Origin of the sequence: Burkholderia sp. Ac-20384 (genome assembly GCF_017104605.1) — a bacterium.
GTDB classification, from domain to species: Bacteria; Pseudomonadota; Gammaproteobacteria; order Burkholderiales; family Burkholderiaceae; genus Burkholderia; species Burkholderia lata.
On sequence record NZ_JAAGPE010000027.1, the window covers coordinates 1 to 56,634 of the forward strand.

At 66.0% G+C, this 56,634-nt stretch carries 56 protein-coding genes, 1 tRNA gene and 1 pseudogene (1 of these 58 only partly in view); 37 read left to right on the forward strand and 21 right to left on the reverse strand.

Annotation, left to right across the window (positions count from 1 at the left end; translation table 11 throughout):
• From G3O00_RS07835 to mug, 5 genes and pseudogenes are all read right to left on the reverse strand, one after another.
• A pseudogene (locus G3O00_RS07835) lies at window positions 1–136 on the reverse strand (acetyl-CoA C-acetyltransferase); the annotation flags it as partial.
• Window positions 137–433: 297 nt separating this feature from the next.
• Entirely contained in the window at window positions 434–1,018 is a 585-nt protein-coding gene (phaP, locus tag G3O00_RS07840; protein WP_011353207.1) for a TIGR01841 family phasin, read from the reverse strand.
• Between the two features lie 502 nt (window positions 1,019–1,520).
• A complete protein-coding gene (locus G3O00_RS07845; RefSeq protein ID WP_011353208.1) occupies window positions 1,521–2,285 on the reverse strand; it encodes a ParA family protein in 765 nt (254 codons plus the stop codon).
• Window positions 2,286–2,388: 103 nt separating this feature from the next.
• Complete coding sequence (locus G3O00_RS07850) at window positions 2,389–3,012, reverse strand: DNA-3-methyladenine glycosylase (protein WP_206142632.1); 624 nt, start codon at window positions 3,010–3,012, stop codon at window positions 2,389–2,391.
• Window positions 2,999–3,562, reverse strand: coding sequence for a G/U mismatch-specific DNA glycosylase (gene mug / locus G3O00_RS07855; protein ID WP_206142648.1), 564 nt, complete (start codon window positions 3,560–3,562; stop codon window positions 2,999–3,001). Before mug ends, G3O00_RS07850 begins: the two co-directional genes overlap by 14 nt.
• Before the next feature lie 325 nt (window positions 3,563–3,887).
• Here mug and G3O00_RS07860 point away from each other — a divergent pair, with 325 nt between their 5' ends.
• The 9 genes from G3O00_RS07860 (at window position 3,888) to G3O00_RS07900 (ending at window position 13,964) form a co-directional block, all read left to right on the forward strand.
• Window positions 3,888–4,907, forward strand: coding sequence for an alpha/beta hydrolase (locus G3O00_RS07860; RefSeq protein ID WP_206142633.1), 1,020 nt, complete (start codon window positions 3,888–3,890; stop codon window positions 4,905–4,907).
• A 438-nt stretch (window positions 4,908–5,345) separates the two neighbouring features.
• Window positions 5,346–6,488: an outer membrane protein transport protein gene (locus G3O00_RS07865; RefSeq protein ID WP_206142634.1), complete on the forward strand. Its 1,143-nt coding sequence runs from the start codon at window positions 5,346–5,348 to the stop codon at window positions 6,486–6,488.
• A 210-nt stretch (window positions 6,489–6,698) separates the two neighbouring features.
• On the forward strand, window positions 6,699–7,415 hold the full coding sequence (locus G3O00_RS07870) for a TetR/AcrR family transcriptional regulator (RefSeq protein WP_122946285.1): 717 nt from the start codon (window positions 6,699–6,701) through the stop codon (window positions 7,413–7,415).
• 124 nt (window positions 7,416–7,539) lie between these two features.
• Entirely contained in the window at window positions 7,540–8,814 is a 1,275-nt protein-coding gene (locus tag G3O00_RS07875) for an alpha/beta hydrolase (RefSeq protein WP_206142635.1), read from the forward strand.
• A 78-nt stretch (window positions 8,815–8,892) separates the two neighbouring features.
• Complete coding sequence (locus tag G3O00_RS07880; RefSeq protein ID WP_206142636.1) at window positions 8,893–9,774, forward strand: VOC family protein; 882 nt, start codon at window positions 8,893–8,895, stop codon at window positions 9,772–9,774.
• A gap of 21 nt (window positions 9,775–9,795) precedes the next feature.
• Window positions 9,796–11,463: an AMP-binding protein gene (locus G3O00_RS07885; protein WP_206142637.1), complete on the forward strand. Its 1,668-nt coding sequence runs from the start codon at window positions 9,796–9,798 to the stop codon at window positions 11,461–11,463.
• Window positions 11,460–11,948, forward strand: coding sequence for a thioesterase family protein (locus tag G3O00_RS07890; protein ID WP_206142638.1), 489 nt, complete (start codon window positions 11,460–11,462; stop codon window positions 11,946–11,948). The genes G3O00_RS07885 and G3O00_RS07890 overlap by 4 nt, the downstream gene beginning before the upstream one ends.
• A complete protein-coding gene (locus tag G3O00_RS07895) occupies window positions 11,945–13,105 on the forward strand; it encodes an FAD-dependent monooxygenase (protein ID WP_174930744.1) in 1,161 nt (386 codons plus the stop codon). Before G3O00_RS07890 ends, G3O00_RS07895 begins: the two co-directional genes overlap by 4 nt.
• A gap of 106 nt (window positions 13,106–13,211) precedes the next feature.
• Window positions 13,212–13,964, forward strand: coding sequence for an aspartate/glutamate racemase family protein (locus G3O00_RS07900; RefSeq protein ID WP_206142639.1), 753 nt, complete (start codon window positions 13,212–13,214; stop codon window positions 13,962–13,964).
• A 252-nt stretch (window positions 13,965–14,216) separates the two neighbouring features.
• Here the strand turns inward: G3O00_RS07900 and G3O00_RS07905 are convergent, their stop codons facing one another.
• Window positions 14,217–14,771, reverse strand: coding sequence for a single-stranded DNA-binding protein (locus G3O00_RS07905; protein ID WP_011353211.1), 555 nt, complete (start codon window positions 14,769–14,771; stop codon window positions 14,217–14,219).
• Between the two features lie 101 nt (window positions 14,772–14,872).
• The gene (locus G3O00_RS07910) at window positions 14,873–16,060 is read right to left on the reverse strand and encodes an MFS transporter (RefSeq protein WP_206142640.1); all 1,188 of its coding nucleotides are present in this window, start codon (window positions 16,058–16,060) and stop codon (window positions 14,873–14,875) included.
• Window positions 16,061–16,324: 264 nt separating this feature from the next.
• Between G3O00_RS07910 and uvrA the strand changes: the two genes are divergently transcribed.
• The gene (gene uvrA, locus G3O00_RS07915) at window positions 16,325–19,210 is read left to right on the forward strand and encodes an excinuclease ABC subunit UvrA (RefSeq protein ID WP_011353213.1); all 2,886 of its coding nucleotides are present in this window, start codon (window positions 16,325–16,327) and stop codon (window positions 19,208–19,210) included.
• A gap of 252 nt (window positions 19,211–19,462) precedes the next feature.
• Entirely contained in the window at window positions 19,463–20,548 is a 1,086-nt protein-coding gene (locus G3O00_RS07920) for an AI-2E family transporter (RefSeq protein WP_011353214.1), read from the forward strand.
• Window positions 20,549–20,647: 99 nt separating this feature from the next.
• On the opposite strand, the gene purU is transcribed toward G3O00_RS07920, so the two are convergent.
• The 5 genes from purU to G3O00_RS07945 form a co-directional block, all read right to left on the reverse strand.
• On the reverse strand, window positions 20,648–21,532 hold the full coding sequence (gene purU / locus G3O00_RS07925) for a formyltetrahydrofolate deformylase (RefSeq protein ID WP_011353215.1): 885 nt from the start codon (window positions 21,530–21,532) through the stop codon (window positions 20,648–20,650).
• Between the two features lie 73 nt (window positions 21,533–21,605).
• Window positions 21,606–22,472, reverse strand: coding sequence for a DUF4743 domain-containing protein (locus tag G3O00_RS07930; RefSeq protein ID WP_206142641.1), 867 nt, complete (start codon window positions 22,470–22,472; stop codon window positions 21,606–21,608).
• A gap of 5 nt (window positions 22,473–22,477) precedes the next feature.
• Window positions 22,478–23,092 carry a LysE family translocator gene (locus tag G3O00_RS07935; protein ID WP_174930748.1) on the reverse strand — a complete coding sequence of 205 codons (615 nt, stop codon included), beginning with the start codon at window positions 23,090–23,092 and terminating at the stop codon, window positions 22,478–22,480.
• Window positions 23,093–23,142: 50 nt separating this feature from the next.
• Window positions 23,143–23,709: an adenine phosphoribosyltransferase gene (locus G3O00_RS07940; RefSeq protein ID WP_011353218.1), complete on the reverse strand. Its 567-nt coding sequence runs from the start codon at window positions 23,707–23,709 to the stop codon at window positions 23,143–23,145.
• An 82-nt stretch (window positions 23,710–23,791) separates the two neighbouring features.
• The gene (locus G3O00_RS07945; RefSeq protein WP_206142642.1) at window positions 23,792–25,798 is read right to left on the reverse strand and encodes a monovalent cation:proton antiporter family protein; all 2,007 of its coding nucleotides are present in this window, start codon (window positions 25,796–25,798) and stop codon (window positions 23,792–23,794) included.
• A 125-nt stretch (window positions 25,799–25,923) separates the two neighbouring features.
• On the opposite strand from G3O00_RS07945, the gene kdsD reads away from it, so the two are divergent.
• The 11 genes from kdsD (at window position 25,924) to G3O00_RS08000 (ending at window position 35,156) form a co-directional block, all read left to right on the forward strand.
• Window positions 25,924–26,907 (forward strand): arabinose 5-phosphate isomerase KdsD, encoded by a 984-nt coding sequence (gene kdsD / locus G3O00_RS07950; RefSeq protein ID WP_011353220.1) that lies wholly within the window; start codon window positions 25,924–25,926, stop codon window positions 26,905–26,907.
• Window positions 26,907–27,443, forward strand: a complete 537-nt coding sequence (locus G3O00_RS07955; RefSeq protein WP_174930750.1) for an HAD family hydrolase — start codon at window positions 26,907–26,909, stop codon at window positions 27,441–27,443. Before kdsD ends, G3O00_RS07955 begins: the two co-directional genes overlap by 1 nt.
• 3 nt (window positions 27,444–27,446) lie before the next feature.
• On the forward strand, window positions 27,447–28,061 hold the full coding sequence (gene lptC / locus G3O00_RS07960) for an LPS export ABC transporter periplasmic protein LptC (protein ID WP_011353222.1): 615 nt from the start codon (window positions 27,447–27,449) through the stop codon (window positions 28,059–28,061).
• A 20-nt stretch (window positions 28,062–28,081) separates the two neighbouring features.
• The gene (lptA, locus tag G3O00_RS07965; protein ID WP_011353223.1) at window positions 28,082–28,747 is read left to right on the forward strand and encodes a lipopolysaccharide transport periplasmic protein LptA; all 666 of its coding nucleotides are present in this window, start codon (window positions 28,082–28,084) and stop codon (window positions 28,745–28,747) included.
• The gene (gene lptB / locus G3O00_RS07970) at window positions 28,744–29,520 is read left to right on the forward strand and encodes an LPS export ABC transporter ATP-binding protein (protein WP_011353224.1); all 777 of its coding nucleotides are present in this window, start codon (window positions 28,744–28,746) and stop codon (window positions 29,518–29,520) included. The genes lptA and lptB overlap by 4 nt, the downstream gene beginning before the upstream one ends.
• Before the next feature lie 159 nt (window positions 29,521–29,679).
• Window positions 29,680–31,185 (forward strand): RNA polymerase factor sigma-54, encoded by a 1,506-nt coding sequence (locus G3O00_RS07975; protein ID WP_011353225.1) that lies wholly within the window; start codon window positions 29,680–29,682, stop codon window positions 31,183–31,185.
• A 158-nt stretch (window positions 31,186–31,343) separates the two neighbouring features.
• Window positions 31,344–31,703 (forward strand): ribosome-associated translation inhibitor RaiA, encoded by a 360-nt coding sequence (gene raiA / locus G3O00_RS07980; protein WP_006477786.1) that lies wholly within the window; start codon window positions 31,344–31,346, stop codon window positions 31,701–31,703.
• Between the two features lie 168 nt (window positions 31,704–31,871).
• A complete protein-coding gene (locus tag G3O00_RS07985; protein WP_011353226.1) occupies window positions 31,872–32,411 on the forward strand; it encodes a PTS sugar transporter subunit IIA in 540 nt (179 codons plus the stop codon).
• A 129-nt stretch (window positions 32,412–32,540) separates the two neighbouring features.
• Window positions 32,541–33,509, forward strand: a complete 969-nt coding sequence (gene hprK / locus G3O00_RS07990) for an HPr(Ser) kinase/phosphatase (RefSeq protein WP_011353227.1) — start codon at window positions 32,541–32,543, stop codon at window positions 33,507–33,509.
• Between the two features lie 75 nt (window positions 33,510–33,584).
• A complete protein-coding gene (rapZ, locus tag G3O00_RS07995) occupies window positions 33,585–34,493 on the forward strand; it encodes an RNase adapter RapZ (RefSeq protein WP_041492961.1) in 909 nt (302 codons plus the stop codon).
• Between the two features lie 27 nt (window positions 34,494–34,520).
• Window positions 34,521–35,156, forward strand: coding sequence for an LON peptidase substrate-binding domain-containing protein (locus G3O00_RS08000; protein ID WP_011353229.1), 636 nt, complete (start codon window positions 34,521–34,523; stop codon window positions 35,154–35,156).
• Between the two features lie 212 nt (window positions 35,157–35,368).
• Here G3O00_RS08000 and mutY read toward each other — a convergent pair whose 3' ends face one another.
• Entirely contained in the window at window positions 35,369–36,475 is a 1,107-nt protein-coding gene (gene mutY / locus G3O00_RS08005) for an A/G-specific adenine glycosylase (protein ID WP_174930752.1), read from the reverse strand.
• 24 nt (window positions 36,476–36,499) lie between these two features.
• Window positions 36,500–37,327 carry a bifunctional DNA-formamidopyrimidine glycosylase/DNA-(apurinic or apyrimidinic site) lyase gene (gene mutM / locus G3O00_RS08010; protein ID WP_011353231.1) on the reverse strand — a complete coding sequence of 276 codons (828 nt, stop codon included), beginning with the start codon at window positions 37,325–37,327 and terminating at the stop codon, window positions 36,500–36,502.
• Between the two features lie 86 nt (window positions 37,328–37,413).
• Between mutM and G3O00_RS08015 the strand changes: the two genes are divergently transcribed.
• The 8 genes from G3O00_RS08015 to hisC all read left to right on the forward strand — a co-directional run bounded on the left by G3O00_RS08015 (window position 37,414) and on the right by hisC (window position 44,575).
• Complete coding sequence (locus G3O00_RS08015) at window positions 37,414–39,237, forward strand: tetratricopeptide repeat protein (RefSeq protein WP_206142643.1); 1,824 nt, start codon at window positions 37,414–37,416, stop codon at window positions 39,235–39,237.
• On the forward strand, window positions 39,237–39,857 hold the full coding sequence (gene lolB, locus G3O00_RS08020) for a lipoprotein insertase outer membrane protein LolB (RefSeq protein WP_011353233.1): 621 nt from the start codon (window positions 39,237–39,239) through the stop codon (window positions 39,855–39,857). The genes G3O00_RS08015 and lolB overlap by 1 nt, the downstream gene beginning before the upstream one ends.
• 25 nt (window positions 39,858–39,882) lie before the next feature.
• On the forward strand, window positions 39,883–40,764 hold the full coding sequence (gene ispE, locus G3O00_RS08025) for a 4-(cytidine 5'-diphospho)-2-C-methyl-D-erythritol kinase (RefSeq protein ID WP_069248895.1): 882 nt from the start codon (window positions 39,883–39,885) through the stop codon (window positions 40,762–40,764).
• Window positions 40,765–40,819: 55 nt separating this feature from the next.
• A tRNA-Gln gene (locus G3O00_RS08030) sits at window positions 40,820–40,896 on the forward strand.
• A 45-nt stretch (window positions 40,897–40,941) separates the two neighbouring features.
• On the forward strand, window positions 40,942–41,904 hold the full coding sequence (locus tag G3O00_RS08035) for a ribose-phosphate pyrophosphokinase (RefSeq protein ID WP_011353235.1): 963 nt from the start codon (window positions 40,942–40,944) through the stop codon (window positions 41,902–41,904).
• Window positions 41,905–42,065: 161 nt separating this feature from the next.
• A complete protein-coding gene (locus tag G3O00_RS08040; RefSeq protein WP_011353236.1) occupies window positions 42,066–42,671 on the forward strand; it encodes a 50S ribosomal protein L25/general stress protein Ctc in 606 nt (201 codons plus the stop codon).
• Window positions 42,672–42,792: 121 nt separating this feature from the next.
• Window positions 42,793–43,392 (forward strand): aminoacyl-tRNA hydrolase, encoded by a 600-nt coding sequence (pth, locus tag G3O00_RS08045; RefSeq protein ID WP_006477776.1) that lies wholly within the window; start codon window positions 42,793–42,795, stop codon window positions 43,390–43,392.
• Window positions 43,393–43,507: 115 nt separating this feature from the next.
• A complete protein-coding gene (gene hisC / locus G3O00_RS08050) occupies window positions 43,508–44,575 on the forward strand; it encodes a histidinol-phosphate transaminase (RefSeq protein WP_206142644.1) in 1,068 nt (355 codons plus the stop codon).
• Window positions 44,576–44,659: 84 nt separating this feature from the next.
• On the opposite strand, the gene G3O00_RS08055 is transcribed toward hisC, so the two are convergent.
• The 3 genes from G3O00_RS08055 to rsmD all read right to left on the reverse strand — a co-directional run bounded on the left by G3O00_RS08055 (window position 44,660) and on the right by rsmD (window position 46,209).
• Entirely contained in the window at window positions 44,660–44,926 is a 267-nt protein-coding gene (locus G3O00_RS08055) for a YfhL family 4Fe-4S dicluster ferredoxin (RefSeq protein ID WP_175043325.1), read from the reverse strand.
• Window positions 44,927–44,985: 59 nt separating this feature from the next.
• Entirely contained in the window at window positions 44,986–45,483 is a 498-nt protein-coding gene (gene coaD / locus G3O00_RS08060) for a pantetheine-phosphate adenylyltransferase (RefSeq protein ID WP_031403077.1), read from the reverse strand.
• Between the two features lie 111 nt (window positions 45,484–45,594).
• Entirely contained in the window at window positions 45,595–46,209 is a 615-nt protein-coding gene (gene rsmD, locus G3O00_RS08065; RefSeq protein ID WP_206142645.1) for a 16S rRNA (guanine(966)-N(2))-methyltransferase RsmD, read from the reverse strand.
• Between the two features lie 214 nt (window positions 46,210–46,423).
• Between rsmD and ftsY the strand changes: the two genes are divergently transcribed.
• Entirely contained in the window at window positions 46,424–47,590 is a 1,167-nt protein-coding gene (ftsY, locus tag G3O00_RS08070) for a signal recognition particle-docking protein FtsY (protein ID WP_206142646.1), read from the forward strand.
• Between the two features lie 85 nt (window positions 47,591–47,675).
• Here ftsY and maiA read toward each other — a convergent pair whose 3' ends face one another.
• Entirely contained in the window at window positions 47,676–48,320 is a 645-nt protein-coding gene (gene maiA / locus G3O00_RS08075) for a maleylacetoacetate isomerase (RefSeq protein ID WP_174930758.1), read from the reverse strand.
• A 189-nt stretch (window positions 48,321–48,509) separates the two neighbouring features.
• On the opposite strand from maiA, the gene ybiB reads away from it, so the two are divergent.
• Window positions 48,510–49,484, forward strand: a complete 975-nt coding sequence (gene ybiB, locus G3O00_RS08080) for a DNA-binding protein YbiB (RefSeq protein ID WP_011353243.1) — start codon at window positions 48,510–48,512, stop codon at window positions 49,482–49,484.
• A gap of 380 nt (window positions 49,485–49,864) precedes the next feature.
• Window positions 49,865–51,511, forward strand: a complete 1,647-nt coding sequence (leuA, locus tag G3O00_RS08085; protein WP_206142649.1) for a 2-isopropylmalate synthase — start codon at window positions 49,865–49,867, stop codon at window positions 51,509–51,511.
• A 143-nt stretch (window positions 51,512–51,654) separates the two neighbouring features.
• On the opposite strand, the gene G3O00_RS08090 is transcribed toward leuA, so the two are convergent.
• Together G3O00_RS08090 and pagL are read right to left on the reverse strand one after the other, a co-directional pair.
• The gene (locus tag G3O00_RS08090) at window positions 51,655–52,038 is read right to left on the reverse strand and encodes a nuclear transport factor 2 family protein (RefSeq protein ID WP_011353245.1); all 384 of its coding nucleotides are present in this window, start codon (window positions 52,036–52,038) and stop codon (window positions 51,655–51,657) included.
• Window positions 52,039–52,083: 45 nt separating this feature from the next.
• Window positions 52,084–52,653 carry a lipid A 3-O-deacylase PagL gene (pagL, locus tag G3O00_RS08095; protein ID WP_174916245.1) on the reverse strand — a complete coding sequence of 190 codons (570 nt, stop codon included), beginning with the start codon at window positions 52,651–52,653 and terminating at the stop codon, window positions 52,084–52,086.
• Window positions 52,654–53,013: 360 nt separating this feature from the next.
• Here pagL and rpoH point away from each other — a divergent pair, with 360 nt between their 5' ends.
• Window positions 53,014–53,949, forward strand: coding sequence for an RNA polymerase sigma factor RpoH (gene rpoH, locus G3O00_RS08100; protein WP_011353247.1), 936 nt, complete (start codon window positions 53,014–53,016; stop codon window positions 53,947–53,949).
• A gap of 24 nt (window positions 53,950–53,973) precedes the next feature.
• Here the strand turns inward: rpoH and G3O00_RS08105 are convergent, their stop codons facing one another.
• Entirely contained in the window at window positions 53,974–54,144 is a 171-nt protein-coding gene (locus tag G3O00_RS08105) for a hypothetical protein (protein ID WP_206142647.1), read from the reverse strand.
• 166 nt (window positions 54,145–54,310) lie between these two features.
• Here G3O00_RS08105 and cydP point away from each other — a divergent pair, with 166 nt between their 5' ends.
• The 3 genes in view from cydP to cydB are tightly spaced (at most 31 nt apart) and all read left to right on the forward strand, a layout consistent with a single transcriptional unit that may run on beyond the window.
• Window positions 54,311–54,595, forward strand: a complete 285-nt coding sequence (cydP, locus tag G3O00_RS08110) for a cytochrome oxidase putative small subunit CydP (RefSeq protein ID WP_174930788.1) — start codon at window positions 54,311–54,313, stop codon at window positions 54,593–54,595.
• On the forward strand, window positions 54,585–56,165 hold the full coding sequence (locus tag G3O00_RS08115; RefSeq protein ID WP_011353249.1) for a cytochrome ubiquinol oxidase subunit I: 1,581 nt from the start codon (window positions 54,585–54,587) through the stop codon (window positions 56,163–56,165). The genes cydP and G3O00_RS08115 overlap by 11 nt, the downstream gene beginning before the upstream one ends.
• Before the next feature lie 31 nt (window positions 56,166–56,196).
• A protein-coding gene (gene cydB / locus G3O00_RS08120; RefSeq protein WP_174930761.1) for a cytochrome d ubiquinol oxidase subunit II crosses the window boundary here: on the forward strand, window positions 56,197–56,634 show its start. 699 nt of this gene lie beyond the right edge of the window; the window shows 438 of its 1,137 coding nt (coding positions 1–438); its start codon is at window positions 56,197–56,199; its stop codon lies beyond the right edge, outside the window.

The following is a 56,634-nucleotide window of genomic DNA, read 5'->3' on the forward strand; positions in this document are numbered from 1 at the left end:
CGGGCTTCACGCCCGCACGCTCCAGCACCGCGCGGATCACCGTCGCGCCCAGCTCGGGCGCCGCAATCTTCGCAAGCGAACCGCCGAATTTGCCGACCGCGGTCCGCGCGGCCGATACGATCACTACATCCGTCATGTCCAGTTCCTGCATCGAAATCAGTTCGTCGTTCTGACGCCGGCGCGAGCCGGCCTCGGCTGGCGATCGCGCATCTCGGGCCGTCGGGCGCGATTGCGGTCGCACGCCGCCGTACGGCGCGCGGCACCCGTTCGAACGGGTGGCACACCGGTACGGCTCGCCGGTTTACCGGCGTCTTCCGGCAAACCGGACGTTCGCCGGCCGCTACGCGGCACACGCGGCGGCCGGCGCCATCCGGCGCCGATCAATCGTGTCGCGCTCATGCGCGACACGTGCTTGCTTGGCTTGGCTACGCGATTACGCAGCCGATTCGCGTGCAGCCGCTGCGTCCTTGCGTGCGGCGGCAGCCGTTTGCTTCGCGCCGCGCGTTGCCGTTTCGCTGACCGCGTCGAAACCGCTCTGCGCGGCTTCGATCGCCTGGCCCGTCGCGGCGCGAACCGAATCGGCCGCGGCGGTCGCCGCCGACAGCGCCGAGTTCAGCGCGGCCACCACCGGCGCCGAGCCGGCCGGTGCGTGCTTCGACAGTTCGCCAAGCGCGTCCTTCAGGCGCTTGTCGTTCTGTTCGTATTGCGCTTGTGCGACCTTCGCCCATTCGGACTGCGTCGACACGGCGATGTCGAACAGATGGCGGCCGTACGACACGACCTTGCCGGCCGCTTCCTGCGGTGCGGCGACCTGCTGTGCGAAGCCCGCGGCCGGGTTGCTGCTGTTGAATGCGTTCTTCAGCTTGTCCTCGTATTCCTCGAGCGCCGTCCGGGCCGCTTGCAGGTTGAGTTCGACGACAGCCTCGAAACCTTGGATCGCCGGACGGGCGATCGCAAACCACGCGGCGATACCGGATTGATATTCGGCGTTGAGTTTTTCGGGGGCAAATACGGACATCGGGCACGCTCCTGTTAGCAATGCGAGAGACGACGTAAAGAAAATTGGAAGCCGGATCGACAGCAGACTTCCTTATTGACAACCCGTCACTTATTTGAGCACGGGAAGCTGAAGGAGCCCATTCTAGATCGATTAATTGTCAATTAAATGGCATTAATACTAGGTGTAAACCCTTATTCTAATCCGAAGTGACCGCTGGAACCCATGGTGCGCCGACATCGCAGACGAGGCCGCGTATCACTCTGTCCCGCAATGCATTTTTACCTTTTTACAGGATACCGGGTCATGACGTCGCGCAACATTTACCAATCCATTATTCCGTTTATTAGAAAACCGGAGCACATTGAAAATGGAGCGGTCACTTATGTAATCGTTTTTTCTGGATTTATTATGAAATCGTTTTCGGGATTATTAATGACGGAATCAATGATCGGATGAATTGCGGGTCGCAATAAAAAACGGCCGCATGATGCGGCCGCGGGTTTATCAGGCAGGTGCGGGATCAGCCGGCCAGTTCGCGATGCAGCGCGAGGAACTCCTGCGCGAGCTTGTGCCCGGGTTCCAGATGGATCACCGGTTTGGACTGCTGATGCGACTCGCGAATCTTCACCGATGCCGACAGCCTCGACGCGAGCACCGGCAGCCCTTCTTCGACGAGTTCGTCGACCAGGCGCTGCGGCAGGCTCGCCCGCGGCTGGAACTGGTTGATCACGATCCCTTCCACCTCGAGCGCCGCGTTGTGGTCCTGCTGGATTTCCTTCACGTTCTCGAGCAGCGTGTACAGCGCGCGGCGTGAGAAATCGTCGCAGTCGAACGGGATCAGGCAGCGCTCGACCGCGATCAGCGCCGAGCGCGTATAGAAATTCAGCGCGGGCGGCGTGTCGATGTACACGGCGTCGTAGGTGTCGAGCTCGTTCAGCGCATCGCGCAGCTTGTAGATCTTGTAGCGTGACTCGAGCTTGCCGTGCAGCGTGTCGAGCTCCGGATGCGCAGGCATCACGTCGAGCCCTTCGAACGGAGTCGGATGAATGAAAGATGCGACGTCGACCGGGCGGAAGTTGAAGGTCAGCGCGGTTTCGAAGAAATCGGCGACGCCCGGCTGCGCGTCGGGCGCGGCGTCACCGAGCAGGTAGCGCGTCGAGTTCGCCTGCGCATCGAGGTCGATGACGAGCGTGCGCAGCCCTTCGCTCGCGCTGATCGCCGCCAGGTTGCAGACGATCGTCGATTTGCCCACGCCGCCCTTCTGGTTGAATACGACCCGCCGCATTGTGTCTCCTCGATCGAACACGTCGAAAAGACAAGCTTAGCCGGTCAATTGTGGCGGCCGCGTGACGCAGGTCGAATTGTGCGCATCCTGGCACGGGGCCGTATCAGCGGCGCGTCACCGGCCCCGACACATACCGGTTGCCCGGCACGCTCCACCGCCATGGCAGATCCGTGCCGACGCGAATGCCGATGCGCGGCCCGCCCGCCAGATCGGCGGGCGGCGCGATGCCATCGTCGACGATCGCGAACCCTTCGTGCGCGCCGATCAGGTCGACCCCATCCTGCGCGCCGCCGATCCCCATCGCCTGGGTCAGCCGTGCCGGCCCCCGGCACAGGTCGCGATCGCGCGTCTGCGGCGGCCGGGCCGCACGCATCCGTTCGAGCCCTTGCAGCGGCTCGAGCGCGCGAATCAGCACACCCGTTCCCGTGCCATCCGGGCCGCACACGCAGTTGCAGCACCAGTGCATGCCATAGGTGAAATAGACGTACAGGTGCCCCGGCGGCCCGAACATCGTCGCATTGCGCGGCGTCTTGCCGCGATAGGTATGCGCGGCCGGGTCGATCGCGCCGGCATAGGCTTCCACTTCGACGATCCGCCCGGCCCGGCCGTCCGCGGCCGCGAGGATCTTGTTCAGCAGTTGCGGCGCGACGTCGGTGGCGACGCGGTCGAAGAATGCGCGCGGCAGCACGGCGCCCGGCCACCGAAGCACGGGGTCACCGCGCCGCATCCCGCCCCTCCGGTTGAAGACCGGAACCGGCCTTCGCCTTCAGACGAAGCTGACGATATGCGTCGACCAGGTCGTCGAGACTGAACGCGAGGTTTCGCCCGCTGGGATTGGGCAGCACCCAGACGCTCGATCCCTGCATCCGGGCCGGCTGCAAGCCCCACTCGATTTCCCGCTGCCCGGAAAGCGCCGAGTACGCCGCCTTGCCGAGAAAGGCGACGAAGCGCGGCCCGTAACGCGCCACCTTGTGCTCGAACTCGGCAGCCGCGGCGACGAATTCCGCGCGAGAAAGCTGATCGGCACTCGCGGTCGGCCGCTTCACCACCGCCGTCAGGCCGCAGCCATATTGAAGAATCGCGTGATCGTCCTGCGGCGAAATTTCCGCCGGCGTGAAGCCCGCGAGATGGATCACGCGCCAGAAGCGGTTGCTCCTCCCCGCGAAGTGATGGCCGGTGGCGGCCGCGGTCAGGCCGGGGTTGATCCCGCAGAAGAGCACGTCGAGATGCGGCGCGATGAGGTCCGCGAGGGTATGGCACGACGGGCCCGATGACATTCGAATGGCCGGCAAGCGCGTTCTCCACTATGGCGTCGAGGCGGACATCGATCTTCTGCGCGAGCTGCCCGGCGGTCAACCGCCGCGCGGTCGGAGATGCGAGATTTTCCGGATGCGCGCGGTCGACGATTCACTCGCCGTGTTGTTCGCGACGCCATCGCCGACAACACGACGTTCGTCAGCGGGTTAACGATCATGTCAAATACTTTGACACATACGTCGACGAATCTTAGCATTGACTTGTATCAACCGACGGGCGTCCGATTGCGCGGCGAACGGTATCCGGCATCGAGATCGCCGGCGTGACTGCCGGAAATGCCGGCCAGTGACGCTTGGCATGACCGGCAACGCGGACTGCATGACGGCGGGTCGCTTTGTCGGGTTTTTCCCCATCCTGACAACATATTTCGCATTCCTATTAATTAAAATCAACGGAGGAGGCATAGTGATCAACCTGACTGTGCGCGGCAAGGACGGAGCGGACTTCATCACCGGCAGCTTCCATGCGGCATCGGCCGATACCGCTCCCGACGACTACCCGCTCGTCGTGGCAATCCATGGCGGGACCTATACGGGAGACTATTTCCAGGTCGACGGCTATTCGCTGGCAGCACGCGCCGCCGCCCTCGGCATTCCGCTCTTCGCACTCAACCGGCCCGGCTATGCGGACAGCGTGCGCAAGGAAGGGCTGGATTGCTCGATCATGTCGAACGCCGAAATCCTCAACGACGTGCTGTCCGACCTGTGGGAAACCCGGCGCGGGAACGCACGCGGCATCTTCCTGATCGGGCATTCGATCGGCGGCGCCATCGCGATTCAGATGGCCGCACTTGGCAAGTCGTGGCCGCTGCTGGGCCTGTCGATCTCCGGGGTAGGCGTGCGCGAACCCGAGCCTGTCCTGGAACAGTGGCGATCGCTGCCGCCTGACGAATCGATCGTGATTCCCCCCGCCCCCAAGGATCAACTGATGTACGGCCCCGCGGGCACCTGGCTTCCGGACGGACAGCGCGCCGCACATCGTGCGGATCATCCGATGCCCAGGCAGGAGTTGCTCGACATCGCGTTCGAATGGCCACGCCTGCTTCGGGAGGCAGCCCCGCGCATCGACGTTCCCGTGCACTACCGACAGCCCGAATTCGACAATCTCTGGGTCGTCGACGAAGCGGAGGTGCAGGACTTTGCATCCCGCTTCGTCAATTCGCCGTGGGTCGATGCGCAGGTCTTCAAGGGCGCCGGTCATAACATCGACTTTCATCGTCTCGGTGGCGCCTTCCAGCTCCAGCAGCTCGCGTTTGCACTCGCATGCAGCGTGAGCACCGAGCGCCGGGAATGGAGCGCCCGGTAAAGCGCTAGCGCGAACGCCGCTGCAGGGAAATCACGGGCGCAACGCGTCGGCTCTCCGCTTTCCCCGGACGGCGGCTTCCGCCGCGCCGGCCGCCCTGCTTCACGGCACGCATCCACGTACGTGCCGGACGCATGCGCGGACACCAGCTCCGCATACCGGGGACGAACAGCATACCGCCGACTATCGGGGCGGTGGGCCTGCTCGCGCCATTTTTCGACACACGCGGCTTCACGACAGATGACGGAACGATACAGGCGGCGCTATCGCCAGTCCGCTTCGCGTCGCTGATTCAACTAAAAAAACCATTCGATCAAGCCGGGGAATACCGCTCGAATCTCTGGGGTCTCTCGTTCATCTCGAATCACTCATTCAGTCATACTAATCATATGGAGACGGAACATGTACGGTAGAAAGGTAAAGCGGTCGGCGATCTGTCCGATGCTGATTCTCGTCGCGGGGCTTGGGGTCGTGAAGCCCGCATGCGCGGTCAACGGCACGTTCCTGACCGGGAACGGCACGCGAGCGGACGGCATGGGTGGCGCCGCGGTCGCCTTTCCTCAGGACACGACCGCCGCGGCCGACAATCCGGCCGGCATGGCCTACGTGGGTAACCAGTTCGACGTGTACGCCGGGCTGATCGTGGCCAGCTTCAAGTCGACATTCGGCTCGCCGGACAACAAGTTCTTCAGTAGCGAAAACATCCCGATCGGTGGCGGCGGCATCAACTTCGCGCTGAGCCCCCGGTGGACATTCGGTGTTTCCGTATACGGCGTCGGGCTCGGCGACAACTATCACGCTCCCGTTGCGCCCGGGCTCGGCAACGCCGGTGCCAGCCTGGTCCAGCTCAATGCCGCCCCGACGGTGACCTACAGGATTCTGCCGAACCTGTCGGTCGGTGCGTCCTTGATACTGGGCATTCAGCAGTTCCGCGCCAACGGCCTGTTCACCGTCAGTCCCGAAGGTTCGCTGGCCGCGATGCCCAGTCACGGGACGCGGTATGCCGGCGGCATCGGCGGCGCGGTCGGCATCTTGTGGAAGCCGTCTCCGTTTTTTTCCGTCGGCGCGAGTTACTACTCCAGGATGGCCTTCGGCAAAATGCCCGGATACGAGTCCGACTTGCTGGCCGCGACCGGCAAAAGCCTCGATGGCCCGCCCAGCTATCGGGTCGGGATCGCCATTCACCCGATTGCGCCGATGACGGTGGCGGTCGACTACCTGCGTATCCAGTGGGGCAGTACGCCGCCCTTCAACGATTCGTCCACCTTCAACTGGCACAATCAGAATGTCGTTCGGGTAGGCCTCGCGTACGACGTCAACCACGCCCTCACGTTGCGGACCGGATTCAGCCTGGCGAGCTCGACGATCGATTCCGATCACACCGCTGTCAATTTCTATACGGCCGGCATCACGACCAAGGTGATGACGGCCGGATTCACCTACGCGATCGACAAGAACAACCAGGTCTCGATGTCCTACGAGCACGAGTTGCCACGCACAATCACGGGCACCGGGCCGAGCACCGGGAACAACCTGCATCTGAATTTCCAGATGGTCACGTTGGGGCTCACCCACTCGTTCTGAACGCAAGCGGTGCGCGCATCGGTCGATCATGTCGATGCGCGCGCCCGGGCATCGCACTCGGCCACACGACGTACCGGCCGTCACACGCATCAAGAAAGACCGTGCGCGCACGCAGACCGAAGGGTCGGGCGACGAGCGGGTCGTGCGCGGGAGTAAACTTGTCCACGGTGTTGCGGCGCGGAATGCCGCCAACGAAAACGGACAGATCACATGAGCGACAACACGACGGCGACCCGGGAAAAGATGACGCGCAACGCGGCACAGCAGCAGGCGATACTCGAGGAAGCCTGCCTCCTGTTCATCGAAAAGGGCTTCGGCGGAACCAACATCCAGGATATCGCCGACGCTGCCGGCCTGACGCGCACCGCGGTCTATCACTATTTCCCGAGCAAGGAAGCAATGCTGGTGGCGCTGACCGAGGACGTGACGCAGAAAGCCAGCGAACTGGCCGCGTCGGTTTCGCTGCGCGACGACGTCCCCGCCGAAGAGGCCCTCCAGCAACTCATCATTCAGCACGCGGGGCTGATCCTGTCGCAGCCGCTCCAGTTCCGCGTGGTGGAGCGCAGCGAAAGCAATCTTCCCGAAGCACACCGGGCCGCCGCGCAGGAGGCACGACGCGGTGTCCTCGATCACTTCACCCATGTGATCCAGCGCGGTATCCGCGAAGGCAGCTTCCGTCCCATCGCGGCTCATGTCGCCGCATTCTCGATCATCGGCATGTGCAACTGGTGCGCATGGTGGTTCGACGCGAGCGGCGAGGTTTCCGCGCGGGAAGTCGCCGACATGATCGCCGAACTGGGCCTGCGGGGTTTGCTGACGGCAAAGCCGTCCGGCTCCCGCCCGGTCAGCATCGGCGACACCTTGAACCAGATGCGTGACGCGATGGCGGTACTCGAACGGCAGGTCAGCCATCTTTCTTCACGCTGACGCCGCTTCATCGAGCGGTTCGCCCGAGGGTTAACGATCACGTCAAAAATTTGACGTTAGTGTCTGCGCTTCGTATGATGGCCTCAAGGTCATACGAAGGCGCCGCGTCGCGGCGAAACGACAGATGAAATCGACAACCGTCCCGAACGCCGGCGCCACGGCCGGCTTCCTCAACACCGACTGGAACCCGCGCGACGTCCCGCCCGGTACGGTCACCACCAATGTCGTGCTGCGTACCGCCGACCAGGCGGCCACCGGCGGCTCGCTGTACCGCCCGGCCACGCCCACCGACACCGTGATCTGCGTGATGCACCCGCGCGAATTCATGGCCTGTCACTACCTGATTCCGGACATCGTCGGCGCCGGCTATGCCGCCTGGTCGCAATCGCCCCGCTCGGTCGGCAATGACCTGCGCCTCGAACACGAATTCGCGCTGCATGACGTGGCCGCCGGCCTGCAATACCTGCGCGCCGCCGGCTTCAAGCGCATCGTGCTGCTCGGCAATTCCGGCGGCGCGGGGCTGTATGCGCTGTACGTGCAGCAAGCCGCGCTTCCCGGCGCGCAGCGGATCGCCCGCACGCCCGGCGGCCGCCCGACACAACTGGCCGACCTCGACATGCCGGTCGTCGACGGCTTCGTGCTGGTCGGCCCGCACCCCGGCCAGGGTGCGCTGCTGCTGAACTGCATCGACCCGAGCGTCGCGGATGAAAACGATCCGCTGTCCGTCGATCCGTCGCTCGATCCGCTGTCGCCGGCCAACGGCTACGCCGGCAAGGGCGACACGCGCTACAGCGCCGAGTTCATCGAGCGCTACCGCGCGGCGCAACGGGCGCGCGTGGCCCGCATCGACGCGCACGCGCAGGCGCTGATCGCGCGCCGGCAAGCCGCCCGCCAGCGCGTGAAGGATGCTGCCGCGAACGGCGCCAGGGCCAGCGCCGACGACCGCCGCCTTGCCGGCCACACGCCGATCTTCAACGTCTGGCGCACCGACGCCGACCTGCGCTGCTTCGACCTCACGCTCGACGCATCGGACCGCAAGTTCGGCTCGCTGTGGGGCGCCGATCCGTACGCGTCCAACTACGGCGCGGTCGGATTCGCGCGTCAATGCACGCCGGAAAGCTGGCTGTCGACGTGGTCCGCGCTGTCGTCCAACGCGTCGCTCGCGAAGACGGCCGCATCGATCACGCAGCCCGTACTCGTCATCGAGTACACCGGCGACCAGGCCTGCTTCCCGGGCGACGTGCAGCGGATCGTCGCGGCGATCGCGTCGCCGGCCAGGCAGCACCTGCGCGTGCGCGGCGACCACCACGGCCGCGCGCTCGGTGCGGACGAAGCGCCCGGACGGCTCGAGGCCGGCCGCCTGCTCGCGGACTGGCTGCGTACGCAATTTCCGCTCTGACGCGAGTCCGACCTTGTCATCGGGGAGCGCCGATGCGCTCCGCCATCGCCCTTCCGCTTACTCATGGACACACCTGCGATGCCTGCACACACCCTTCCTTCGCTGACGCTGCGCGGCGTCGACCACACCGCGCGCCCGACCTGGCGACTGCGCGAAACCGTCGAGTTCTATCGCGACAAGCTCGGCCTGCCGCTCGTACACGTGATCTCCGCGCGCGGCTGGGGCCCGTCGACGCACCCGGACTTCCTGCACTTTTTCTTTGACAGCGGCAACGGCAGCACCATTGCGTTCTTCTACTACCTCGGCAGCGACGAGCCAGCCGGCATGCAGGCGCGCGCCGCGTCCCGTCCGCTGCCTGACGATCATGTCGGCGACGCGACGCACACCGCGTGGCTCGTCGACGGCCCCGACGCGCTGCGTGCGTGGAAGCACCATCTGGAAGCGCAAGGGCTCGACGTCTCGGTCGAAACGCGGCACGAAGTCATCGAATCGGTCTATGTGCGCGACCCGAACGGCTATTTCGTCGAATTCACGCACAAGCTGCGCCCGCTGACCGCCGTCGACGCCACCGATGCATGGCTGACGCTGCAGGCCGCGATGGCCCTGGAAGACACCGCCCGTGCAGGCGGCGAGCCGCTGGATACGGTCGATGCGATCTGGAACCGGAAAGCCGCGTTGCTGGCCGAACATGGCATCACGTCCGGCGCGCCGGTGCGCATTGCCGTTCCGCGCGTCGAGGAATTTTCGCCGCTGGTGCGTGCCGCAAAGGAAAACGCCGATTGTCGTGTGTCTGAAACTAAGGAATACGATCTGATTGAATCGGATGGCCCGATCGAGTTCGCACGCAAGGCGCTCGGCTTCAAGCCGGCGCTATGGTACGGAATGCTGACCGGTGGCGTACACGGTCGCATCGAGCGCTTCGATCGAGACGTGCTGCGCATCGCGCCCGCACAAGCCTGAGTGAACAAGGAGGAGACAACGATGGAGACGCGAGTCGAACACCCGATCGCCGGTGTCGTTTACCCGAGCACGGCACGTGCCGAAGCCGCGCTGGCGAGCGGCGCGTGGATCGCCAGCACCGTCGGCGACACGCTGCGGGCCACTGCCGCGCGCCATCCGCAGCGCACGGCGTTCATCAGCAACGAGCGCGCGATCAGCTTCGCCGAGCTCGACGAATCGACCGAGCGCCTGGGCGCCGCCTTGCTGGCGCTCGGTCTCGCGCCGGGCGATCGTGCGATCTTCCAGCTCGGCACCACGATCGAAACCGCGGTGGTGCTGCTGGCCTGCTTCAAGGCCGGCATCGTGCCGGTATGCTCGCTGACGCAGCATCGGGAAGTCGAGATCGGCCAGCTCACCCGTCAATCCGGTGCACGCGGCTACTTCGTGCAGGCCGATTTCGGCTCGAGCTTCGACCTGCCGGCCTTCGCCGAATCGATGGTGGCGCGCCATCCGTCGCTCGAGCATCTGGTGATCGTGCGCGGAGAACGCGCAGGCGCGCACGGCATGCAGGCGCTGATCGACGGGATGCCGCTCGCGCAGGCAACGGAACGCCTGGCCGGCGTGTCGATCGGCCTGGCCGACGTGCTCAGCTTCCAGCTCTCCGGCGGCACGACCGGCGTGCCCAAGATCATTCCGCGCTTCCATGCCGAATACCTCGGTCACTCGGCCGGCTGGATGCGGCGCTACTGCGTCGATGCCGACAGCCGCCTGATCTGGTCGTTGCCGCTGATGCACAACGCCGGCCAGTTGTACGCACTGATTCCGGCCGTGCTGATCGGCATGCCGGTGGTACTGATGCCGAAAGTGGACATCCCGGGCATGCTCGACCTGATCGGAAGGCACCGCGTCACGCACGCGCTGTCGATCGGGCCGATCGCACCGCAACTGATGGCCTACCCGCACATCGCACAGCACGACCTTTCGTCGCTGAAGCTGTTTGCGACGATGAGCCGCGCCGACACCCTCGAAGCCCATCTGCAGGTGCCTTGCTCGAACCTGTACGGCATCACCGAAGGGCTGCTGCTCGGCTCGCCGGCCGGCGCATCGGTCGACGCACGCCACCGGACGCAAGGCTGCTCGGGCTGGACCGACGACGAGATCCGCGTGCTCGAGCCCGGAACGGAACGGGCGGTCGCCGAAGGGGCCATGGGCGAACTGTGCTTCCGCGGCCCTTCCACGCTGACCGGCTATTTCGACAACCCCGAAGCCAACGCGCAGTCGTTCACGTCCGACGGTTTCTACCGCACCGGCGACATCGTGACCGCGCACCGCATCGACGGCCGGCTGCACTACGCGTTCGAAGGACGCCTGCGCGACAACGTGAACCGCGGCGGCGAAAAGATCGGCTGCGAAGAGGTGGAAGGTTACGTCAGCCAGCATCCCGCCGTCGCCGATGCGAAGCTCGTGCCGATGCCCGATCCGTTCTACGGCGAGAAAGGCTGCATCTTCATCATTCCGCGCCCCGGCATGCCGGCGCCCGACGTGCAGGCGCTCGCGCAATTCCTCGTCGAGCGCGGGCTCGCGAAGTACAAGTGCCCGGAGCGCGTGCAGGTGGTCGACGAGTTCCCGGTCACGCGCGTAGGCAAGGTCGACAAGCCGGCGATGAAGCGGGCCATCGCCGAACTCCTCGAACTGGAGACGAAGCAATGACCGCACCGACACCCATCGAATATCTGCTCGGCGAGCGGCCGCTGACCGTACGCCGCCGCGTCAAGTGGGGCGAATGCGATCCGGCCGGCGTCGTCTATACCGCGACCTTCGCCGACTACGTGATCTCGGCCGCCGAACTCTTCTACGGAGCATTGTTCGGCACCACGTCGCAGCGCGCGAAACACGAGCTGGGATTCGGCACGCCGAGCCGCGCATTGTCGTTCGATTTCCTGAGTTCGCTGCGGCCCGACGACACGTTCGACATGACGGTGTACGTGGCCGACGTGCGCACTCGCACCTATGTGCTCGACATCGTCGCCACCACGCCGCACGGCGAACCGGTGTTCAATGCGCGCCTCACGCCCGTCTGCATCGCACGCGACGAACGCCGCTCGATCGAGGTTCCTCCGTCGTTCCGCCAGGCGCTGCTCGACTACCGGCGCGACAGCGGCGCAAGCCCCGTTACCCAGGATGCCATGCGATGAAAATCAATATCGTTGGTGCCGGCCCGGCCGGCATGTACTTCGCGTTGCTCGCGAAGAAACACTCGCCCGCTCACCAGATCAGCATCGTCGAGCAGAACCCGGAAGGCGCGACCTATGGCTGGGGCGTCGTATTCTCCGACGTCGGCCTGTCGTTCCTGAAGGATGCCGATGCCGCATTCTTCGACGAGTTCATTGCGCACCACGAGCGCTGCGACTACATGGAAATCGTCCACCGGGGCACGCATGTCCAGGTGCACGGCAACCATTTCTCTCGAACGTCGCGCATCGACATGCTGCGCGTCCTGCAACGGGCATGCGAGCGCGAAGGCATACGAATCGAGTACGGCCGGCGCATCGACGACGTGCGCGAGCTGGCATCGGACTGCGACCTGCTCATTGCCGCCGACGGCGGCAACAGCGCGGTACGCACGCAGTTCGCCGACCGCTTCGGCCCGCGCTTCGTCCGGCGCCGCAACAAGTTCGCGTGGTACGGAACGAACCAGCGCTTCCATCCGGTTTCGCTGATCTTCCGCGAGACCGAGTACGGCACGTTCATCGCGCACAGCTATCAGTACAGCCCCGACCTGTCGACCTTCCTCGTCGAAACGGACCCCGACACCTGGCAGCGCGCCGGGCTCGACCGCGCGACCGAAGACGAAAGCCGACGCTTCTGCTCCGACGTGTTCCGCCCCGAACTGGGCAGCAACGAGCTGCTGACCAATCGTTCGCTGTGGTTCGAGGCCAACATTGTCAGCAACGACCACTGGCACCACGACAACATCGTGCTGCTCGGCGACGCGCTGCGCACCGTCCACTTCTCGCTCGGCTCGGGCACGCGGATGGCCATGCAGGACGCGATCGCGCTGCACCGTGCGGTGGTCGCGCATCCGGCCGACCTCCGTGCCGCGTTCGCCGCGTTCGAGGCGGAGCGCCGCCCCGCGTCGTCGACGTTCCAGGGCGCCGCGGCGAAGAGCCTCGACTGGTACGAGAACGTCGCCGACAGGATGCATCTCGATCCGGTCAGCTTCACGTACGACTACATGCGCCGCACCGGCAAGGTCGGCCACGACGATCTCCGGCAGCGCGACCCGCACTTCATTCGCGCGTACGACGCACTGCACGCCGGCACGCCGGCTGTCGCCGGCGACGCGGCGTGACGATACGCGCCGCGGTCGGCGCCGGGCGATCACCGCGATCCACCGGCCCGGCGCGGCGCGCCCTTTCATTCCGATTCCTGTACCCATTCAAGCAGAGGGACGCACCGTGACCAGGCTTTACCGCATCGGGCAGATCGTGCCCAGCTCCAACACCACGATGGAAACCGAGATCCCCGCGATGCTGCGCGCGCGCGAGGCAATTCGCGACGACGCGCGCTTCACGTTCCATTCGAGCCGGATGCGCATGCACAAGGTGACGAAGGAAGAACTCACCGCGATGAACCAGGAAGGGCTGCGCTGCGCGGCCGAACTGGCCGACGCGCGGGTGGACGTGATGAGCACCGCGTGTCTCGTCGCCATCATGGCGATGGGCGTCGGCTATCACCGGCAAACCGAGCGCGAACTGACCGAAGTCGCGCGCGCCGCACAATGCCTCGCGCCGGTCATGACGTCGGCCGGTGCGCTGATCGACGGGCTGAAGACGCTCGGTGCGCGCCGCATTGCGCTGATGGCGCCCTACATGAAGCCGCTGACCGACCTTGTCGTGCAATACATCGAACATGAGGGAATCGAGGTCGTCGATGCGATCTGCTTCGAGATTCCGGACAATCTCGAAGTCGGGCGTCGGGACCCGCTGCAGTTGCTGGACGACGTGAAGCGGCTGAATACCCGCAACGCCGACGTGATCGTCGCGTCCGCGTGCGTGCAGATGCCGTCGTTGCCGGCGATCCAGCGGATTCAGGACGCCACCGGCATTCCGACCATCTCGACCGCCGTCTGCACGGTGCGCCGGATGCTCGAGCATCTCGATCTGCCGCCGGTCGTGCCCGGCGCCGGCGCACTGCTGCAACCCGCCTGAGCGGGCGCGAAGCGGTGCGCACGCGCCTGCGATGAATGCCGATCGGCTGCCCCCCGAATCGGGGGCAGCGAATCGAATGCACGACCCGCCCGTCGCCAATCGCCGGGCCGGTCGTCATCCGATCCGATCCACCTCCGACGTTCCGACTGCCGTTGCGGCGGCATAAAAAAACAGCCCCGGACTCCCCTTTCAAACACCTGACTTGAAAGAAGGGGCCGGGGCCTGCCTGACCGCAGACTGCGGTAGGTCGTTTTAGAACGGGATATCGTCGTCCATCTCGTCGAAGCCGCCGCCTGCCGGTGCGCTCGGACGGCTTTGCGCGCCGCCGCCTGCACCGCCACGCGCTGCACCGCCGGCACGACCACCGCCGCCACCGCCGCGCTCCATCTGCTCGCCACGGCCACCGCCGCCGCCACCACCGTAGCCGCCGCCGTAACCGCCTTCGTCACCGCCGCCACCGCCGCCGCCCGCACCGCGGCCGCCGAGCATCTGCATCTGGTCGGCGACGATTTCGGTCGAGTAACGATCCTGGCCGTCCTGGCCCTGCCACTTGCGCGTGCGGATGCGGCCTTCGATATAGACCGACGAACCCTTCTTCAGGTACTCGCTGACGATTTCCGCCAGACGACCGAAGAACGCGACGCGGTGCCACTCGGTCATTTCCTTGAAATCGCCGCTCGCCTTGTCTTTATAGCGATCGGTCGTTGCGAGACGGATGTTCGCAACCGCGTCGCCGCTCGGCAGGTAACGGACTTCAGGATCGGCGCCGAGATTGCCGACGAGGATGACCTTGTTGACGGATGCCATGTGTTTCTCCAGTAAATTCGATGCCGGGCCGCCCGCTCATGCTGTCGGTACGGCCCGCCGGGCAAGCCGGCGAACGCCGCCGGTACCTGCCCGAAATGAGTTCAGGCCTTGCGCGGCGGCGCTTTCATGCTGGCCGCGATTATAAGCCACGCGGCAACGAGCCCCGAGCACGTGTAGAACACCGTATTGGCGCCCCCGTGCTTCAGCAGCCAGCCGCCCACGATGCCGCCGAGCGCGAGCCCGATCGACTGCGTGGTGTTGTAAACACCTGTGGCCGCGCCCTTGCGCGAACCGGGCGCGAGCTTCGATACGAGCGACGGCTGCGACGCTTCCAGGATGTTGAAACCGAGGAAGTAGACGAACAGAACCGCTGCCACAATCAGGATGGTATGCGGCGCGCTGCCCAACAACAATTGGCCGATCAGGATAGCCAGGATGCCGCCGAGCAGCACCGGCTTCATCTTGCCCCGTTTTTCCGCGACGATGATCGCCGGGACCATCATCACGAACGCGAGCCCCATCACCGGCAGGTAGACCTTCCAGTGCGCGGCGACCGGCAGGCCGCCGTCGACGAGCAGGCGCGGTACGACAAGGAACAGCGCCGTCTGAGTCGCGTGCAGCACCAGCACGCCGAAGTTCAGGCGCAGCAGTTCGATGTTGTGCAGCACCTCGGCGAACGGCGCGGGCACGTGCACGGGCTTCGCCGCGTCGGGCACGATCCACAGCACGACGCCGATCGCGAGGATCGACAGCACGCCGACGATCGCGAACAGCCCGCTCATCCCGACCCAATGGAACACGATCGGCGCACCGACGATCGCGACCGCGAACGACACGCCGATCGAGCCGCCGACCATCGCCATCGCCTTCGTACGGTTCTGCTCGGAGGTCAGGTCGGCGATGAACGCGAGCACCGCGGACGACACCGCGCCCATCCCCTGGATCACGCGGCCGACGATGATCCACGTGATGTCATGCGCGGACGCGGCGACGAAGCTGCCGATCGCGAAGATCACGAGACCGGTGGCGATCACCGGCTTGCGGCCGAACTTGTCGGACGCCCAGCCGTAGAAGATATAGAACAGCGATTGCGTGACGCCGTAGGCCCCGAGCGCGATACCGACGAGCAGCACGTTGTCGCCGCCCGGGATGGTTTTCGCGTAGACCGAGAACACCGGCATGATCATGAACAGGCCGAGCATGCGCAGCGCGAAGATCGCCGCGAGCGACGTGGTCGCGCGCAATTCGGGCGCAGTCATGCGGGAAGACGTGGCAGACGGATTGGACATCGGGAATGAATTTCGAATGATCGGAATGACCGCCCGACACCGGGCGGCGGAAGATCAGGACCAGCGGCCCGGGAGGCTTGGCCGGCAACACGTCGGGGCAGGATTCAGGCAGCCCGCAGGCCGCCCGGAACCGCGCGGCGCGGCCGCTTTCCCGGCGCAGGCGCCATCTTGCTGCCACCTGCTGCTAAGGCTGGGGGCCCCAAACGACGGCCTCGAAAAGCCGTTATAGTAGCAGGTTTGGTTCCCTCCATTTTCGCCAGGTTCATGGAACAGATCCGCATCCGTGGGGCTCGTACCCACAACCTGAAAAACGTCAATCTCGACCTGCCGCGCCACAAGCTGATCGTGATTACCGGGTTGTCCGGGTCGGGCAAGTCGTCGCTCGCGTTCGATACCCTTTATGCCGAGGGCCAGCGCCGCTACGTCGAAAGCCTGTCCGCGTATGCCCGCCAGTTCCTGCAGCTGATGGAGAAACCCGACGTCGACCTGATCGAAGGCCTGTCGCCGGCGATCTCGATCGAGCAGAAGGCGACGTCCCACAACCCGCGTTCGACCGTCGGCACGGTCACGGAAATCCACGACTACCTGCGACTTTTGTTCGCACGTGTCGGGACGCCGTACTGCCCCGACCACGACATCCCGCTGGAAGCGCAGAGCGTGTCGCAGATGGTCGACGCGGCGCTCGCGCTGCCCGAGGAAACCAAGCTGATGATCCTCGCGCCCGTCGTCGCGGATCGCAAGGGCGAGCATGCCGAGCTGTTCGAGGACATGCAGGCGCAGGGTTTCGTGCGCTTTCGCGTGCGCTCGGGCGGCGGCGCCGCGAACGAAGGCGTCGCGAAGATCTACGAGGTCGAGTCGCTGCCGAAGCTGAAGAAGAACGACAAGCACACGATCGACGTCGTCGTCGACCGCCTGAAGGTGCGCCCGGACATGAAGCAGCGCCTCGCCGAATCGTTCGAGACGGCACTGCGCCTCGCCGACGGCCGCGCGATCGCGCTCGAAATGGAGTCCGACCGCGAGTACCTGTTCAGCTCGAAGTTCGCGTGCCCGATCTGCTCGTACTCGCTGCAGGAGCTCGAGCCGCGCCTGTTCTCGTTCAACAACCCGATGGGCGCGTGCCCGGAATGCGACGGCCTCGGCCAGATCACGTTCTTCGACCCGAAGCGGGTCGTCGCGCACCCGTCGCTGTCGCTCGCCGCCGGCGCCGTGAAAGGCTGGGACCGCCGCAACCAGTTCTACTTCCAGATGCTGCAGAGTCTCGCGGCGTTCTACGAATTCGACATCGACGCCGCATTCGAGGATCTGCCGGAAAAGATCCGGAAGGTGCTGCTGTTCGGCTCGGGCAAGCAGACGATCCCGTTCTCGTACATCAACGAGCGCGGCCGCACGACGATCCGCGAGCACGTGTTCGAAGGGATCATCCCGAACCTCGAGCGCCGCTACCGCGAGACCGATTCGGTCGCGGTGCGCGAAGAGCTGTCGAAGTACCAGAACAACCAGCCGTGCCCGTCCTGCGACGGCACGCGCCTGCGCCGCGAAGCGCGCCACGTGCGGATCGGCACGGGCGACTACGCGCGCGGCATCTTTGAAATCAGCGGCTGGCCGCTGCGCGACGCGCTCGGCTATTTCGACGGCCTGTCGCTCGAAGGCGCGAAGCGCGAGATCGCCGACAAGGTGATCAAGGAAATCGTCGCCCGCCTCACCTTCCTGAACAACGTCGGCCTCGACTACCTGTCGCTCGAACGCAGCGCCGAAACCCTGTCGGGCGGCGAGGCGCAGCGTATCCGGCTCGCGTCGCAGATCGGCTCGGGCCTCACGGGCGTGATGTACGTGCTCGACGAGCCGTCGATCGGCCTGCACCAGCGCGACAACGACCGCCTGATCTCGACCCTCAAGCATCTGCGCGACCTCGGCAACTCGGTGATCGTCGTCGAGCACGACGAGGACATGATCCGCACAGCCGACTACGTCGTCGACATGGGCCCGGGCGCCGGCGAGCACGGCGGCGTGATCGTGGCCGAGGGCACGCCGAAGCAGGTGCAGTCGAATCCGCAGTCGCTCACCGGCCAGTACCTGGTCGGCAAGCGCACGATCGAGTACCCGGACGAGCGGCTTGCCCCCGATCCCGAGCGGATGCTGCGCATCGTCGACGCGCACGGCAACAACTTGAAGCATGTCGACCTCGAACTGCCGGTCGGCCTGCTGACCTGCATCACCGGTGTGTCGGGCTCCGGCAAGTCGACGCTGATCAACGACACGCTGTATCACGCGGTCGCGCGCCACCTGTACGGCTCGTCGGCCGAACCGGCGCCGCACGAGGCGATCGAGGGCCTCGAGCACTTCGACAAGGTGATCAACGTCGACCAGTCGCCGATCGGCCGCACGCCGCGCTCGAACCCGGCCACCTACACCGGCCTGTTCACGCCGATCCGCGAGCTGTTCTCGGGCGTGCCGACCTCGAAGGAGCGCGGCTACGATCCGGGCCGCTTCTCGTTCAACGTGAAGGGCGGCCGCTGCGAATCGTGCCAGGGCGACGGCGTGCTGAAGGTCGAGATGCACTTCCTGCCGGACGTCTACGTGCCGTGCGACGTGTGCCACGGCAAGCGCTACAACCGCGAAACGCTCGAAGTGCAGTACAAGGGCAAGAACATCAGCGAAGTGCTCGACATGACCGTCGAGCATGCGTACGCGTTCTTCAGCGCGGTGCCGGTCATCGCGCGCAAGCTGAAGACGCTGCTCGACGTCGGCCTCGGCTACATCCGCCTCGGCCAGTCGGCCACGACGCTGTCGGGCGGCGAGGCGCAGCGCGTGAAGCTGTCGCTCGAACTCTCCAAGCGCGACACCGGCCGCACGCTGTACATCCTCGACGAGCCGACCACCGGCCTGCACTTCCACGACATCGCACTGCTGCTGGAAGTGATCCACCGGCTGCGCGACCAGGGCAACACGGTCGTGATCATCGAGCACAACCTCGACGTGATCAAGACGGCCGACTGGGTGATCGACCTCGGCCCCGAAGGCGGTGCCGGCGGCGGCCAGATCATCGCGCAGGGCACGCCCGAGCAGGTCGCGAAGACGAAGGCGAGCTTCACCGGCAAGTACCTCGCGCCGCTGCTCAAGCGCACGACCCGCAAGGTCGCGGCCGGCTGACGCGCCCCGCCTGACTCCCCTCCCGCGCGCGGCCGCCCGGCCGCGCGCGCCCTTCCGCACCGCGAATCCGGCCCCTTCTCGTTTTCCCTTCTGCGTTTACACCATGCGCCAAACGGCCCCGTTGCGGACCATAATGGCGGCTATACTTTACGGTCGTAAGGTTCGCCGTACGCACCAATCCGGTGCGGCGCCGGGCGAACACGGCTCTGCCGCGCATTCCGCGGCATGACACACGAACGACAGGAATCCACGATGGAGAAGCAACCAGACTCGTCTCGCGACGCGCAGAATCGCGAACCGCACCTGCGCAGCGTGCGGCTGACGAGCGATTTCAGCCTGCCGAAGCTGTCGGCACTGGAGATCGGCAGCTATGTGTTCGCGATCCTTGCCATGTGGCTCGTGATCGAGCTCAAGCTGCTCGGCGGGCTGCTGGCCGGCCTGCTCGTCTACCAGCTGATCCACACGATCGCCCCCGTGATCGAACGCCACACCACGAGCATGCGCGCGCGCTGGGTCGCCGTCGTGCTGCTGTCGATCGTGATCGTCGGCGCGCTGACCAGCCTGACGATCGGCATCATCGAACACTTCGAGCGCACGGTGCCGAACCTGCAAAGCCTGCTCGACCAGCTGATGCAGATCGTCGAGCAGACTCGCGCCCGTACGCCGGCCTGGATCGCGAACCTGCTGCCAGTCGACGTCGAGCAGATGAAGACGAAGGCGGCCGTGCTGATGCACTCGCACATGGACCAGCTCCAGCAAAGCGGCAAGAGCGTCGCGCGCGGCTTCGGCCACGTGCTGTTCGGGATGATCATCGGCGCGATGATCGCGATCGGCGTCGAGCACGGCAAGGTGCGCCGGCCGCTGTCCACGGCGCTCGTCACGCGCGTGTCGCGCTTCGCCGACGCATTCCGCCGGATCGTGTTCGCGCAGATCAAGATCTCGGCGATCAACGCGGTGTTCACGGGCATCTACCTGCTCGTCGCGCTGCCGATCTTCCACCAGCGGCTGCCGCTGTCGAAAACGCTCGTGCTCGTCACGTTCATCGTCGGCCTGCTGCCCGTGATCGGCAACCTGATCTCGAACACGCTGATCGTCGCCGTGTCGCTGTCGGTCAGCATGGGTACCGCGATCGCGTCGCTGGCATTCCTCGTGATCATCCACAAGCTCGAATACTTCCTGAACGCGAAGATCATCGGCGGCCAGATCGAGTCGCGCGCATGGGAGCTGCTGCTCGCGATGCTGATCATGGAAGCCGCGTTCGGGCTGCCGGGCGTGATCGCCGCGCCGATCTTCTATGCGTACCTGAAGCGCGAGCTGTACCTGCTGCGGCTGATCTGACGCAGCTCGCACAACGCAAGCGATAAAAAAACGCCGCGCCCCGTGAAGGGCGCGGCGTTTTTGTTTGTGATTGCCAGCCGACGCCCGGCAATCAGCAAATCAGCGGAACACGACCGTCTTCGTCCCGTTCAGCACGACCCGGTGCTCGACGTGCCACTTCACCGCGCGCGCAAGCGTCACGCATTCGACGTCGCGGCCGATCGCGGTCAGCTGGTCGGGCGTCATGCTGTGGTCGACGCGCTCGACTTCCTGCTCGATGATCGGGCCTTCGTCGAGATCGGTCGTCACGTAGTGCGCGGTCGCGCCGATCAGCTTCACGCCGCGATCGAACGCCTGGTAGTAAGGCTTCGCACCCTTGAAGCTCGGCAGGAACGAATGGTGGATGTTGATCGCGCGGCCGGCGAGCTGCTTGCACAGGTTCGGCGACAGGATCTGCATGTAGCGCGCGAGCACGACCAGATCGGCCTGGTGCTCGTCGATCACTTCCAGCACGCGCGCTTCCTGCGCGGCCTTCGCGGCATCGGACGAGCCGCCGATCAGCGGGAAATGATGGAACGGGATGTTGTAGCTCGCGGCGAGCTGGTAGAACTCCTTGTGGTTCGACACGATCGCCGGGATCTCGATCGGCAGCTGGCCGGTGCGATAGCGGAACAGCAGGTCGTTCAGGCAGTGGCCGATCTTCGACACCATGATCACGACGCGCGGCTTCACGGCGGCGTCGTGCATTTCCCAGCGCATCGCGAACTGCTCGGCGAGCGGCGCGAACTCCCGGCGCAACGTGTCGAGCGCCGTCGCGGCATCCGCGCCGCCGCCGTCCTGCTCGAAGTGCACGCGCATGAAGAATTCGCTGGTGCGGCTATCGCCGAACTGCGCCGAATCGAGGATGTTGTTGCTGCGCTCGAACAGGAAGCCCGAGACCGCGTGGACGATGCCGTGCCGGTCGGGGCACGACAGTTTCAAGATAAAGCTGTGATCGGTCGGCATGACCGCTACTCCCTTCGTTTCCGTATTCGTCAAATTGCCCGTTCGCGCCGCCAGGCTGCGTGCTCGGCACGCGTCACGCGGCCGGTGCGAACAGTGCGTCGATGCCTGCCGCGTCGGCCGCCGGGATCCAGCGGTGGCGCAGCAGCGTGTCGAGCGTCGCAAGGCTTGCATCCATCGTCGCGCGGCCGGCGCGCAGCCAGCCGATCACCTCGGGCACGCCGGCCAGCAGGTGCTCGGCCACTTCGCCGTCCTGGTTGCGCGGCGCGAAGTCGCGCGGCAGCGGCAGGTCGTACACGAAGATCAGTTCGGACTGCGTGCCTTCCGGCAGCGAGCACAGCACCTGCACCGCGCGGCCCGCGATCGCGCGCGCGGCCAGTTCGGCCGGAATGCCGGCTTCTTCCCAGCACTCCTTCGCGAGCGTCTCGTGAACGCCCAGGCCCCAGCCGATCCCGCCCGCGACGACGTTGTCGAGCATGCCGGGGTCGGTTGCCTTGGTCTCGCTGCGGCGGCCGAGCCACATCTGCGGGACGGCCGCGGCGGACGGCTCGCCCGGCGCAACCGCATATTCTACGATGCCGTTCAGATGCACTGCATAAGTCTGCGTACCGAAGAAGCGCGACGCGGCGCGCTCGATGTACGCGAGCGGCGGATCGTCGAAGCGGTTGCGGATCGCGTAGATCTCGTCGCGCCAGCCGGGAATCGCGCCTTCGGCCGCGAGCGCGCCGATCGCGCTCGCCAACGCCATGCTGCGTGCGTCGACCGAGTCGTAGCGCGGCGACAGCACGACGCGCGCGTCGGTCAGCTCGAACACGTCGGGCCAGCGGGCGAGCATCGCGACGTCCTCGCGGCGCACCCAGCCGACCGCCTGGCCGGCAATCTCGAAACGCAGGTGCGCGGCCGGATCGAAGCGACGCGCGGCCGCAATGCACGGAAACGTCATCGCGATCAGTCCTTCAGCGCGACGCGGATGCCGATCGCGATGAACGTCGCGCCGGCGATCCGGTCGAGCCACACGCCGGCCTTCGGGCGGCGCTTCAGCCACGCGCCGATCATGCCCGCGCCGACGCCGAACAGCGAGAAGACCACGGCCGTCTGCAGCATGAACAGCGCGCCGAGTTCGAACATCTGCAGCGTCACGCTCTGCGCGCCGTGCGGATCGACGAATTGCGGCAGGAACACGACGAAGAACAGCGTGACCTTCGGGTTCATCAGGTTGCCGATCACGCTCTGCCGGAAGATCGTGCCGAGCGGCTGCGGCGGACGCTCATGCGCATTCGCGAGGCCCTGGCTGCGCAGCGCCTTGATGCCGATCCACACGAGGTACGCGGCGCCCGCGAGCTTCAGGATCTCGAACGCGACCGGCGACGAACGCAGCACGGCCGCGACGCCGAGCGCCGCGAGCGTCGTGTGGAACAGGATCCCGGCCGTGAAGCCGAGCGCGGCGACGAAGCCGGCCGCGCGGCCCTGCGAGATGCCGCGTGCGAGCACCTGCAGGTTGTCGGGACCCGGCGCGAACGTGATCGCGATCGACGTGGCGAGAAACAGCATGAAGTTGGGCATCGTGACCTCGCTGCTAACGTGGAATCAGGTGGATTCAGGCCGGCCGGCGTTCAGTGGCCGGCGAATTCGGTGACGGTATAAACCGGCAGTCCCGCGTTGCGCAGCAGCGCCGAGCCGCCGAGATCGGGCAGGTCGATGATCGCCGCGCCTTCGACGACTTCCGCGCCGAGCCGCTGCAGCAGGTTGCGCCCCGCCATCATCGTGCCGCCGGTCGCGATCAGGTCGTCCATGATGATCACGCGGTCGCCGGGGCGGCATGCGTCTTCATGGATCTCGACCGTCGCGCTGCCGTATTCGAGGTCGTACGATTCCGAGCGCGTCTTGTACGGCAGCTTGCCGACCTTGCGGATCGGCACGAAGCCGACGCTCAGCTCGTACGCGACGATCGGCGCGATGATGAAGCCGCGCGCATCGAGGCCCGCGACATAGTCGAGCTTCGCATCGACATAGCGCTCGACGAACAGGTCGACGAGGATGCGCAGCGCCTTCGGGCTCTGCAGCAGCGTCGTGATGTCGCGGAACATCACGCCCGGCTGCGGCCAGTCGGGCACCGTGCGGATCTGGCTGTGGATGAAGGCGACCGGATCGAGCGGTGCGCCCGACGACGAATGCGGCATGAAACTCTCCGAAAAAAACGGTGCGCGAAGATCGGGCACCGTTTCGAATAAATACGGGTCAGGTTATCAAACCAAGCGCGGCTCAGGCAGCCGCGGCCGGCGGATCGCGCCGATGGCGCGACAGCCGCTCCTCCGCGAGCGCGAGCGCCTCGGGCAACCCGCGCAGCACGACGATGTCGCTCGCGCGCAGCTTGGTTTGCGGATCGGGTTCGACGCCGCGGATGCCGTGCCGGCGGATCGCCGTGACTTCGAGCCCGAGCGCATACAGCCCGAGTTCTTCCAGCGAACGCCCGACCGCGTCCGCGCGCGCATCGACCGGCACCGATTGTAGCCGCACCTGCTCGTGGTCGTCGTCGTCCGCGTCGTCGGCGCCGCGGAAATAGCCGCGCAGCAGGCTGTAGCGTTCGTCGCGCATTTCCTCGACGCGCCGCACGACCTTGCGCATCGGCACGCCGACCAGCACCAGCGTGTGCGACGCGAGCATCAGGCTGCCCTCGACGATCTCCGGAATCACTTCGGTCGCGCCGGCCGCGAGCAGCTTTTCGAGATCGGCATCGTCGACGGTGCGCACGATCGCGGGCAGCGTCGGCTCGAGTTCGTGCACGTGATGCAGCACGCGCAGCGCGGACGGCGTGTTCGCGTAGGTGATCGCCACCGCCGCCGCGCGGTGGATACCGGCCGCGAGCAGCGACTCACGGCGCGCCGCGTCACCGAACACGACCGATTCGCCGGCCGCCCCGGCCGCGCTCACGCGATCGGGGTCGAGGTCGAGCGCGACGTACGGAATGCCTTCCTGTTCGAGCATCCGCGCCAGGTTCTGCCCTGCGCGGCCGTAGCCGCAAATGATCACGTGGCCGCGCTGCTTGAGGCTTTGCGTCGCGATCCGCGTCATCTGCAGCGACTGCTGCATCCATTCGGTCGACGACAGCCGCATCACGATCCGGTCGGCGTTCTGGATCAGGAACGGCGCCGCGAGCATCGACAGCAGCATCGACGCGAGGATCGCCTGCAGCAGCGTCGAATCGACGAGATGCCGGTCGAGGATCAGGTTCAGCAGCACGAAGCCGAATTCGCCGGCCTGCGCGAGCCCGATGCCGGTACGCATCGCGACACCCGGCGTCGCGCCGAACAGCCGCGCGAGCCCGGCGATCATCGTCCCCTTGAACAGGATCTGCCCGACGAAGAAACCGAGCACGAGGAGCGGGTGCTCCCAGATCACGCGCGGATCGAGCAACATCCCGGTCGTCACGAAGAACAGGCCGAGCAGCACGTCGCGGAACGGCTTGATGTCCTCCTCCACCTGATGGCGGAACGGCGTCTCGGAGATCAGCATCCCCGCGATGAACGCGCCGAGCGCGAGCGACAGGCCGAAGCGGTCGGTGATGAACGCGGCGCCGAGCGTGACGAGCAGCAGGTTCAGCACGAACAGTTCCTGCGAGCGGCGCCGCGCGACGACGTTGAGCCAGCGCGTCATGAAGCGCTGGCCGATGACCAGCAGCAGCGTGAGCGCGATCACGATCTTGACGGCCGCGAAGCCGAGCGTGATCGCGAGGTCCTTCGACGATTCGGCGCCGAACGCGGCGATCACGATCAGCAGCGGCACCACCGCGAGATCCTGGAACAGCAGCACGCCGAAGATGTTGCGGCCGTGCTCGGTCTCGATCTCGAGCCGCTCGGCGAGCATCTTCGACACGATCGCCGTCGACGACATCGCGAGCGCGCCGCCGAGTGCAATGCTGCCCTGCCAGGTGATGTGTACCCAGTGCTCGAACAGCATGCCGAGCACGAGCGCGAGCACGAGGGTCGCGACGACCTGCAGCAGCCCGAGCCCGAACACGAGCCGCTGCATCGCCCTCAGCTTCGCCAGCGAGAACTCGAGGCCGATCGAAAACATCAGGAACACCACGCCGAATTCCGCAAGGTGCTCGGCCCGCTCCAGATCTGCCGCGATGCCGAACGCATGCGGGCCGACCAGGATGCCGACGGTCAGGTAGCCGAGCATCGGCGGCAGGTTCAACGAGCGGAATACGACGACGCCCACCACTGAGGCCAGCAGCAGCAGCAGGGTCATTTCGAGCGGGGAAATCACGGGCGAAGCGTCCTCGTTCGTCGGGGCCACGGCAATGCGGGCGCGGGTGGTGGCGGTGGTCGGGCGACCTCGGACGAGTCCGAAGGCCCGGCGCGGCGAACAAACGCCTTTGCTATACTCCGCGCATGATAGCGAAAATCAATGATGACCGGGCGCTCGCGCTCGCCCGCGACGTGCTCGACATCGAGGCGGACGCCGTGCGCGCACTGCGCGACCAGCTCGACGGCGGCTTCGTCCAGGCCGTCGCGCTGCTGCTCGGCTGTCGCGGCCGCGTGGTGGTGTCCGGCATCGGCAAATCGGGGCATATCGCCCGCAAGATCGCGGCCACGCTGGCCAGCACCGGCACGCCGGCCTTCTTCGTCCACCCTGCCGAGGCCAGCCACGGCGACCTCGGGATGGTCACCTCCGACGACGTCTTCATCGGCATCTCCTATTCCGGCGAATCCGAAGAACTCGTGGCGATCCTGCCGCTCGTGAAGCGGATCGGCGCGAAGCTGATCGCGATCACGGGCCGCGCGGAATCGAGCCTCGGCACGCTCGCCGACGTGAACCTGAACGCCGCGGTCTCGAAAGAGGCCTGCCCGATGAACCTCGCGCCCACGGCGAGCACAACCGCCGCGCTCGCGCTCGGCGACGCGCTCGCCGTGGCGGTGCTCGACGCGCGCGGCTTCGGCTCGGAAGATTTCGCGCGCTCGCACCCGGGCGGCGCACTCGGCCGGCGCCTGCTCACCTACGTGCGCGACGTGATGCGCTCGGGCGACGATGTCCCGTCCGTCGGGCTCGACGCGACGCTGTCGGACGCGCTGTTCCAGATCACCGCGAAGCGCCTCGGCATGACGGCCGTGGTCGACGCCGACGGCAAGGTCGCCGGCATCTTCACCGATGGCGACCTGCGCCGCGTGCTCGCGCGCGACGGCGACTTCCGCACGCTGCCGATCACCGACGTGATGACGCGCGGCCCGCGCACGGTTGCACCGGATCACCTGGCGGTCGAGGCCGTGGAACTGATGGAGCGCCACCGGATCAACCAGATGCTGGTGGTCGATGCCGACGGCGTGCTGATCGGCGCGCTGAACATGCACGACCTGTTTTCGAAGAAGGTGATCTGATGAGCGCAGCGCTGACTGCGGCCGAACGTGCGAGCCGCGTGAAGCTGATGATTTTCGACGTCGACGGCGTGCTGACCGACGGCGGCCTGCTGTTTACCGCGGCCGGCGACACGATGAAGTCGTTCAATTCGCTCGACGGCCATGGCGTGAAGCTGCTCGGCGAAGCCGGCATCGCGACCGCGATCATCACGGGCCGCCGCTCGGAGATCGTCGCGGCGCGTGCGAAGGAAATGAAGATCGCGCACCTGTTCCAGGGTGTCGAGAACAAGTTCACCGTGTTCACCGACCTGATCGCGTCGCTCGGCCTCACCGCCGACCAGTGCGGCTACATGGGCGACGACTGGCCCGACCTGCCCGTGATGCTGCGCTGCGGCTTCGCGACCGCCCCCGCGAACGCGCACCCCGAGGTGATCGCCCGCGCGCACTGGGTGGCCGAGGCTCGCGGCGGCCAAGGCGCCGTCCGCGAAGTCTGCGACGCGATCCTGCGTGCGCAGCGCCGCTACGACGCGCTGCTCGCGGCCGCCTGCGGAGCCTGACGGATGAACAAGCATTTCCGCTGGACCCAGCTGCTGCCGCTCGCGGCGGTCGCCGCGCTCGCAGGCATCACCTGGTGGCTGCTGCAGGCCACGCTGCCGCCGCCCGGCGAGGGCACCGTGCAGCCGAAGCGCCATACGCCCGACTATTTCGCGGACAACTTCTCGGTCACCGAGCTCGACCAGTCCGGCTCGACCCAGTACCGGCTGACGGCCGCGAATCTGATCCATTACGAAGACACCGAGGACAGCGACTTGACCGATCCGGCCATGCGCGCGTTCCAGCCCGGCAAGCCGGTCGTGACGACCACCTCGAAGCGCGGCACCGTCAACGGCGACGTGTCGATCGTCGACTTGTACGACGACGCGCGCATCCTGCGCGCAGCCGGCGGCGGCGACCCGCAGATGCAGGCCGATTCCCAGCATTTCCGGATCTTCGTCAATGACGATGTGATCCAGACCGAAAAGCCGGTTAAACTCCAACGCGGCCTGTCGCTCGTCAACGCGACCGACGGCATGAAGTACAACAACGTCACCCGGGTCATCGAGCTTTACGGCAACGTGCGCGGCACGATCGCCGCGGCGGGCACGTCCGGCGGCTCGAAAGGTCAACCCAAGTGACGCATCCCTCACGTGACTGCATGAACGAACCGTTCCCTCGACAGATTTCCGGCGGCGCTGCGCGCGCCGTCCGCGCCGCGCTTGCCGCGACGCTCGTGGCGCTCCCGCTGGTCGGGCTGGCGCCGCTCGCCCATGCCGAGAAGGCTGACCAGAGCAAGCCGATCAACGTCGAGGCCGACAACCTGACCTATGACGACCTGAAGCAGGTCACGGTCGCAACCGGCAACGTCGTGATCACGAAGGGCACGATCATCATCAAGGGCGATCGCGTCGAAGTGCGCCAGGACCCGGAAGGCTATCAGTACGCCACTTCGTTCGGCAGCGGCAAGAAGCACGCGACGTTCCGCCAGAAGCGCGAAGGCCTCGACGAGTACATCGACGGCGACGCCGAGCGCATCGACTACGACGGCAAGCAGGACCTGACCACGCTGACCACCGCCGCGACCGTGCGCCGCCTGCAGGGCACGACGACCATCGCCGATACCGTGCACGGCAGCGTGATCACGTACGACGGCCAGCGCGACTTCTACACCGCGAAGGGCGGCAAGGACGTCGCCGCGCCGGGCAACCCGAACGGTCGCGTGCGCGCGATGCTGTCGCCGAAGAACGGCGGCCCCGCGCCGCTGAACGGCGCGCCGGCAAAGCTGTCGCCGTCGACCACGATCCAGGGGGCGCCGGGCCAATGAACGCGCTACCGAACCGCCAGCCGGCCGGCACGACGAGCTCGCTCGTCGTCCGCAACCTGAAGAAGCGCTACGGCTCGCGCACGGTCGTCAAGGACGTGTCGCTCGACGTGAAGAGCGGCGAAGTCGTCGGCCTGCTCGGCCCGAACGGCGCCGGCAAGACCACGTCGTTCTACATGATCGTCGGCCTGGTGCCGCTCGACGCGGGCGAGATCTCGCTGAACGGCAGCTCGATCAGCCTGCTGCCGATCCACAAGCGCGCATCGCTCGGCCTGTCGTACCTGCCGCAGGAAGCGTCCGTGTTCCGCAAGCTGACCGTCGAGGAAAACATCCGCGCGGTGCTCGAGCTGCAGCACGGCGAAGACGGCAAGCGCCTGTCGAAGGATGCGATCTCGTCGCGCGCCGAAGCACTGCTCGACGAGCTGCAGATCGGCCACTTGCGCGAGAACCCCGCACTGTCGCTGTCGGGTGGCGAACGGCGCCGGGTCGAAATCGCGCGCGCGCTGGCAACCAATCCGAACTTCATCCTGCTCGACGAACCGTTCGCCGGCGTCGACCCGATCGCGGTGCTCGAGATCCAGAAGATCGTCAAGTTCCTGAAGCAGCGCAACATCGGCGTGCTGATTACCGATCACAACGTCCGCGAAACGCTCGGCATCTGCGACCACGCCTACATCATCAGCGACGGCTCGGTGCTTGCCGCCGGTGCGCCGAGCGAAATCATCGAAAACGAAAGCGTGCGCCGCGTATACCTCGGCGAACACTTCCGGATGTAACTCTTCCTCGTGGCTGGCTGCACCCCGCCCGGCATCGCCGCGCGGGGCCGCGCCCCGCTTCGCGGCCATGCCCGCGACCGGGCGGCGCGCCGCGCGTAATCGCGGATGGCTCAACGCGCCTGGGTCGTGGCAAACTGCCGGTATGACTCCCTCCTTGCCATGAAAGCCAGCCTTCAACTCCGCCTGTCGCAACATCTGGCGCTGACGCCCCAGCTACAGCAGTCGATCCGGCTCCTGCAGTTGTCGACGCTCGAATTGCAACAGGAAGTCGCGATGGCCGTCGCGCAGAACCCGCTGCTCGAGAACGACGACGAATGGATCGCGAGCCCGCTGCGCGTCGCAGCGGACGGATCGTTGATCGCGCAGACGCCTCCCGCGCAGAACACCGAACCCGCTGCGACAAACAGCAGCAGTTCGTCGAGCGATCGCGCCGAGCGCGACGAGCCGGCCGGCGCGGACGAATACGACGGTTACGGCTCCGGCGACGGCAACGATGGCCCGCAGTGGAACCTCGACGAATTCGGGCGCTCGAGCGGCGCATCCGACGACGACGACCTCCCGCCGCTGCAAGTGCAGGAAGCCGCGACGTCGCTGCGCGACCACCTGTCCGCGCAGTTGCGCGTCACGCAGGCGAGCCCGCGCGATCGCGCGCTCGTGATGTTCCTGATCGAATCGCTCGACGACGACGGCTACCTGACGGCCACGCTCGACGAAGTGCTCGCCGACCTGCCGCCCGAGCTGGAGATCGATTGCGACGAACTGAACGCGGCGCTCGCGCTGCTGCACAGCTTCGACCCGGCCGGGGTCGGTGCCCGCTCGGCATCCGAATGCCTGAAGCTGCAGTTGCTGCGCCTCGATCCGTCCCCGACACGCACGCTCGCGCTCGAGATCGTGTCGCAGCATCTCGAACTGCTCGCCGCCCGCGACTTCACGCGGCTGCGCAAGCACCTGAAGGCGAACGACGATGCGCTGCGCGACGCGCACACGCTGATCCGTTCGCTGGAGCCGTTCCCCGGCGCCGCATACGGCAAGGCCGAGGCCGACTACGTCGTGCCCGACATCATGGTGAAGAAGGTCGGCCAGGGATGGCTCGCGGAGCTCAATCCGGAGGTCGTGCCGCGCCTGCGGATCAACAACCTCTACGCGAACATCCTGCGCAACAGCCGCGGTGATCCGTCGGCCGGTTCGCTCAAGCAACAGCTGCAGGAAGCACGCTGGCTGATCAAGAACATCCAGCAGCGATTCGACACGATCCTGCGTGTCGCGCAGGCCATTGTCGAGCGTCAAAAGAACTTCTTTGCGCACGGTGAAATTGCCATGCGCCCCTTGGTTTTGCGGGAAATAGCTGATACGCTGGGCCTACACGAGTCGACTGTCAGCCGTGTGACAACCGGGAAGTACATGCTGACCCCGTTCGGGACGCTTGAATTTAAGTACTTCTTCGGATCTCACGTCTCGACCGACACCGGTGGCGCCGCTTCGTCGACGGCCATCCGAGCCCTCATCAAGCAACTGATAGGAGCTGAAGACCCTAAATCGCCACTTTCGGACAGCCGCATTGCCGAGCTGCTGGCAGAACAAGGATTCGTGGTCGCGCGCCGCACGGTTGCGAAGTATCGCGAAGCCCTCAAGATCCCGGCAGTGAATCTGCGCAAGTCTCTTTAAGCCTGCTGCCTGCCCGGCGGCAGGCGTGTTCCGGCCACCGCGCATACGGGGAACAGGCCGGGCGACCTGTCCGCGATACACCGCCTCGTGCGGGTCGGGCAAGTCGACCGGAGCGCCGCCTCGATGCGGCCGGGTGGTCACTCGCTTGGAGAAGCACTATGAACCTGAAGATCAGTGGACATCATCTCGAAGTCACGCCTGCAATTCGCGAATACGTGATCACCAAGCTGGACCGGGTGCTACGGCATAGCGATCAGGTGATCGATGGCACTGTGATCCTCTCGGTCGACAACCACAAGGAAAAGGACAAGCAGCAGCGCGCGGAAATCAATCTGCACCTGAAGGGCAAGGACATCTTCGTTGAAAGCGCGAACGGTAACCTGTATGCAGCGATCGACCTGCTGATCGACAAGCTGGACCGCCAGGTCGTCAAGCACATGGAGCGCCTGCAAACGCACGCGCACGACCCGATCAAGCTTCAACCGTCGATCGACCAGATCGAACTGCCGCCGCAGTAACCTTCACCGCAACACATACGTCGCCCGGTTCGCCGGGCGTTTTTTTTGCGACTCCGCGCAGTGGTGCAACCGGTCCGTCCGCGCTGCGCCACGCACGCGGCTGTGCTCTATAATGTTCCGGTTATCGCCGGGGGGCGCTGGATGCGGTAGCTGCCTTGCAGGTTGCCGATGCCGAACGCCTTGATATCGCCGAACATGGATAATCAGTCTGCCGCCGCAAGGAGACCCCAGGCCGCCCAATCGCCTGCCAACATGAATCGCCTAGCCAAAATCCTGCCCATAGAGAACGTCGTCATCGACCTCTCAGTCACCAGCAAGAAACGCGTGTTCGAACAAGCCGGGCTGATGTTCGAGAATCAGAACGGCATCGCCCGCAGCACCGTCACGGACAACCTGTTCGCGCGCGAGCGCCTCGGCTCGACCGGGCTCGGCGAAGGCGTCGCGATTCCGCACGGGCGCATCAAGGGTCTCAAGCACCCGCTCGCCGCGTTCGTCCGGCTCGCCGATGCGATCCCGTTCGAAGCCCCCGACGGCCAGCCGGTCGGCCTCCTGATCTTCCTGCTCGTGCCCGAGCAAGCCACCCAGCAGCACCTCGAGATCCTGTCGGAAATCGCGCAACTGCTGTCCGATCGCGACGCGCGCGAGCGTCTGCACAACGAAACGGATATCGCCGAGTTGCATCGCCTGCTCACTCAGTGGCAACCTTGAGTTGATCCGGGCGGATTATTTTCCCGTACGCGGCGGCACACGCCGCCGTTCAGGGCCGCCCGGCGCCGGCCCGGCATGGCGACGTCCGTCGCCGCGCGCACGCACCGGCCCATTGGAGTGACGAGAGTCATGGATACGTCCAGCATCAACGCCCAGAGCATCTTCGACGACAACGCGGCCACGCTGAAACTGAGCTGGCTGACGGGGCATGAAGGCTGGGAGCGCGGCTTTTCGGCCGACACCGTCGGCAATGCAACCTCGAGCGCCGACCTCGTCGGCCACCTGAACCTGATCCACCCGAACCGGATCCAGGTGCTCGGCGAAGCCGAAATCGACTACTACCAGCGGCAAACCGACGAAGACCGCTCGCGCCACATGGCCGAGCTGATCGCGCTCGAACCGCCGTTCCTCGTCGTCGCCGGCGGTGCCGCCGCGCCGCCCGAACTCGTGCTGCGCTGCACGCGCTCGTCCACCCCGCTGTTCACGACGCCGATGTCGGCCGCCGCGGTGATCGACAGCCTGCGGCTCTACATGTCGCGCATCCTCGCGCCGCGCGCGACGCTGCACGGCGTGTTCATCGACATCCTCGGGATGGGCGTGCTGCTGACCGGCGATTCGGGCCTCGGCAAGAGCGAGCTCGGCCTCGAGCTGATCAGCCGCGGCCACGGCCTCGTCGCCGACGACGCGGTCGACTTCGTCCGACTTGGCCCCGATTTCGTCGAAGGGCGCTGCCCGCCGCTGCTGCAGAACCTGCTCGAAGTGCGCGGCCTCGGCCTGCTCGACATCAAGACGATCTTCGGCGAAACCGCCGTGCGGCGGAAAATGAAGCTGAAGCTGATCGTCCAGCTCGTGCGGCGCCCCGACGGCGAATTCCAGCGCCTGCCGCTCGAAAGCCAGACCGTCGACGTGCTCGGCTTGCCGATCAGCAAGGTCACGATCCAGGTTGCGGCCGGCCGCAACCTCGCGGTGCTCGTCGAGGCGGCCGTCCGGAACACGATCCTGCAGTTGCGCGGAATCGACACGTTGCGCGATTTCATGGATCGGCAACGACTCGCGATGCAAGATCCCGACAGTCAGTTCCCCGGCAAACTGGTGTAACCCGCACGCGCCGGCCACGCAACGCCGACGCGTCTGGCCGGTGCTATGATGAAACGTCAGGATTCACTGCTTCCCATGCGCATCGTCCTCATCACCGGCATCTCCGGCTCAGGCAAGTCCGTCGCGTTGAACGCGCTCGAGGACGCAGGCTATTACTGTGTCGACAACCTGCCGCCGCACGTGCTCCCCGAACTCGCCCGCTACCTCGCCGGAGAGGGCCAGCACCGGCTCGCGGTCGCGATCGACGCGCGCTCGAGCGCGTCGCTCGACGAAATGCCCGGCCTGATCCGCGACCTGTCGCGCGAGCACGACGTGCGCGTGCTGTTCCTCAACGCGAGCACCCAGGCGCTGATCCAGCGCTTCTCCGAAACGCGCCGCCGCCACCCGCTGTCCGGCTCGCTGTCGCACGATGCGGACGTCGGCCTGCTGTCGTCGCTCGAGGAAGCGATCGAGCGCGAACGCCACCTCGTCGCCCCGCTCGCCGAATTCGGCCACCAGATCGACACGAGCACGCTGCGCGCGAACGCGCTGCGTACGTGGGTCAAGCGCTTCATCGAGCAGAAGAACAACGACCTGATGGTGATGTTCGAATCGTTCGGCTTCAAGCGCGGCGTGCCGCTCGACGCCGACCTGATGTTCGACGTGCGCGCGCTGCCGAATCCGTACTACGACCACGAGTTGCGCCCGCTCACCGGGCTCGACCAGCCGGTTATTGCCTTTCTCGACGCACTGCCGATCGTCCACCAGATGATCGACGACATCCATGCGTTCCTGATGAAATGGCTGCCGCACTTCCGCGATGACAACCGCAGCTACCTGACCGTCGCCATCGGCTGCACGGGCGGGCAGCATCGGTCGGTGTTCATCGCGGAAACGCTCGCCGCGCGCCTTGCGCACGAGGCGAACGTGATCGTGCGGCATCGTGATGCGCCAGTGGATGTCGACGCGTCGTCGCGGCTCGTCTCCGAGGTCGACCGACCCTAGCGACACCCGCCCCTTCATCAGCGCGCCATGTCCTCCCTATCGACCACCCTGATCGACCTGCCGCTGTTTCCGCTGCACACGGTGCTGTTTCCGGGGGGCCTGCTCCCGCTCAAGGTGTTCGAGGCGCGCTATCTCGACATGTCCCGCGCGTGCCTGCGCGACAATGCACCGTTCGGCGTATGCCTGCTGAAGAGCGGGCCGGAAGTCGCGCAGGACGGCGCGGTGTCGGTGCCCGAAACCATCGGCTGCATGGCGCGCATCACCGAATGCGATACCGGTGAATTCGGCATGCTGTACCTGCAGGCAGTCGGCACGCAGCGTTTCGAGCTGCTGTCGTATCGCGTCGAAGGCAACGGGCTGCTGGTCGGCATCGCGGAGCCGCTGCCCGACGACATCCCGCTCGAAGGCGAGCAGACGCTCGCGCAATTCGGCTCGTGCGCCGAGGTGCTCGAGCGCATCATCGCCGCGCTGAAGAAGACCGATCCAGAGAAAATGCCGTTCGGCGAACCGTTCCGCCTCGACGATCCGAGCTGGGTGTCGAACCGTCTCGCGGAACTGCTGCCGCTCGACCTGCGCGCGCGGCAGAAGCTGATGGAGTTTCCGGACGTCGGCGCGCGCATCGACGCCGTGCACCACGTGCTCGACCGGCACGGCTGGTTATAGGCGCCTCGGACCTTTCGCTTCCCGCGAGCCATCCGCAAGGGGGCGTCTCACGAGCGGCTTCCTTCCAGGCGAAAAACCCGGTCGGCGTTTTTCGGAGCGCCGCCCGGACAACCCCTTCGCGCCAGGCCCCCAAGGGCGACTTCCGTCGGCGCGAAAAACCACGGGCGTCCGACTTTTCCTTGAAAGCGCGGCATGCGCCGCGCCCCCCTTCGTTACAGCAGCGGCCCGCTCAGTGCATCGAGCAGCTTGCGCACGGGTGCCGGCACGCCATACGCGTCGAGCCGGCTCAACGGCACCCAGGCGGTGTCCGCGTCCCGCGCGCCCTCAGGCAGGCCACCGCCGTCGGCCATGTCGCTCAGCCGCGGCTCGATCTCGAGCCGGAAATGCGTGAACGTGTGCATGAGCGGCGCCAGCGGCACCGTGCCGCCACCGCCGAAGCCGCGCGCGAGTTCCGCGAGCGCGGCGTCGCCATCCGCCTGCGGCAGGCTCCACAGCCCGCCCCAGATACCGGTCGGCGGCCGCCGCTCGAGCAACACGGCGTCACCGTCGCGCAGCACGAGCATCCAGGTCTTGCGGGTCGGCACGGCCTTCTTCGGCCGCGCGGCCGGCAGTTCGCGCTGGCGGCCCGTCGATTGCGCGACGCAATCGCCCGCGAACGGGCAGCGCGCGCAATCGGGCTTGCCGCGCACGCACAGCGTCGCGCCGAGATCCATCAACCCCTGCGTATACGCGCTCACGTCGGCTGCGTTCGCGGCATCGGGCAACAACGATTCGGCGAGCGCCCACATGTCGTTCTCGACGCGCTTCTCGCCCGGAAAGCCCTCGACGCCGAACACCCGTGCAAGCACGCGCTTCACGTTGCCGTCGAGAATCGTCGCGCGCGCGCCGTACGCAAACGACGCGATTGCCGCGGCCGTCGAACGGCCGATGCCCGGCAGTTCGGCCAGCGCGTCGGGCGTCGCGGGAAACGCACCGCCGTGCTCGGCAACGACGACCTGCGCGCAACGGTGCAGGTTGCGCGCGCGCGAGTAGTAGCCGAGCCCCGCCCACAGCGCCATCACGTCGTCGGTCGGCGCGGCCGCGAGCGCGGCGACGTCGGGGTAGCGTTCGAGAAAGCGCGTGTAATACGGGATGACGGTCGATACCTGCGTCTGCTGCAGCATGATTTCCGACAGCCAGATCCGGTACGGATCACGGGTGTTCTGCCACGGCAGGTCGTGGCGGCCATGCTCGCGCTGCCACGCGACCAGGCGCGTGGCGAACGTGCGATGCAGCGGCGTAACGGGGAACGGAGCGGGGGCGATGCGGGGCGGCTTCAAGTTATCTAATCGTGGAAAAAGGTTTCAACGCTGGCAGGTCGGGCAGAAATAGGTCGACCGCTGGCCCTGTACGATCTGGCGGATCGGCGTGTTGCATACGCGGCATGGCTGGCCCGCACGGTCGTAGACGAAGCAGTCGAGCTGGAAATAGCCGCTTTCGCCGTTGCTGCCGACAAAATCGCGCAACGTGCTGCCACCGCGCTCGATCGCGTCGGCAAGCGTCGCGCGCACTGCGTCGGCCAGCCGCTCGTAGCGCGGCAGCGACACCTTGCCGGCGGCCGTCGTCGGCCGGATGCCGGCGCGAAACAGGCTCTCCGACGCATAGATGTTGCCGACGCCGACGACCATGTCGCCCGCGAGCAGCGCCTGCTTGACCGACACGGTGCGGCCGCGCGTGCGCGCGTGCAGCAGCGCGCCGGTGAACGCCGGCGAGAACGGCTCGACGCCGAGGCTCGCGAGGAGCGGATGCGCATGGACATCGCCCGCTTCCCGCGGGTGCCACAGCACCGCACCGAAGCGGCGCGGATCGCGGAACCGCAGCACGAATTCGTCGAAGATCCAGTCGATGTGGTCGTGCTTCGCGGCAACCGGCAGCCCGTCCGCGGGCAGCACGCGCAGCGTGCCCGTCATGCCGAGATGAACGATGAACCAGCCCGCGTCGACCTCGAACAGCAGGTACTTGCCGCGACGCTCGACGGCGAGCACCTCGCGCGCGCGCAACTGCTCGGCGAGCCCGGCCGGCACGGGCCAGCGCAGCATCTCGGTACGGACGTCGACACGCTCGACGCGGCGGCCCGCGACAAAGGGCTCGATGCCCCGGCGCGTGACTTCGACTTCTGGCAACTCTGGCATGTTTTGCGGGTCTGAGACTGGATTACCGATCGTGCGTGTATTGTAGCGAGCGCGTTACAATCGGTTGAAACATCGAACGGATTTCCATGACCCTGCCCTCGAAGCTGCTTCAGAAGCGCCCCGCCGCCGTGCGCGGCGCGCGCGCCTTCCCGGTCCGCCGTGCACTCGGCGCCGCGCTGTTTGCCGCCTGGACCCTCACCGCCTTCCCGGCCCACGCGCAGGATCCGGCATCGGACGACGCGGAGTCGCAGGGCGCGTTCGAGCACGTGATGCCGGACGAGAAAAAGGATCTCCCCGGCGTTCCGCTGACGAGCCAGATCGTCTATCAGGTGCTCGCCGCCGAGGTCGCGCTGCAGCGTAACCAGCCCGCGCCGGCCTACCAGACCTACCTCGCGCTCGCCCGCGACACGCGCGATCCGCGCATGGCGCAGCGTGCGACCGAGATCGCGCTCGGCGCGCAGAGCCCGGCCGACGCGTTGTCCGCCGCGAACCTGTGGCGCCAGTACGCACCGGATTCGAATCGCGCATCCCAGGTTGACGCCGCGCTGCTGGTGCTTGCCGGCAAGCCGGCCGACGCGCAGCCGATGCTCGCGCGCGAGCTGGCCCGGGCGACCGGCGAGACGCGCGGCCCGGCGATCCTCGCGCTGCAGGCGTTGCTGGTACGCGGCTCCGACCGCGTCGGCGGCCTCGCGGTGCTGAAGGACATGCTGAAGAACGACCTGAACCGGCCCGAAGCGCAGCTCGCTATCGCGCGCCAGCAGCTCGCGGTCGACGACAAGGACGGCGCCGCGCAGTCGCTGAAGCAGGCGCTGCAGATCCGCCCCGACTACCTGCCGGCGGCCCTGATGCTGTCGCAGATGGGGCCCGCGGAACGCGCGGCGGGCATCGCGTCGTTCGAGAAGTATGTTCAGCAGAATCCGAAGTCGCGCGACGCGCGGCTCGCGCTGTCGCAGCTCTATCTCGCCGACGATCGCCTCGACGACGCGCAGAAGCAGTTCGAGACGATGCGCAAGCTCGACTCGAAGGACCCGACGCCGCTGATGGCGCTCGCACTGATCAAGATCCAGCAGAAGAAGCTCGACGAAGCGACGGTCTTCCTGAAGCAGTACGTGCAGCTCGGCGACAAGCAGCCGAACCTCGACGTCGGCCAGGGCTACATCTACCTCGCGCAGATCGCGATCGACCAGAACAACGACGCGCAGGCGTCGCAGTGGCTCGACAAGGTCGACCAGACGAGCCAGCACTACCTCCCCGCGCAGATCACGCGCGCGCAACTGCTGCAGAAACAGGGCAAGACCGACGAGGCGCGCAAGGTGCTCGACGACCTGCCGATCACGGATCCGCGCGATGCGGCCGTGGTCGCACGCACCGACGCGTCGATCCTGTTCACCGCGAAGCGCTATCCGGAAGCCGAGGCACGGCTCGGGCAGGCGGTCCAGGACTTCCCCGACGATCCCGACCTGCGCTACGACTATGCGATGGCGGCCGAAAAGACCGGCCACTACACGACGATGGAAAAGCAGCTGCGCGAGCTGATCCGCACGCAGCCCGACAATCCGCAGGCGTACAACGCACTCGGCTATTCGCTCGCCGACCGCAACCAGCGGCTGCCCGAAGCCAGCAAGCTGATCGACAAGGCGATGACGCTCGCGCCGAACGACGCGTACATCATGGACAGCCTCGGCTGGGTGAAGTACCGGATGGGCGATACGGCCGGCGCGACGAAGGTGCTGCGACGCGCGTACGAACTGCAGCCGAACGCCGAAATCGGCGCGCACCTCGGCGAAGTGCTGTGGAAGAGCGGCGCGCAGGACGACGCGCGTTCCGCGTGGCGTGACGCGCAGAAGCTCGAGCCGGACAACGACACGCTCGTGCAGACGCTGAAACGCCTCCAGGTCAACGGTCTCTGATGCAGATGTTCCCGACGTTTTCCCTGTCCTTCCGCGCGCAGCGCACGCTGGCCGCAGCCGGTGCGGCGCTCGCGCTCGCGGGCTGCGCGAGCACGCCGCCGTCGGCCAGCGCGCCGACCGGCGCGGCGCTGCAGACCGCCGCAACCCACGCTTACCACGGCCGCTTCGCGGTGCAGTACGACGACCGTCTCGGCAAGCAGCAGAACGTGTACGGCAACTTCGACTGGCAGGAGCACGGCGACGACGTGTCGCTGGAGCTGCGCAGCCCACTCGGCCAGACGCTCGCGGTCGTGAAATCGACGCCGCAGGCGGCATCGCTCGAATTGCCGAACCGTCCGACGCAATATGCGCCGGACGTCGGCGACCTGATGCAGAAAACGCTCGGCTTCGAACTGCCGCTCGCGGGCCTGCGCTACTGGCTGCTGCCGACAGCCGCGCCCGCCACGCCCGCGGAGACGGTGCGCGATCCGGCCGACGGTACGCGCGTCAAGCAGATCCGCCAGGACGGCTGGACGATCGACTACCTTGCCTACGCGGATGCCCCGGCCACGGGCGTCAAACGCGTCAACCTCGTGCGTGCGACACCGCCGCTCGACATCAAGCTCGTGCTCGATCAGTGAGCACCCGCCTAGCCCAGACCTACGCATGACCGATTCGACCCGCTCGCTGCGCAACTGCCTTGCGCCCGCGAAACTCAACCTGTTCCTGCACATCACCGGCCGACGTCCGAACGGCTATCACGACCTGCAGAGCGTGTTCCAGTTGCTGAACTGGGGCGACACGCTGCACTTCACGCTGCGCGACGACGGTCGCGTCGCACGCGTCACCGACGTGCCCGGCGTGCCCGAGGAAAGCGATCTCGTCGTGCGCGCGGCCAACCTGTTGAAAGCGCATACGGGCACCGCGCACGGTGTCGACATCGAGATCGACAAGTGCCTGCCGATGGGAGCCGGCCTCGGCGGCGGCAGCTCCGACGCGGCCACGACGCTGCTCGCGCTGAACCGCCTGTGGCAACTCGACTTGCCGCGCGCCGAACTCCAGTCGCTCGCGGTAAAACTCGGCGCAGACGTCCCGTTTTTTATTTTTGGAAAAAATGCGTTCGCAGAGGGTATCGGAGAAGAATTAGCTGAGGTACAATTGCCGACTCGCTGGTTCTTGGTTGTAACGCCCCGCGTTCACGTCCCAACCGCTGAAATATTTTCAGATGAGTTGTTGACAAGAGATTCGAAGCGCGTCACAATTACGGACTTTCTTGCACAGCAAAGCAGCGACGCGGGATGGCCAGATAGTTTCGGTCGGAACGATATGCAGCAAGTTGTGACAAGTAAGTACGCGGAAGTTGCGCAGGTGGTCAAATGGTTGTATGATGTGACCCCCGCGAGGATGACCGGCTCCGGAGCAAGCGTGTTTGCAGCGTTTCGCAGCAAGCATGAGGCAGAAGCGGCGCAAGCCAAGCTGCCCACCGGTTGGAACGGTGCAGTTGCCGAGAGCCTGAACGAGCATCCGCTCTTCGCTTTCGCATCATGAAGTTTTACTTTGCCGAACGGCCTACACAAGTTCGGTGAAGTTATCAGTTAAGTGTAGGGGAGTCGCCAAGTTGGTCAAGGCACCGGATTTTGATTCCGGCATGCGAGGGTTCGAGTCCTTCCTCCCCTGCCAAAAATTTTTCCCGCATTTCCCGCCCAAGCCTGAAGCAGGTGCACGATGAGCAGCCACAGCCATGATGGCCTGATGGTCTTTACTGGCAACGCGAATCCCGCGCTCGCCCAGGAAGTCGTCAATATCCTTGGAATTCCCCTCGGCAAAGCAATGGTCAGCCGTTTCTCCGACGGCGAGATCCAGGTCGAGATCCAGGAAAACGTGCGCGGCAAGGACGTCTTCGTCCTGCAATCCACGTGCGCGCCGACGAACGACAACCTGATGGAACTGATGATCATGGTCGATGCGCTCAAGCGCGCATCCGCTGGCCGGATCACTGCTGCCATCCCCTACTTCGGCTACGCCCGTCAAGATCGCCGCCCGCGTTCGGCGCGTGTCGCGATCTCGGCGAAGGTCGTCGCGAACATGCTGGAAATCGCCGGCGTCGAGCGGATCATCACGATGGATCTGCACGCCGACCAGATTCAGGGCTTCTTCGACATCCCGGTCGACAACATCTACGCAACGCCGATCCTGCTGGGTGACCTGCGCAAGCAGAACTACTCGGATCTGCTCGTCGTGTCGCCGGACGTCGGCGGTGTGGTACGTGCCCGGGCACTCGCGAAACAGCTCAACTGCGATCTCGCGATCATCGACAAGCGTCGCCCGAAGGCGAACGTCTCCGAAGTGATGAACATCATCGGTGAAGTCGAAGGCCGCACCTGCGTGATCATGGACGACATGGTCGATACGGCAGGCACGCTCTGCAAGGCCGCGCAAGTGCTGAAGGAACGCGGCGCGAAGCAGGTCTTCGCGTACGCTACGCACCCGGTGCTGTCGGGTGGCGCTGGTGATCGTATCGCCGCATCGGCGCTCGACGAACTGGTCGTCACCGATACGATCCCGCTGTCCGCCGAATCGCTCGGCTGCTCGAAGATCCGTGCGTTGACGAGCGCGAGCCTGCTGGCCGAAACGTTCTCGCGGATCCGCCGCGGCGACTCGGTGATGTCGCTGTTCGCGGAATCCTGATCGCGAATCGACTGAACAAAGCGTGCGCAGAAAGCGAAGCGGCAACGCTTCGCTTTTTGCACAATCGGACGGGATAGACGAAACCCCGGCCGTTTCATCGGGGGCCGCAGTTTGACGGCCCCGTTTTACTGCCTGGTCGCGGGCAGCTATTGGAGAATCACATGAAAGTCGTCGCTTTCGAGCGCCAAGAGCAAGGTACGGGTGCGAGCCGCCGCCTGCGCAACGCTGGTAAGACCACGGGTATCGTTTACGGTGGCGAAGCAGCCCCGCAAAAGATCGAACTCGATCACAACGCCCTGTGGCATGCCCTGAAGAAGGAAGCTTTCCACTCGTCGATCCTCGACCTCGAAGTGGCTGGCCAGTCGCAACAGGTTCTGCTGCGCGACGTGCAATACCACCCGTTCAAGCAACTGGTGCTGCACGTGGACTTCCAACGCGTTGACGCGAAGAAGAAGCTGCACACGAAGGCTCCGCTGCACTTCCTGAACGCAGAAATCAGCCCGGCCGTGAAGCTGTCGAGCGCGATCGTTTCGCACGTCGCGACGGAAATCGAAATCGAGTGCCTGCCGGCTGACCTGCCGGAGTTCCTCGAAGTCGACCTGTCGAAGATCGAAGCCGGTCAATCGCTGCACGCGAAGGACATCACGCTGCCGAAGGGCGTCGTGCTGGTCGCGCACGTCGACGCGGAAAACCCGGTTGTCGCATCGGCGACGGTTCCGGCTGGTGCCGTGTCGGACGCAGCAGAAGGCGAAACGCCGGCTGCCTAAGCGGGCTGCCAGCGCACCTCATCGATCCGTTTCACGAAACGGTCGACGCAACCCGCCGCGGCTTGCCCGGCGGGTTTTTCTTTTTCTGCGCCCAGGCGGCCGTTGCCGCCTTCGAAACGTCATGATCAAACTGATCGTCGGCCTCGGCAATCCCGGGGCGGAATACACCGCGACGCGCCACAACGCCGGCTTCTGGCTGATCGACCAGCTCGCCCGCGAAGCCGGCACGACGCTGCGCGACGAGCGTCGCTTCCATGGCTTCTACGCGAAAGCGCGCCTGCACGGCGAAGAAGTCCACCTGCTCGAGCCGCAAACCTACATGAACCGCTCCGGCCAGTCGGTCGTCGCGCTCGCGCAATTCTTCAAGATCCTGCCCGACCAGATCCTCGTCGCGCACGACGAGCTCGACCTGCCGCCCGGCACCGTGAAGCTGAAGCTCGGCGGCGGCAGCGGCGGCCACAACGGCCTGAAGGACATCACCGCGCACCTGTCGTCGCAACAGTACTGGCGGCTGCGGATCGGCATCGGCCATCCGCGCGACCTGATTCCGGAAAGCGCGCGCGCCGGTGCGAAGCCCGATGTCGCGAACTTCGTATTGAAGCCGCCGCGCCGCGAAGAACAGGACGTGATCGATGCGTCGATCGAACGCGCGCTCGCGGTGATGCCGATGGTCGTCAAGGGCGAACTCGACCGCGCGACGATGCAGTTGCATCGCAACTGAGCGCATCGCACCGCTCCGGTGCATCGAGCCGTCCGGCGCCGCCGGGCGGCCCCGCCCGCCCCTCCCTGCGCGCACATGCGGTAATCTGGTCGCTTTGCCCGACAGGAGCCAAGCGGTGAGCCGTTACTGGAGCGACATCGTTCAGCAACTCGTGCCTTACGTGCCGGGCGAGCAGCCCGCGCTCGCACACCCCGTCAAGCTGAACACCAACGAGAATCCCTATCCGCCGTCACCGCGCGTCGTCGCGGCGATCGCGCGCGAACTCGGCGAGACCGGCGACACCCTGCGCCGCTATCCCGACCCGGTTGCGCGCGCGCTGCGCGAGACGGTCGCGGCCCATCACCGCATCAAGCCCGAGCAGGTGTTCGTCGGCAACGGCTCCGACGAGGTGCTCGCGCACACGTTCCAGGCGCTGCTCGAGCACGACCGGCCGCTGCGCTTCCCTGACATCACCTACAGCTTCTATCCGACCTACGCGCGCCTGTACGGCGTCCAGACGTCGATCGTACCGCTCGCCGACAATTTCTCGATTCGCGTGGACGACTATCTCGACGACGCCGGCGGCGTGCTGTTTCCGAACCCGAACGCGCCGACCGGGTGCGCACTGCCGCTCGCGGACGTCGAGCGGATCGTGGCCGCGAATCCGTCGTCGGTCGTCGTGATCGATGAAGCCTACGTCGACTTCGGCGCGCAGTCCGCGATTACGCTGATCGACCGCTACCCGAACCTGCTCGTCGTGCACACGACGTCGAAGGCGCGCTCGCTCGCAGGTATGCGCGTCGGCTTCGCGTTCGGCGACGCAGCGCTGATCGACGCGCTGAACCGCGTGAAGGACAGTTTCAACTCGTACCCGCTCGACCGGCTCGCGCAGGTCGCCGCGCAGGCTGCGTACGAAGACACCGATTATTTCAGCGCGACCTGCCGGCGCGTGATCGACAGCCGGACGCGGCTCACGCATGCGCTCGACGCGCTCGGCTTCGACATCGTGCCGTCGGCCGCGAATTTCGTGTTCGCGCGCCATCCCGCGCACGACGCGGGTGCGATTGCGGCAAAACTGAAGGAACGGGAAATTTTCGTGCGGCACTTCCGGCTGCCGCGGATCGACCAGCACCTGCGCATCACCGTCGGCACCGACGCCGAATGCGATGCGCTCGTCGCGGCATTGCGCGAGCTGCTGGCCTGAAATGAACGAACCGGCGCCGGGCGGCGCCGATCCGGATGCGTGACGTGCGTGCCGAAGAACCCGGGCACGCGCGTCACCGCGGGGTCACGACGCGTCGTCGCCCTTCGCTGCGGTCAACGCGTGATACTTCTCCATCAATTGCGCGTGCGATTCGTCATGCTGCGGATCGCGCGGAATGCATTCGACCGGACACACCTGCTGGCACTGGGGTTCGTCGAAATGGCCGACGCACTCGGTGCACTTTTTCGGGTCGATCACGTAGATGTCCGGGCCCATCGAAATCGCGCCGTTCGGGCACTCGGGCTCGCACACGTCGCAATTGATGCACTCGTCGGTAATCATCAAAGACATACTGATCTCACTTCTTCAGGCCGGCGGCCGGCTTCGCAACGAAACCGGCCGGCGCCGCATTACGCGGCAGGGCCTCCCATCGCAGCGACTTTCTCGGTCAGCCACTTCTCGACGGACGGGAACACGAACTTGCTGACATCGCCGCCCAACTGCGCGATTTCGCGCACGATCGTCCCCGAGATGAACTGGTACTGATCGGACGGCGTCATGAACATCGTCTCGACGTCGGGCAGCAGGTAGCGATTCATCCCCGCCATCTGGAACTCATATTCGAAATCGGACACGGCGCGCAGGCCGCGCACGATCACGCGCGCATTGTTGGTGCGGACGAAATCCTTCAGGAGGCCGGTGAAACTCATCACCTTCACGTTCGGATAATGACCGAGCACCTCGTTCGCAATCGTCAGACGTTCTTCCAGCGAGAAGAACGGCTTTTTCGCGCGGCTGTCGGCAACACCGACCACCAGCGTATCAAAAATGCTCGACGCACGCCGCACGAGGTCTTCGTGCCCGCGCGTCAGCGGATCGAACGTACCGGGATACACGGCGACTACCATGTCGCTCCTCCTGTCATCACGCAAACGGGATGGCAGCCGTGCGATGCGCACGCCGCTGCCGAGATGGGCATGCGTCGCCTTTGCGGCGCGCCGCCTCGTATGGAACGCGCATTATTCATCATTTTCGCGCCGCAGCAAATGATAGTGAACCACACCGGCCTTGCCGTGCTTCACGACCTGCCAACCGGCGAGCGCTTCATGCGCGGCCGGATCGAGCTCCGCCCCCGTCTCGACGTACAGCGCGCCGCCTGCCGCGACGAGCGGCGCCGCCAGCGCAATCGCGCGCTCGAGGACGGCCAGCTCGTCGAACGGCGGATCGAGAAACACGACGTCGAACGCGCCCGGCGTGAGCCCGGCCGCGAGCCGCAACGCGTCCGCCTCCGCGACCTCGACCGCGCGCGCGCCGAGCTTGTCCTTGATTGCACGCAGCTGCTGCGCGGCACGCGGATGGCGCTCGACCATCACGACGCTTGCCGCGCCGCGCGACGCGGCCTCGAAGCCGAGCGCGCCGGTGCCTGCGAACAGGTCGAGGCAGCGCCAGCCTTCGAGATCCTGGCCGAGCCAGTTGAACAGCGTCTCGCGCACGCGATCGGGCGTCGGCCGCAGGCCATCGAGATCGAGCACCGCGAGCGGCGTGCGTTTCCAGTCACCGCCGATGATGCGGATCGTGTGCGGCTTGCCGCGGCCGGAAGGGGCCGCCGGGCGGCCGGGAGAGGAACGGGACATACGGAATATCGACGACGGAGGGACCGGGCGCGCGCGGGGGCGCACCGCTAAACAGGCGCACGTTACCACAGCGGCGGCGCACACTGACGCGAGCGACCCGCCGCACTGATAAAATGCACGGTTTCGGCCGCCGTGCGCCGCGCCCGCGCGAACGCAGAACGGCCCGTCCGGTGCCCCGCCCTGGCGGCGGCCCGTCCTCTTCCCGACGTAGACCATGTTCAGCTTCTTCAAACGATTCAAGAAAACGCAGGAGCCCGATCCGGCGGAATCGCAATCGGCCGACGCGCAGCAAACGGACGAACCGTCCGATGCGCCCGCGGTCGAGGCCCCGCCTGCGCCCGACGTGCCGCAAGCGCCCGCGCAACCGGTCGCGCAACCGGCCGTGCCGGCCGTCGTGATGACGGTCACGCCGACCAACGACGGCCGCGACGAAGTCGTCGAGACGGTCGAAATCGTCCCGCCGCCGCTGCAGGACGCCTCCGCGAAGAAATCATGGCTCGCGCGCCTGAAAACGGGGCTCGCCAAGACCGGCTCGAGCATCACCGGCGTGTTCGTCAACACGAAGATCGACGAGGATCTGTACGAGGAGCTCGAAACCGCGCTGCTGATGTCCGACGCGGGCGTCGACGCGACCGAGTACCTGCTCGGCGCGCTGCGCGAAAAGGTGCGCACGGGCCGCCTGACCGACCCGCAGCAGGTGAAATCCGCACTGCACGACCTGCTCGTCGAGCTGCTGACGCCGCTCGAGAAATCGCTGATGCTCGGCCGCGCGCAGCCGCTCGTGATGATGATCACCGGCGTGAACGGTGCGGGCAAGACGACCAGCATCGGCAAGCTCGCGAAGCATCTGCAGAGCTTCGACCAGTCGGTGCTGCTGGCCGCGGGCGACACGTTCCGCGCGGCCGCGCGCGAACAGCTGGCGGTCTGGGGCGAACGCAACAACGTGACGGTCGTGCAGCAGGAAAGCGGCGATCCGGCTGCAGTGATCTTCGACGCGGTCAGCGCCGCGCGCGCGCGCAAGATCGACGTGATGATGGCCGACACGGCCGGCCGCCTGCCGACGCAGCTCCACCTGATGGAAGAGCTGAAGAAGGTGAAGCGCGTGATCTCGAAGGCGCATGACGGCGCGCCGCACGAAGTGCTGCTGGTGATCGACGCGAACACCGGCCAGAACGCGCTCACGCAGGTCAAGGCATTCGACGACGCGCTCGGCCTCACCGGCCTCATCGTCACGAAGCTCGACGGCACCGCGAAGGGCGGGATTCTCGCCGCGATCGCGCGGCAGCGCCCGGTACCGGTCTACTTCATCGGCGTCGGCGAGAAGGTCGAGGACCTGCAGCCGTTCAGCGCGGTCGAATTCGCGGACGCGCTGCTCGGCTGAACACCGCCGGCACGCATCGCACAGGGCGCCTTCGGGCGCCCTTTTTCATGCGCGCCCGGTCATGCAAGTTCCGGGCGCGCCGCGATCATTCGGCGTCGGGCTGCACGCCGGGTTCGGCGGCCTTGAACGCATCGAGCGTCGACGCATGGTCGACGATCCGCTGGATCGTCGGATAGCGCGTCGTGTCGATCGAGAAGCGGTTCGCATTGAACACCTGCGGCACGAGGCATATGTCGGCGAGCGTCGGCGTGTCGCCGAAGCACAGCTTGCCGGTCCGCGGATCGCTCGCAAGACGCGTCTCGAGCGTGTCGAAGCCCGCCTCGATCCAGTGCCGGTACCACGCGTTCTTCGCCTCCTCGGGCACCTTCAGCGTGTGCTTCAGGTACTTCAGCACGCGCAGGTTGTCGAGCGGATGGATTTCGCACGCGATCTGCAGCGCAACCGCGCGCACATACGCGCGATCGACCGGCTGCTTCGGCAGCAGCGCCGGTTCCGGATGGGTTTCCTCGAGATATTCGATGATCGCGAGCGACTGCTGCAGCGTCGCGTCGCCGTCGATCAGCGTCGGCACGACCGCATCCGGATTCAGTGCGCGGTACGCGTCCTTCAGTTGCTCGCCGCCGTCGCGCAGCATGTGCACGGGGACATAGTCGAACGGCAGCTGCTTCAGGTTCAGGGCGATCCGCACGCGGTACGACGCGGAACTGCGGAAATAGCTGTAAAGCTTCATGGGATGTCTCTCGTAGTCGTATTCGGCCGGCGACGGCACAGGCGCGGCGCAGCCGGCGCGCGCACCGCCGGGAACCAGAGTGTAGCGCGCCGCGCGGCCTCGCTTGCGACGGCCGCGCCCGTGCGATACTCGGGGCATTCCTCACCGCTCACAGCGCGGCCCGATGCCGGCCGCCCGCCCCACGCCCCGATGACCGCTTCCCACGATCCCGCCGCCGTTCCGTTCCCGTGCGCCCGCTTCATCAAGGAGATCGGCCGCGGCCCGCACGGCGCACGCGCGCTGTCCGCCGAGGACACGTTCGAGCTCTATCGCGCGATGCTCGACGCGCGCGTGTCGGACGTCGAACTCGGCGCGATCCTGATTGCCTATCGGCTGAAGGGTGAATCCGCTGACGAGCTGGCCGCGATGCTCGCCGCCGCACAGGCATCGTTCGAGCCGGTGCACGTGCAGGACGCCGCGTTCCGCCCCGTGTCGATCCCGAGCTACAACGGCGCGCGCAAGCAGCCGAACCTCGTGCCGCTGCTCGCGCTCCTGCTCGCACGCGAAGGCGTGCCGGTGCTCGTGCATGGCGTCGAGCAGGATCCAGGCCGCGTGACCAGCGCCGAGATCTTCTCGGCGCTGTCGCTCGCGCCGTCGACGTCGCACGATGCGATCGAGGACACGCTCGCCGAGCGCCGCGTCGCGTTCGCGTCGATCGAGGTGCTGGCGCCGCGCATTGCCCACCTGCTGTCGATGCGCAGCGTGCTCGGCGTGCGCAACTCGACGCACACGCTCGTGAAGATCCTGCAGCCGTTCGCGCCGGCCGGCCTGCGGCTCGTCAACTACACGCACCCGCCGTACCGCGACAGCCTGGCGCAATTGTTCCGCGACCATCCGGACGCCGCGCTCGGCGGCGCGCTGCTGGCACGCGGCACGGAAGGCGAAGCCGTTGCCGACACGCGGCGCCAGGTACAGGTCGACTGGCTGCACGACGGCGTATGCGACACGCTGATCGAGGCTGAACGCTCGTCGACCGATACGCCGCCCGTTGCGCTGCCCGAATCGCGCGATGCGGCCACGACGGCCGCGTGGACCGACGCCGTCATGCGCGGCGAGGTGCCGGTGCCCGACACGGTCGCCCGGCAGGTCGCGACGATCGTGCAGATCGCCCGCATCGCACGCTGACGGCTCGCTCGCGAACCGGCCCCGCTTGCAGGGCATTTGACACGCGAGCGCATCCTGGCATAGAGTGCCCCTCATGCGTTCCTTTCCGAACACCCTCCGAATTACCTCCGGCCGCCTAGCGCGGCCGCTATCGCTACGACTAGCCTAAGGCTTTCGTAGCGCCGTGTGCTGTCCGCACGGTCCCTCCCAGCAGTTCCTCGCAGTACCCCTCTCGTAGTTTTTACAACCCGAAGTCGTCAGCATTCGTCCGTCTATCCGTCGGCCGACTCGCGAAGATCATCCGCATCCGCAGCGCGTTCACGTGCCGCGGAGCGAGGCAGCGCCAACCGTCGCCCATGCCGCCCGTCTTCGCTCGCGACTTGAGACCCGAGGTCCAGAAGATGCAGCGCAATCCGCAAGACAAGTACCGTCCGTTCGAGCCCGTCCGCCTCAATGGCCGCAAATGGCCGTCGCGCACCATCGAGCGCGCGCCCGTCTGGATGAGCACCGACCTGCGCGACGGCAACCAGTCGCTGATCGAGCCGATGAGCATCGAGCAGAAGCTCGAATTCTTCGAGATGCTGGTCGCGATCGGGTTCAAGGAGATCGAAGTCGGTTTTCCGTCGGCGTCGCAAACCGACTTCGATTTCGTCCGCAAGCTGATCGACGACAAGCGGATTCCCGACGACGTGACGATCGAAGTGCTCGTGCAGGCGCGCGAAGACCTGATCGCCCGCACGTTCGACGCGCTCGATGGCGTGCCGCGCGCGATCGTGCACCTGTACAACGCGGTCTGCCCGTCGTTCCGCCGCATCGTGTTCGGGATGTCGAAGGCCGACGTGAAGGCGCTCGCGATCGACGGCACGCGCATCATCAAGGAACACTGCGCCGCGCGCCCCGACACGCAGTGGACCTTCCAGTATTCGCCGGAAACCTTCAGCATGACCGAGCTGACGTTCGCTCGCGAAATCTGCGACGCGGTCGCTCAGACCTGGCGCCCGACCCGCGATCACAAGATGATCGTCAACCTGCCGGCCACCGTCGAAGCCGCGGGCCCGAACGTATTCGCCGACCAGATCGAGTGGATGGACCGCAACCTCGCGTATCGCGACAGCATCGTGCTGTCCGTGCATCCGCACAACGACCGCGGCACTGCGGTCGCGGCGGCCGAACTCGCGCTGCTCGCGGGTGCCGACCGCATCGAGGGCTGCCTGTTCGGCAATGGCGAGCGCACCGGCAACGTCGATCTCGTCACGCTCGCGCTGAATCTCTACACGCAGGGCATCGATCCGGGCCTCGATTTCTCCGACATCGACGCCGTACGCCGCGTCGTCGAGCGCTGCAACCAGATTCCGGTGCATCCGCGCCATCCGTACGCGGGCGACCTCGTGTTCACCGCGTTCTCGGGCTCGCACCAGGACGCGATCCGCAAGGGCTTCGCGCAGCAGCGCCCCGACGCGGCCTGGGAAGTGCCGTACCTGCCGATCGACCCGGCCGACCTCGGCCGCAGCTATGACGCGGTGATCCGCGTGAACAGCCAGTCCGGCAAGGGCGGCGCGACGTTCCTGCTCGAACGCGGGATGGGCTTCACGCCGACGCGCCGCGTGCAGATCGAATTCAGCCATGCGGTGCAGACGCTCGCCGACGCGTCCGGCGAGGAAGTGACGGGCGACGCGATCTGCGCGCTGTTCGCGCGCGAATTCTTCGACACCGACGGGCCGGCCGCGCGTCACGGCAACGGCGCGCGCTGGCAGAACCGCGAGATCGCGGCAGCGCCCGCGGCGGACACAACGCCCGATGAGGCCGTGCGACGTTTCGCCGCGGCGTTCGCGGCGGCCGCCGGCACGGCGATCGACGTCGCGTCGTGCGAACACGCCCGCACGACGGACGGGCGGATCGCGGTATCGGTCGGCTGCCGGGTCGGCGATGCGCCGCTGCGGCACGGCGTCGGCCTGCACGCCGACGCGGCGAGCGCCGCGCTCGATGCCGTCGTCAGCGGGATCAACCGCTCGGCCTGGCACTGCGCGGATCATCGCGCGGCGGCCTGAGCGCCGGGCTCCGTTTCAGGGTTCAAACGTCAGCGAGCGGAGCGTGACCGCCCGTGCGCCGCGCGATCCGCGCCGCACGAGGCAGCAAAAAGCGACCCAGAAGGCCGCTTCGGTCGGGACATGAAAAGGAGCGCCACGCGCGCTCATGTCTCGGTCGCGCACCGCGTCGCCTGCCACGCGAACAGGCTCCAGCGGCCCTGTTCGTGGGTGTGGACGGAGGTATAGGCAATCGGGAAGACCAGGCCGCCGTTGTTCGTTTCCATCTCGATCAACGCGCGCCCGGTGACGATGCAGGTTTCATCGCCGACGGGCAGCACGTCCTGCGACTGGATTTCGATCTGGCGATAGCGGCGGCGGCCGGCGACGATGGCGTCGATGAACTGCTGCTTGGTTTCGCGTTTGCCGTTGGTGTGCACGAAGAACACCTTGTCCGACAAAAGCGCGTCGAGCGCCTCGCCGTCCCCGTCCACCATCGCCCGGAACCGATCGCGCTCGAGCGCGCGGATCGCATCGACCACCTTCGCCATCGCCTGACTCCTCGGCAACGCGCACGCCGTGCGCGGGCATGCGGATCAGAAGTTGTACTGCAAGTAGAACTGGTGGAAATTTATACCAGGATTCGGCTCTTTGATACCCGCGTTAGACACATGTTCAAAACGGTAGCCGACCTGATACTGTTGCCGTTGGCCGAACTGCACGCCCACCCCCGCCGTCGGCGCGAACTGGAACGCGGTCCCCATCGAGAAGCGATCCGAAATCGTCGGGTGCGTCAGCAGCCGGATGCCGCCGCCGGCCTCGATGAACGGGCGGATCTCCCCGGCGCTCTTGATGAAGCGGAACATCGGCGTCACGCCGAATTCGCCAATGCTGCTGTGCACATTGCCGCCCGTGTGCCAGTAGCCGGCGTGCCCTTCCACGACGAACGCGAAGTGCCAGCCACCGATTTCCCACCAGTTCCAGCCCGGATCCCACACCACGCCGAGATCGGCCTTGTCGACCCCGTGGCGATCCGAAAAACCGCCGCCCGCCTGAATCCCCCATCGATCCGCGCATGCCGCACCCGATCCGCCCAGAAGGGACGCCGCCAGCATCGCGTGCAGCGCAAGCCGGCTGCGGGGCCGGCGATTCTTCTTATTGTTCATCTGTCACTCCAACTTTGTGGGTTGAATGGAGCCTGCCGCTTCGGCCGGCTCAAGCGAACTGAATGGTATGGTAAAGGACTTTTCGGATCGGCATCACAAAGCGAAATGGCTTCCTTCCAAAACGACAAAAATTGAAATCGTCTACTGATTACCATCAGAAACAACGGCTTACGGAACTTCGCTTCGCCCCCTCTGTCGCAGATTAGACTATCGACTCGACACGCTCGATAGAAAAGTGGGAACTCCGATGCCCACGCGTGCTCTAAGGAATTAGCACTCGTCTTGCGGGAGTGCTAAGATGGCCCACGGAATTTCATTCAAGACCGGGGGTTTGTCCCTGATTCCAAAGGAGTTTTTTTAGTGAGCAACGCCCTGACCCTCCCGAACACCCTGAGCCCGACGCCGGCCAAGGCCGCATCGGCAGGCTCGCTGGCGCTCGCAGCTCAATCGATGTTGCCGGGCCAGCTTGGCAACATCGACGCGTATATCCAGGCCGTCAATCGCATTCCGCTGCTGACGGTCGAAGAGGAACGCCAGTACGCGACCGAATTCCGCGAAGGCAACAACCTCGACTCGGCACGCCGCCTCGTGCTGTCGCACCTGCGGCTCGTCGTGTCGATCTCGCGCAACTATCTCGGCTACGGCCTGCCGCACGGCGACTTGATCCAGGAAGGCAACATCGGCCTGATGAAGGCCGTGAAGCGCTTCGATCCGGCCCAGAACGTGCGTCTCGTGTCGTACGCGATCCACTGGATCAAGGCCGAGATTCACGAGTACATCCTGCGCAACTGGCGCACGGTGAAGGTCGCGACGACGAAGGCGCAGCGCAAGCTGTTCTTCAACCTGCGCAGCCACAAGAAGGGCCTGCAGGCGATGACGCCCGAGGAAATCGACGGCCTCGCGAAGGAACTCAACGTCAAGCGCGAAGACGTGACCGAAATGGAAACGCGCCTGTCGGGCGGCGACATCGCGCTCGAAGGGCAGGTCGAAGACGGCGAGGAGTCGTACGCGCCGATCGCCTACCTGGCCGACTCGCACAACGAGCCGACCGCCGTGCTCGCCGCGCGTCAGCGCGACACGCTGCAGACGGACGGCATCGCGCAGGCACTCGACGCACTCGACGCGCGCAGCCGCCGCATCATCGAGGCGCGCTGGCTGCACGTCGACGACGACGGCTCGGGCGGCTCGACGCTGCACGATCTCGCTGCCGAGTTCGGTGTGTCGGCGGAACGCATCCGCCAGATCGAAGCGAGCGCCATGAAAAAGATGCGCACTGCCCTCGCCGAATACGCGTAAATCGCTGCGATTTAGAGCGCTTCATCAAAAACCGCTGCCCGACCGGCAGCGGTTTTTTTTCGCCCGCATTTTCTCCTGCTTTTCATTCGCTTCGCCGCTCGCTTCATCACTCGTTTCTGCGCCGATTAATTGACCTGATTCGTCAGGTAATACGCAGTTTGCGGGCCCCTTCCGCATAACCTTGATCTGCCTCAAGTTTCGGCCCGTGTTTCGCGACGGTCTGCCGCAGCGCAGCACTCGGCATCCGAAAGCCGTCCTTTTAAAATTGGCATGTCAGGCGCAAAAGGATTAAAACAGCTTCACGGCCGTCATAAATCCGACGTAAAGTCGCCCCAAATCAGACTTAAATCGATTCAGGATAATCGCCTTGATCTCGATCAATAAAGAGCCTGCGCCGCCTCCCCCGCGGCCGGCCGGACCGATCGGCTGGCGCGCACGCATCGCCGCGTGGGCACGCGGCCCGACGCTCGCCCGCGACATCACCCTGGTGCTGATCGTCAAGCTGATCCTCCTGATGTCGCTCAAATACGCATTCTTCAATCATCCGCAGGCCGAGCACATGTCGTTGCCGCCTGCCGCCGTCGCCGAGAAACTGCTTTCGGTACCGGCGCCTGCATCTACCGAGGGAGACCACCATGATAAGTAGTGAAGTCGTCGATCTGTCACGTCTGCAGTTCGGCATCACGGCGCTCTACCACTTCCTGTTCGTGCCGCTGACACTCGGCCTGTCCTGGCTGCTCGTCATCATGGAAGCGGTTTACGTGATGACCGGCAAACAGGTCTACAAGGACATGACCCAGTTCTGGGGCAAGCTGTTCGGCATCAACTTCGCGATGGGCGTGACGACCGGCATCACGCTCGAATTCCAGTTCGGCACGAACTGGTCGTACTACTCGCACTATGTCGGCGACATCTTCGGCGTGCCGCTCGCGGTCGAAGGCCTGATGGCGTTCTTCCTCGAATCGACGTTCGTCGGCCTGTTCTTCTTCGGCTGGAACCGCCTGTCGAAGGTCAAGCACCTGATGGTCACGTTCCTCGTCGCGCTCGGCTCGAACCTGTCCGCGCTGTGGATCCTCGTCGCGAACGGCTGGATGAACAACCCGGTCGGCGCCGAGTTCAACTACCAGACGATGCGCATGGAGATGACGAGCCTGTTCGACGTGCTGTTCAACCCGGTCGCTCAGGTGAAGTTCGTGCATACCGTGTCGGCCGGCTACGTGTCGGCGGCGATGTTCGTGCTCGGCGTGTCGTCGTGGTACCTGCTGAAGAAGCGCGACGTCGACTTCGCGCTGCGCTCGTTCGCGGTCGCGGCCGGCTTCGGCCTCGCGGCGACGCTCTGCGTGATCGTGCTCGGCGACGAATCGGGTTATACGACGGGCGAAGTGCAGAAGATGAAGCTCGCCGCGATCGAATCCGAATGGGAAACGCAGCCGGCACCCGCCTCGTTCACGCTGATCGGCATTCCGAACCAGGAAGAACAGCGCACCGACTACGCGATCAAAATCCCGTACGCGCTCGGCCTGATCGCGACGCGCTCGATCGACGAACCGGTGATCGGCCTGCGCGAGCTCGCGAAGCACAGCGAGGAGCACATCCAGAGCGGGATGGTCGCGTACGGCGCGCTGCAGAAGATCAAGCAGGGCGACACGAGCGACGCGACCCGCGCGCTGTTCGACCAGCACAAGCAGTATCTCGGCTACGGGCTGATGCTCAAGCAGTTCACGCCGAACGTGGTCGACGCGACGCCCGAGCAGATCAAGGCCGCCGCGAAGAAGACGATCCCGCCGGTCGCGCCCGTGTTCTTCTCGTTCCGGATCATGGTCGCCCTCGGCTTCCTGTTCGTCGCCACGTTCATCGCCGCGTTCTGGTTCTGCGCGCGCCGCGAGCTGCTGCAGGACAACCGCCGCTGGTTCCTCCGCTATGCGGTGTGGGCGATCCCGCTGCCGTGGATCGCGATCGAATTCGGCTGGATCGTCGCCGAGCTCGGCCGCCAGCCGTGGACGATCGCCGGCGTGCTGCCGACGCACCTGTCCGCGTCGAGCCTGCAGCCGAGCGACCTGTACCTGAGTCTCGCGGGCTTCATCCTGTTCTATACCGCGCTGTTCGTCATCGAGATCAAGCTGATGTTCAAGTACGCGCGCCTCGGCCCGTCGTCGCTGCATACCGGCCGCTATCACCACGAAATCGCGGCCGCCAGCGAGCGCGCCCCGGCGTGAGCACGCACCTGAAACGGAACAAGGAATCGCTATGGACTATGCAACTCTCAAGCTGATCTGGTGGCTGCTCGTCGGCGTACTGCTGATCGGCTTCGCCGTCACCGACGGCTTCGACATGGGCGCGACCGCGCTGCTGCCGTTCCTCGGCAAGACCGACGAGGAACGCCGGATCATCGTCAACACCGTCGGCGCGACGTGGGAAGGCAACCAGGTGTGGCTGATCACGGCCGGCGGCGCGATGTTCGCGGCCTGGCCGCTCGTCTACGCGGCGTCGTTCTCCGGCTTCTACTTCGCGATGCTGCTCGTGCTGTTCGCGTTGTTCTTCCGGCCGGTGGGCTTCGACTACCGCAGCAAGCGGCCCGACCCGCGCTGGCGCGCGGGCTGGGACTGGGGCCTGTTCGTCGGCGGCTTCGTGCCGGCGCTCGTGTTCGGCGTCGCGTTCGGCAACCTGCTGCAAGGCGTGCCGTTC

Coding starts and splice junctions, on each gene's coding strand:
- phaP (WP_011353207.1), bottom strand. CDS start 1,018: ATGTCCGTATTTGCCCCCGAAAAACTCAACGCCGAATATCAATCCGGT.
- G3O00_RS07845 (WP_011353208.1), bottom strand. CDS start 2,285: ATGCGGCGGGTCGTATTCAACCAGAAGGGCGGCGTGGGCAAATCGACG.
- G3O00_RS07850 (WP_206142632.1), bottom strand. CDS start 3,012: ATGCGGCGCGGTGACCCCGTGCTTCGGTGGCCGGGCGCCGTGCTGCCG.
- mug (WP_206142648.1), bottom strand. CDS start 3,562: ATGTCATCGGGCCCGTCGTGCCATACCCTCGCGGACCTCATCGCGCCG.
- G3O00_RS07865 (WP_206142634.1), top strand. CDS start 5,346: ATGCTGATTCTCGTCGCGGGGCTTGGGGTCGTGAAGCCCGCATGCGCG.
- G3O00_RS07870 (WP_122946285.1), top strand. CDS start 6,699: ATGAGCGACAACACGACGGCGACCCGGGAAAAGATGACGCGCAACGCG.
- G3O00_RS07875 (WP_206142635.1), top strand. CDS start 7,540: ATGAAATCGACAACCGTCCCGAACGCCGGCGCCACGGCCGGCTTCCTC.
- G3O00_RS07880 (WP_206142636.1), top strand. CDS start 8,893: ATGCCTGCACACACCCTTCCTTCGCTGACGCTGCGCGGCGTCGACCAC.
- G3O00_RS07885 (WP_206142637.1), top strand. CDS start 9,796: ATGGAGACGCGAGTCGAACACCCGATCGCCGGTGTCGTTTACCCGAGC.
- G3O00_RS07890 (WP_206142638.1), top strand. CDS start 11,460: ATGACCGCACCGACACCCATCGAATATCTGCTCGGCGAGCGGCCGCTG.
- G3O00_RS07895 (WP_174930744.1), top strand. CDS start 11,945: ATGAAAATCAATATCGTTGGTGCCGGCCCGGCCGGCATGTACTTCGCG.
- G3O00_RS07905 (WP_011353211.1), bottom strand. CDS start 14,771: ATGGCATCCGTCAACAAGGTCATCCTCGTCGGCAATCTCGGCGCCGAT.
- G3O00_RS07910 (WP_206142640.1), bottom strand. CDS start 16,060: ATGTCCAATCCGTCTGCCACGTCTTCCCGCATGACTGCGCCCGAATTG.
- uvrA (WP_011353213.1), top strand. CDS start 16,325: ATGGAACAGATCCGCATCCGTGGGGCTCGTACCCACAACCTGAAAAAC.
- G3O00_RS07920 (WP_011353214.1), top strand. CDS start 19,463: ATGGAGAAGCAACCAGACTCGTCTCGCGACGCGCAGAATCGCGAACCG.
- purU (WP_011353215.1), bottom strand. CDS start 21,532: ATGCCGACCGATCACAGCTTTATCTTGAAACTGTCGTGCCCCGACCGG.
- G3O00_RS07930 (WP_206142641.1), bottom strand. CDS start 22,472: ATGACGTTTCCGTGCATTGCGGCCGCGCGTCGCTTCGATCCGGCCGCG.
- G3O00_RS07935 (WP_174930748.1), bottom strand. CDS start 23,092: ATGCCCAACTTCATGCTGTTTCTCGCCACGTCGATCGCGATCACGTTC.
- G3O00_RS07940 (WP_011353218.1), bottom strand. CDS start 23,709: ATGCCGCATTCGTCGTCGGGCGCACCGCTCGATCCGGTCGCCTTCATC.
- kdsD (WP_011353220.1), top strand. CDS start 25,924: ATGATAGCGAAAATCAATGATGACCGGGCGCTCGCGCTCGCCCGCGAC.
- G3O00_RS07955 (WP_174930750.1), top strand. CDS start 26,907: ATGAGCGCAGCGCTGACTGCGGCCGAACGTGCGAGCCGCGTGAAGCTG.
- lptC (WP_011353222.1), top strand. CDS start 27,447: ATGAACAAGCATTTCCGCTGGACCCAGCTGCTGCCGCTCGCGGCGGTC.
- lptA (WP_011353223.1), top strand. CDS start 28,082: ATGAACGAACCGTTCCCTCGACAGATTTCCGGCGGCGCTGCGCGCGCC.
- lptB (WP_011353224.1), top strand. CDS start 28,744: ATGAACGCGCTACCGAACCGCCAGCCGGCCGGCACGACGAGCTCGCTC.
- G3O00_RS07975 (WP_011353225.1), top strand. CDS start 29,680: ATGAAAGCCAGCCTTCAACTCCGCCTGTCGCAACATCTGGCGCTGACG.
- raiA (WP_006477786.1), top strand. CDS start 31,344: ATGAACCTGAAGATCAGTGGACATCATCTCGAAGTCACGCCTGCAATT.
- G3O00_RS07985 (WP_011353226.1), top strand. CDS start 31,872: ATGCCGAACGCCTTGATATCGCCGAACATGGATAATCAGTCTGCCGCC.
- hprK (WP_011353227.1), top strand. CDS start 32,541: ATGGATACGTCCAGCATCAACGCCCAGAGCATCTTCGACGACAACGCG.
- rapZ (WP_041492961.1), top strand. CDS start 33,585: ATGCGCATCGTCCTCATCACCGGCATCTCCGGCTCAGGCAAGTCCGTC.
- G3O00_RS08000 (WP_011353229.1), top strand. CDS start 34,521: ATGTCCTCCCTATCGACCACCCTGATCGACCTGCCGCTGTTTCCGCTG.
- mutM (WP_011353231.1), bottom strand. CDS start 37,327: ATGCCAGAGTTGCCAGAAGTCGAAGTCACGCGCCGGGGCATCGAGCCC.
- G3O00_RS08015 (WP_206142643.1), top strand. CDS start 37,414: ATGACCCTGCCCTCGAAGCTGCTTCAGAAGCGCCCCGCCGCCGTGCGC.
- lolB (WP_011353233.1), top strand. CDS start 39,237: ATGCAGATGTTCCCGACGTTTTCCCTGTCCTTCCGCGCGCAGCGCACG.
- ispE (WP_069248895.1), top strand. CDS start 39,883: ATGACCGATTCGACCCGCTCGCTGCGCAACTGCCTTGCGCCCGCGAAA.
- G3O00_RS08035 (WP_011353235.1), top strand. CDS start 40,942: ATGAGCAGCCACAGCCATGATGGCCTGATGGTCTTTACTGGCAACGCG.
- G3O00_RS08040 (WP_011353236.1), top strand. CDS start 42,066: ATGAAAGTCGTCGCTTTCGAGCGCCAAGAGCAAGGTACGGGTGCGAGC.
- pth (WP_006477776.1), top strand. CDS start 42,793: ATGATCAAACTGATCGTCGGCCTCGGCAATCCCGGGGCGGAATACACC.
- G3O00_RS08055 (WP_175043325.1), bottom strand. CDS start 44,926: ATGTCTTTGATGATTACCGACGAGTGCATCAATTGCGACGTGTGCGAG.
- coaD (WP_031403077.1), bottom strand. CDS start 45,483: ATGGTAGTCGCCGTGTATCCCGGTACGTTCGATCCGCTGACGCGCGGG.
- rsmD (WP_206142645.1), bottom strand. CDS start 46,209: ATGTCCCGTTCCTCTCCCGGCCGCCCGGCGGCCCCTTCCGGCCGCGGC.
- ftsY (WP_206142646.1), top strand. CDS start 46,424: ATGTTCAGCTTCTTCAAACGATTCAAGAAAACGCAGGAGCCCGATCCG.
- maiA (WP_174930758.1), bottom strand. CDS start 48,320: ATGAAGCTTTACAGCTATTTCCGCAGTTCCGCGTCGTACCGCGTGCGG.
- ybiB (WP_011353243.1), top strand. CDS start 48,510: ATGACCGCTTCCCACGATCCCGCCGCCGTTCCGTTCCCGTGCGCCCGC.
- leuA (WP_206142649.1), top strand. CDS start 49,865: ATGCAGCGCAATCCGCAAGACAAGTACCGTCCGTTCGAGCCCGTCCGC.
- G3O00_RS08090 (WP_011353245.1), bottom strand. CDS start 52,038: ATGGCGAAGGTGGTCGATGCGATCCGCGCGCTCGAGCGCGATCGGTTC.
- pagL (WP_174916245.1), bottom strand. CDS start 52,653: ATGAACAATAAGAAGAATCGCCGGCCCCGCAGCCGGCTTGCGCTGCAC.
- G3O00_RS08115 (WP_011353249.1), top strand. CDS start 54,585: ATGATAAGTAGTGAAGTCGTCGATCTGTCACGTCTGCAGTTCGGCATC.